General features: G+C 37.5%; 57 protein-coding genes and 2 tRNA genes (2 of these 59 cut by a window edge). 18 read left to right on the forward strand and 41 right to left on the reverse strand.

Annotated features, from left to right (window positions below; translation table 11 throughout):
• Positions 1–1,067 carry the 5' end (the start) of a SusC/RagA family TonB-linked outer membrane protein gene (locus tag ORI89_RS12230; protein WP_268230775.1) on the reverse strand. 2,233 nt of this gene lie to the left of the window's left edge, so 1,067 of the gene's 3,300 nt are visible here — the first part of the coding sequence; it begins with the start codon at positions 1,065–1,067; its stop codon lies beyond the left edge, outside the window.
• A 378-nt stretch (positions 1,068–1,445) separates the two neighbouring features.
• Between ORI89_RS12230 and ORI89_RS12235 the strand changes: the two genes are divergently transcribed.
• Together ORI89_RS12235 and ORI89_RS12240 are read left to right on the forward strand one after the other, a co-directional pair.
• Entirely contained in the window at positions 1,446–1,658 is a 213-nt protein-coding gene (locus ORI89_RS12235) for a hypothetical protein (protein ID WP_268230776.1), read from the forward strand.
• A gap of 31 nt (positions 1,659–1,689) precedes the next feature.
• Positions 1,690–2,484 carry a hypothetical protein gene (locus ORI89_RS12240; RefSeq protein ID WP_268230777.1) on the forward strand — a complete coding sequence of 265 codons (795 nt, stop codon included), beginning with the start codon at positions 1,690–1,692 and terminating at the stop codon, positions 2,482–2,484.
• Between the two features lie 41 nt (positions 2,485–2,525).
• Here ORI89_RS12240 and ORI89_RS12245 read toward each other — a convergent pair whose 3' ends face one another.
• On the reverse strand, positions 2,526–3,662 hold the full coding sequence (locus ORI89_RS12245; protein WP_268230778.1) for an NAD(P)-binding domain-containing protein: 1,137 nt from the start codon (positions 3,660–3,662) through the stop codon (positions 2,526–2,528).
• A gap of 381 nt (positions 3,663–4,043) precedes the next feature.
• On the opposite strand from ORI89_RS12245, the gene ORI89_RS12250 reads away from it, so the two are divergent.
• From ORI89_RS12250 to ORI89_RS12270, 5 genes are all read left to right on the forward strand, one after another.
• Positions 4,044–5,729, forward strand: a complete 1,686-nt coding sequence (locus ORI89_RS12250; protein ID WP_268230779.1) for a BCCT family transporter — start codon at positions 4,044–4,046, stop codon at positions 5,727–5,729.
• Between the two features lie 27 nt (positions 5,730–5,756).
• A complete protein-coding gene (locus tag ORI89_RS12255) occupies positions 5,757–6,614 on the forward strand; it encodes a universal stress protein (RefSeq protein WP_268230780.1) in 858 nt (285 codons plus the stop codon).
• A 108-nt stretch (positions 6,615–6,722) separates the two neighbouring features.
• Positions 6,723–7,016 (forward strand): hypothetical protein, encoded by a 294-nt coding sequence (locus ORI89_RS12260; protein ID WP_268230781.1) that lies wholly within the window; start codon positions 6,723–6,725, stop codon positions 7,014–7,016.
• Complete coding sequence (locus ORI89_RS12265; protein WP_268230782.1) at positions 7,016–7,393, forward strand: hypothetical protein; 378 nt, start codon at positions 7,016–7,018, stop codon at positions 7,391–7,393. The genes ORI89_RS12260 and ORI89_RS12265 overlap by 1 nt, the downstream gene beginning before the upstream one ends.
• Positions 7,393–8,535 carry a glutathionylspermidine synthase family protein gene (locus ORI89_RS12270; protein WP_268230783.1) on the forward strand — a complete coding sequence of 381 codons (1,143 nt, stop codon included), beginning with the start codon at positions 7,393–7,395 and terminating at the stop codon, positions 8,533–8,535. The genes ORI89_RS12265 and ORI89_RS12270 overlap by 1 nt, the downstream gene beginning before the upstream one ends.
• Before the next feature lie 65 nt (positions 8,536–8,600).
• On the opposite strand, the gene ORI89_RS12275 is transcribed toward ORI89_RS12270, so the two are convergent.
• Entirely contained in the window at positions 8,601–9,317 is a 717-nt protein-coding gene (locus ORI89_RS12275) for a DsbA family oxidoreductase (RefSeq protein WP_268230784.1), read from the reverse strand.
• Positions 9,318–9,539: 222 nt separating this feature from the next.
• On the opposite strand from ORI89_RS12275, the gene ORI89_RS12280 reads away from it, so the two are divergent.
• Complete coding sequence (locus tag ORI89_RS12280) at positions 9,540–10,199, forward strand: class I SAM-dependent methyltransferase (protein ID WP_268230785.1); 660 nt, start codon at positions 9,540–9,542, stop codon at positions 10,197–10,199.
• A 14-nt stretch (positions 10,200–10,213) separates the two neighbouring features.
• Here the strand turns inward: ORI89_RS12280 and ORI89_RS12285 are convergent, their stop codons facing one another.
• The 7 genes from ORI89_RS12285 to fbaA all read right to left on the reverse strand — a co-directional run bounded on the left by ORI89_RS12285 (position 10,214) and on the right by fbaA (position 17,793).
• Positions 10,214–11,179 carry an NAD(P)H-quinone oxidoreductase gene (locus ORI89_RS12285; RefSeq protein WP_268230786.1) on the reverse strand — a complete coding sequence of 322 codons (966 nt, stop codon included), beginning with the start codon at positions 11,177–11,179 and terminating at the stop codon, positions 10,214–10,216.
• Between the two features lie 6 nt (positions 11,180–11,185).
• On the reverse strand, positions 11,186–14,053 hold the full coding sequence (locus tag ORI89_RS12290) for an outer membrane beta-barrel protein (RefSeq protein ID WP_268230787.1): 2,868 nt from the start codon (positions 14,051–14,053) through the stop codon (positions 11,186–11,188).
• Positions 14,054–14,085: 32 nt separating this feature from the next.
• Positions 14,086–14,613 (reverse strand): ferritin, encoded by a 528-nt coding sequence (locus tag ORI89_RS12295; protein WP_268230788.1) that lies wholly within the window; start codon positions 14,611–14,613, stop codon positions 14,086–14,088.
• Between the two features lie 173 nt (positions 14,614–14,786).
• Entirely contained in the window at positions 14,787–15,149 is a 363-nt protein-coding gene (locus ORI89_RS12300; protein ID WP_268230789.1) for a DUF6686 family protein, read from the reverse strand.
• 114 nt (positions 15,150–15,263) lie between these two features.
• On the reverse strand, positions 15,264–15,605 hold the full coding sequence (hpf, locus tag ORI89_RS12305; protein ID WP_268230790.1) for a ribosome hibernation-promoting factor, HPF/YfiA family: 342 nt from the start codon (positions 15,603–15,605) through the stop codon (positions 15,264–15,266).
• A 15-nt stretch (positions 15,606–15,620) separates the two neighbouring features.
• Positions 15,621–16,502, reverse strand: a complete 882-nt coding sequence (locus tag ORI89_RS12310) for a tyrosine-type recombinase/integrase (RefSeq protein WP_268230791.1) — start codon at positions 16,500–16,502, stop codon at positions 15,621–15,623.
• 211 nt (positions 16,503–16,713) lie between these two features.
• Complete coding sequence (fbaA, locus tag ORI89_RS12315; RefSeq protein WP_268230792.1) at positions 16,714–17,793, reverse strand: class II fructose-bisphosphate aldolase; 1,080 nt, start codon at positions 17,791–17,793, stop codon at positions 16,714–16,716.
• A 263-nt stretch (positions 17,794–18,056) separates the two neighbouring features.
• Between fbaA and ORI89_RS12320 the strand changes: the two genes are divergently transcribed.
• Genes ORI89_RS12320 through ORI89_RS12335 form a run of 4 tightly spaced genes read left to right on the forward strand, consistent with a single transcriptional unit; the run spans position 18,057 to position 22,586 of the window.
• Positions 18,057–18,404, forward strand: a complete 348-nt coding sequence (locus tag ORI89_RS12320) for an ArsC family reductase (protein WP_268230793.1) — start codon at positions 18,057–18,059, stop codon at positions 18,402–18,404.
• A gap of 4 nt (positions 18,405–18,408) precedes the next feature.
• Positions 18,409–20,358 carry a M1 family metallopeptidase gene (locus tag ORI89_RS12325; protein WP_268230794.1) on the forward strand — a complete coding sequence of 650 codons (1,950 nt, stop codon included), beginning with the start codon at positions 18,409–18,411 and terminating at the stop codon, positions 20,356–20,358.
• Positions 20,359–20,362: 4 nt separating this feature from the next.
• A complete protein-coding gene (locus tag ORI89_RS12330; RefSeq protein ID WP_268230795.1) occupies positions 20,363–21,076 on the forward strand; it encodes a hypothetical protein in 714 nt (237 codons plus the stop codon).
• Positions 21,077–21,101: 25 nt separating this feature from the next.
• Positions 21,102–22,586, forward strand: coding sequence for an amino acid permease (locus ORI89_RS12335; protein ID WP_268230796.1), 1,485 nt, complete (start codon positions 21,102–21,104; stop codon positions 22,584–22,586).
• Positions 22,587–22,672: 86 nt separating this feature from the next.
• Here the strand turns inward: ORI89_RS12335 and ORI89_RS12340 are convergent, their stop codons facing one another.
• From ORI89_RS12340 to ORI89_RS12385, 10 genes are all read right to left on the reverse strand, one after another.
• Positions 22,673–23,143, reverse strand: coding sequence for a DsrE family protein (locus ORI89_RS12340; RefSeq protein WP_268230797.1), 471 nt, complete (start codon positions 23,141–23,143; stop codon positions 22,673–22,675).
• Positions 23,144–23,151: 8 nt separating this feature from the next.
• Positions 23,152–23,715: a TlpA family protein disulfide reductase gene (locus ORI89_RS12345; protein ID WP_268230798.1), complete on the reverse strand. Its 564-nt coding sequence runs from the start codon at positions 23,713–23,715 to the stop codon at positions 23,152–23,154.
• 58 nt (positions 23,716–23,773) lie between these two features.
• Positions 23,774–24,865, reverse strand: a complete 1,092-nt coding sequence (locus ORI89_RS12350) for an efflux RND transporter periplasmic adaptor subunit (RefSeq protein WP_268230799.1) — start codon at positions 24,863–24,865, stop codon at positions 23,774–23,776.
• Positions 24,866–24,872: 7 nt separating this feature from the next.
• Entirely contained in the window at positions 24,873–28,025 is a 3,153-nt protein-coding gene (locus ORI89_RS12355; RefSeq protein ID WP_268230800.1) for an efflux RND transporter permease subunit, read from the reverse strand.
• Between the two features lie 30 nt (positions 28,026–28,055).
• Positions 28,056–29,414 carry a TolC family protein gene (locus ORI89_RS12360; RefSeq protein ID WP_268230801.1) on the reverse strand — a complete coding sequence of 453 codons (1,359 nt, stop codon included), beginning with the start codon at positions 29,412–29,414 and terminating at the stop codon, positions 28,056–28,058.
• A gap of 84 nt (positions 29,415–29,498) precedes the next feature.
• On the reverse strand, positions 29,499–29,894 hold the full coding sequence (locus tag ORI89_RS12365) for a hypothetical protein (protein ID WP_268230802.1): 396 nt from the start codon (positions 29,892–29,894) through the stop codon (positions 29,499–29,501).
• 89 nt (positions 29,895–29,983) lie between these two features.
• Complete coding sequence (locus ORI89_RS12370; RefSeq protein WP_268230803.1) at positions 29,984–30,613, reverse strand: Crp/Fnr family transcriptional regulator; 630 nt, start codon at positions 30,611–30,613, stop codon at positions 29,984–29,986.
• A gap of 80 nt (positions 30,614–30,693) precedes the next feature.
• Complete coding sequence (locus ORI89_RS12375; RefSeq protein WP_268230804.1) at positions 30,694–31,488, reverse strand: sulfite exporter TauE/SafE family protein; 795 nt, start codon at positions 31,486–31,488, stop codon at positions 30,694–30,696.
• A gap of 81 nt (positions 31,489–31,569) precedes the next feature.
• Positions 31,570–31,983, reverse strand: a complete 414-nt coding sequence (locus ORI89_RS12380) for a DUF6691 family protein (RefSeq protein WP_268230805.1) — start codon at positions 31,981–31,983, stop codon at positions 31,570–31,572.
• 4 nt (positions 31,984–31,987) lie between these two features.
• A complete protein-coding gene (locus ORI89_RS12385; RefSeq protein WP_268230806.1) occupies positions 31,988–32,536 on the reverse strand; it encodes a YeeE/YedE family protein in 549 nt (182 codons plus the stop codon).
• A 236-nt stretch (positions 32,537–32,772) separates the two neighbouring features.
• Here ORI89_RS12385 and ORI89_RS12390 point away from each other — a divergent pair, with 236 nt between their 5' ends.
• Together ORI89_RS12390 and ORI89_RS12395 are read left to right on the forward strand one after the other, a co-directional pair.
• On the forward strand, positions 32,773–33,807 hold the full coding sequence (locus tag ORI89_RS12390; RefSeq protein ID WP_268230807.1) for a tyrosine-protein phosphatase: 1,035 nt from the start codon (positions 32,773–32,775) through the stop codon (positions 33,805–33,807).
• An 82-nt stretch (positions 33,808–33,889) separates the two neighbouring features.
• Positions 33,890–34,177 carry a hypothetical protein gene (locus tag ORI89_RS12395; RefSeq protein ID WP_268230808.1) on the forward strand — a complete coding sequence of 96 codons (288 nt, stop codon included), beginning with the start codon at positions 33,890–33,892 and terminating at the stop codon, positions 34,175–34,177.
• 10 nt (positions 34,178–34,187) lie between these two features.
• Here ORI89_RS12395 and ORI89_RS12400 read toward each other — a convergent pair whose 3' ends face one another.
• The 10 genes from ORI89_RS12400 to ORI89_RS12445 form a co-directional block, all read right to left on the reverse strand.
• On the reverse strand, positions 34,188–34,454 hold the full coding sequence (locus ORI89_RS12400) for a hypothetical protein (RefSeq protein WP_268230809.1): 267 nt from the start codon (positions 34,452–34,454) through the stop codon (positions 34,188–34,190).
• Between the two features lie 234 nt (positions 34,455–34,688).
• Complete coding sequence (locus ORI89_RS12405) at positions 34,689–35,285, reverse strand: gluconate 2-dehydrogenase subunit 3 family protein (protein WP_268230810.1); 597 nt, start codon at positions 35,283–35,285, stop codon at positions 34,689–34,691.
• 11 nt (positions 35,286–35,296) lie between these two features.
• Positions 35,297–36,724: a Gfo/Idh/MocA family protein gene (locus tag ORI89_RS12410; protein ID WP_268230811.1), complete on the reverse strand. Its 1,428-nt coding sequence runs from the start codon at positions 36,722–36,724 to the stop codon at positions 35,297–35,299.
• A 26-nt stretch (positions 36,725–36,750) separates the two neighbouring features.
• The gene (locus ORI89_RS12415) at positions 36,751–38,433 is read right to left on the reverse strand and encodes a GMC oxidoreductase (RefSeq protein WP_268230812.1); all 1,683 of its coding nucleotides are present in this window, start codon (positions 38,431–38,433) and stop codon (positions 36,751–36,753) included.
• Between the two features lie 22 nt (positions 38,434–38,455).
• Positions 38,456–39,700: an MFS transporter gene (locus tag ORI89_RS12420; RefSeq protein WP_268230813.1), complete on the reverse strand. Its 1,245-nt coding sequence runs from the start codon at positions 39,698–39,700 to the stop codon at positions 38,456–38,458.
• Positions 39,701–39,767: 67 nt separating this feature from the next.
• A complete protein-coding gene (locus ORI89_RS12425) occupies positions 39,768–40,682 on the reverse strand; it encodes a hydroxypyruvate isomerase family protein (protein WP_268230814.1) in 915 nt (304 codons plus the stop codon).
• Positions 40,683–40,940: 258 nt separating this feature from the next.
• Positions 40,941–41,876, reverse strand: a complete 936-nt coding sequence (locus ORI89_RS12430) for an FAD:protein FMN transferase (protein WP_268230815.1) — start codon at positions 41,874–41,876, stop codon at positions 40,941–40,943.
• Positions 41,877–41,925: 49 nt separating this feature from the next.
• Positions 41,926–43,242: a Gfo/Idh/MocA family protein gene (locus tag ORI89_RS12435; protein WP_326494313.1), complete on the reverse strand. Its 1,317-nt coding sequence runs from the start codon at positions 43,240–43,242 to the stop codon at positions 41,926–41,928.
• Positions 43,243–43,263: 21 nt separating this feature from the next.
• Complete coding sequence (locus ORI89_RS12440) at positions 43,264–44,250, reverse strand: formylglycine-generating enzyme family protein (RefSeq protein ID WP_268230816.1); 987 nt, start codon at positions 44,248–44,250, stop codon at positions 43,264–43,266.
• Between the two features lie 82 nt (positions 44,251–44,332).
• Positions 44,333–45,241, reverse strand: a complete 909-nt coding sequence (locus tag ORI89_RS12445) for an AEC family transporter (protein ID WP_268230817.1) — start codon at positions 45,239–45,241, stop codon at positions 44,333–44,335.
• On the opposite strand from ORI89_RS12445, the gene ORI89_RS12450 reads away from it, so the two are divergent.
• Positions 45,242–46,486 (forward strand): acyloxyacyl hydrolase, encoded by a 1,245-nt coding sequence (locus ORI89_RS12450; RefSeq protein ID WP_268230818.1) that lies wholly within the window; start codon positions 45,242–45,244, stop codon positions 46,484–46,486.
• A 56-nt stretch (positions 46,487–46,542) separates the two neighbouring features.
• Here ORI89_RS12450 and ORI89_RS12455 read toward each other — a convergent pair whose 3' ends face one another.
• From ORI89_RS12455 to ORI89_RS12470, 4 genes are all read right to left on the reverse strand, one after another.
• Positions 46,543–47,145, reverse strand: coding sequence for an LEA type 2 family protein (locus ORI89_RS12455; protein WP_268230819.1), 603 nt, complete (start codon positions 47,143–47,145; stop codon positions 46,543–46,545).
• Positions 47,146–47,220: 75 nt separating this feature from the next.
• Positions 47,221–48,054, reverse strand: coding sequence for an orotidine-5'-phosphate decarboxylase (pyrF, locus tag ORI89_RS12460; protein ID WP_268230820.1), 834 nt, complete (start codon positions 48,052–48,054; stop codon positions 47,221–47,223).
• Between the two features lies 1 nt (position 48,055).
• Complete coding sequence (locus ORI89_RS12465) at positions 48,056–48,649, reverse strand: TlpA family protein disulfide reductase (protein WP_268230821.1); 594 nt, start codon at positions 48,647–48,649, stop codon at positions 48,056–48,058.
• A gap of 14 nt (positions 48,650–48,663) precedes the next feature.
• On the reverse strand, positions 48,664–49,407 hold the full coding sequence (locus ORI89_RS12470; protein WP_268230822.1) for an RluA family pseudouridine synthase: 744 nt from the start codon (positions 49,405–49,407) through the stop codon (positions 48,664–48,666).
• A 244-nt stretch (positions 49,408–49,651) separates the two neighbouring features.
• On the opposite strand from ORI89_RS12470, the gene panB reads away from it, so the two are divergent.
• Together panB and ORI89_RS12480 are read left to right on the forward strand one after the other, a co-directional pair.
• The gene (gene panB / locus ORI89_RS12475) at positions 49,652–50,467 is read left to right on the forward strand and encodes a 3-methyl-2-oxobutanoate hydroxymethyltransferase (RefSeq protein ID WP_268230823.1); all 816 of its coding nucleotides are present in this window, start codon (positions 49,652–49,654) and stop codon (positions 50,465–50,467) included.
• A gap of 8 nt (positions 50,468–50,475) precedes the next feature.
• On the forward strand, positions 50,476–51,084 hold the full coding sequence (locus tag ORI89_RS12480) for a hypothetical protein (RefSeq protein WP_268230824.1): 609 nt from the start codon (positions 50,476–50,478) through the stop codon (positions 51,082–51,084).
• A gap of 61 nt (positions 51,085–51,145) precedes the next feature.
• Here the strand turns inward: ORI89_RS12480 and obgE are convergent, their stop codons facing one another.
• From obgE to ORI89_RS12500, 4 genes are all read right to left on the reverse strand, one after another.
• A complete protein-coding gene (gene obgE / locus ORI89_RS12485) occupies positions 51,146–52,144 on the reverse strand; it encodes a GTPase ObgE (RefSeq protein ID WP_268230825.1) in 999 nt (332 codons plus the stop codon).
• A 20-nt stretch (positions 52,145–52,164) separates the two neighbouring features.
• Positions 52,165–52,737 carry an adenylate kinase gene (locus ORI89_RS12490; protein ID WP_268230826.1) on the reverse strand — a complete coding sequence of 191 codons (573 nt, stop codon included), beginning with the start codon at positions 52,735–52,737 and terminating at the stop codon, positions 52,165–52,167.
• Positions 52,738–52,811: 74 nt separating this feature from the next.
• A tRNA-Arg gene (locus tag ORI89_RS12495) sits at positions 52,812–52,885 on the reverse strand.
• A gap of 190 nt (positions 52,886–53,075) precedes the next feature.
• Positions 53,076–53,149 (reverse strand) — tRNA-Arg (locus ORI89_RS12500).
• A gap of 324 nt (positions 53,150–53,473) precedes the next feature.
• Here ORI89_RS12500 and ORI89_RS12505 point away from each other — a divergent pair.
• On the forward strand, positions 53,474–54,310 hold the full coding sequence (locus ORI89_RS12505) for an alpha/beta fold hydrolase (protein ID WP_268230827.1): 837 nt from the start codon (positions 53,474–53,476) through the stop codon (positions 54,308–54,310).
• 82 nt (positions 54,311–54,392) lie between these two features.
• Here the strand turns inward: ORI89_RS12505 and ORI89_RS12510 are convergent, their stop codons facing one another.
• The 3 genes from ORI89_RS12510 to ORI89_RS12520 all read right to left on the reverse strand — a co-directional run.
• Complete coding sequence (locus ORI89_RS12510; protein ID WP_268230828.1) at positions 54,393–55,178, reverse strand: patatin-like phospholipase family protein; 786 nt, start codon at positions 55,176–55,178, stop codon at positions 54,393–54,395.
• 39 nt (positions 55,179–55,217) lie between these two features.
• Positions 55,218–56,678: an aminoacyl-histidine dipeptidase gene (locus ORI89_RS12515; protein WP_268230829.1), complete on the reverse strand. Its 1,461-nt coding sequence runs from the start codon at positions 56,676–56,678 to the stop codon at positions 55,218–55,220.
• A 321-nt stretch (positions 56,679–56,999) separates the two neighbouring features.
• Positions 57,000–57,671 carry the end of an ABC1 kinase family protein gene (locus ORI89_RS12520; RefSeq protein ID WP_268230830.1) on the reverse strand. The gene runs 984 nt beyond the window's last position, so 672 of the gene's 1,656 nt are visible here — the last part of the coding sequence; its start codon lies off the right edge, out of view; it ends in the stop codon at positions 57,000–57,002.

Here is a 57,671-nt window from a genome sequence, read left to right on the forward strand (position 1 = left end):
TAATCTTTCTCATCCCAAACCATTTCTAAGTTAGGGTTCATGAAAGCATTTCCATTTCCATCGTGCAGTACATATTGCTCATTAATATGCTTAAATGGAGACACATAGGTACTTTCTCCTTTACTATTCTGAACACTTTTTAACAGTCTACCTAATACGTTTTCAGATGCATAATTTCCTGCATCATTTGCATTCAGACCATTTTTATAAAATTGATCGTTGTAAAGTCCTTCCCAAGTATTTAAAAACTGTTCGCTTGGAGTAGCTTTAACAGGATTACCTACTGCATTATCAGATGTACCAAAAGCCGATCTAAAGTTCACTGTTGGTTTGGCAGATTTCCCTCTTTTTGTCGTGATCACTACCACACCGTTTGCTGCTCTAGAACCATATAATGATGAAGCTGCGGCATCTTTTAATACGGTGATTGATTCAATATCACTTTGAGCAATGGAGTTTAATTGTCCGTCATAAGGCATACCATCTACTACGTAAAGCGGATTTGACGAGCCAGACATAGAGCTGATACCACGGATTTGTATACGTGTGTCTCCTCCAGGGTTTCCTTCGTTGTTGGATACATTAACACCTGCGCTCATTCCTTGCAAAGCTTCCGCAAATCCAGTACCTGATATTTTCTCTATTTGATCAGATTTAACCACAGAGGCTGACCCTGTGAAAGTTGATTTCTTGGCAGTGCCATAAGCAACCACCACCACCTCTTCGAGATCCTGAGAAGAAGATATCAGCTGAATGTTTAACGTACTCTGGTTACCGACTCTAACTTCTTGCGTTTCGAAACCTACATAAGAGACCTGAAGCACTGCATTAGCAGGCAGTCCGCTTAATGAAAAACGCCCTGCTTCATCGGATGATGTAGATAGGGTTGTACCTTTTACTAAAATAGAAGCGCCAGAAACAGGTCCATTCCCGTCACTAACGACACCTTCTACTTTTGACTGTTGCCAAATATGGGCAACAGAATGACCAGTTGCATATGAGTTGCTTACGCACCCAAACGCTGATGTCATAATCAAAGCTTTGATTAATGCTTTTCTTTTCACCATTTAAATTACTTAGTGTTATAATACGATTGTAAAAATTTTACCGAATGTATTGTTTTAAATAAGGAAAACAAACGTTACAAATAAAATAAAAACACAATTTGCTCATAAAATAGTGACTCGAAATATCTTAAAAAGAAAAAAAATGCATAAACAACCTGTGTTACAACAACTTTAAGAATTAACAAATAAATAACATCGTATTTAATATATAGTAACAATTACTAGTTTTCAATACGTCTTATGTAACAAAAACAATTAAGTTTTAAAAAAACAACATTCAATTTCTCAACAAATCAAACAATCTTCACGCTGCACGAGATAGATCGAAAAACTATCTTGCAATACAGCAAAATCACCAGCAAGGGTTGCAACATAAAATTGAGGAGTAATGATCAGAAAAGAAAGTATAATGATGGACATGCCGGAAGTAAGAAATCTAATAGAGCAATGGGTAAAACCCAGCCTAACGATACGGGAAACCGTAACAATCCTATAGCCAGCTTAGCTACCTTTCCATCATTAAATATCGTAAAAAGAGATATTATACTTCATAAAGGATTAGCTCTTTTTTATATATCAGGAAAAAACTGATACAATGAATTTTAACTAAACAGCACCACATATGAATAATTCATTTTTATTACTATTAGCTCTAGGTTTTATATTAATCTCTTGTCAGAACACGATCTTTTCTGACGAAATTCTTGATGATACACATAAACAGGAACAAAAAGACTTGATTAGTACATATGAACTGGTTGCAACCGAAAATTTAAGCTCAAAAAGCTCTGCAAAAAAACAGCTCAAGTACAAAGTCATCTTTACAGAAGAACTAAACCAACAGAAAATAAAGCCAACAATAGAAAACATAATTACTCAAATCACAACGCAAGACAATGATGTGGATGAAGTAATACTTTGGTTTTACAGCGACAAAAACATGATTAACGAACCCTTTGACATAGGGTCTGCAGTATGGGCGCCTTACGGCGAGCTAGGCCATGTAGATTCTAAAATTGCGATACACAATATCCGAGATAACTATAAAATAAAATATACAGTCATAGAAAACTTAGATGAATACATGCAAAATAAAGAAGATGTCAAAAAAATATACAACATCGGACTCGAAAAGAGGAAAAAAATTTTCAGAGATATTATAGCAGCAGAAGATAGAGTGTATGGCTTTCAAGATATAGAAAATCAAAAGGTGCTAAACGATGCTTTATCAAAAGCAGAAGGATTAACTGCTGAAAACAGGGAAGCAATGTATAGAAATCAAGAAAAAATCAGTCTTAAAGCAAAGGAACTAATGTCCAAATACAAAAGTTATCTTTATCTCGAATATGGCATCAATAAAGAATTAGAGGAAGAAATAGCTCTGGAGGGCATCAACAACAACTGGTCGGCAAACTAACCTCATTAAAAATATTGAAAAACAGATTTCTAACTTCTAGGCTATCTTTTAAGACTAAGATAATCAATCAATTCCCGAGCCGCTGCTCTTCCAGCTCGATTAGCCCCCACTGTCGAGGCTGAAGGCCCATAGCCTATTAGATGAAGTCGAGGCTCTTGTACGACCTGAGTCGCTAATCTACCTGACATTTTGATGCCCCCATGTTCATTAATAATATTTAACCCTTTCAGATGTTCTAAAGAATGACGGAAGCCTGTATTCCAAAAAATAACATCTACATCTAAAGTAGTTCCATCTTTCCACCCCACCCCTCTTTCAGTAATATGATCAAACATTGGCCGCCAATTTAAAGCTCCCTTTTCAAACATTCTCTCTATTGAAGGCGTAATAGGCAAACCTGTGACTGCTACAACAGATTCAGTCGGTAACCCTGCCCTCACTCTTTGATCTACTAGCTCTACTGCTTCCCGACCTAACTCTTCCGTAAACTCATGATTCCTAAAATCAGGCTCTCTACGAGACACCCAACTTGTTTGAGTTAATTCAGATAGTTCGCCCAATAGCTGCACGGCTGATATACCTGCTCCCACAACAAGCACATGTTTACCGATAAACTCTTCGGCCTGCTGATAATCTACGGTATGTAATTGTTTTCCCCGAAACAGATCACTTCCAGGATACATAGGTATGTTAGGTGTTTTCCATGTACCTGTCGCATTAATTATACCCCGAGCACTAAACTGCACTCCATTTGTTCGGACTAGAAAACGACCATTCCTCTCCGTCACCTCCTGTACTTTAATGGGGCGTATAATAGGCAGTTCATATGCTTTTTCATAAGCTCCATAATACTGTGGAACAGCCACATTTGCTTGCAAAGCTACGTCTCTTTTATTAACAGCATCAGCAAATGCCATACCTGGCAGGTCATTAATACCATTAACGTTACTAAGTGTCAGAGAATCCCAACGATGCTGCCACGCACCTCCCGGCCCCACTTCATCATCCAAGACCACAAAACCTTTACCAGCTTTTAATCCCTCTCGTTTAAGATAATAAGCAGCAGACAAACCTGCTTGACCTGCACCGATCACAACAATATCAACTTTATAAAATGGCTCAACCCTTGGTGTTTCAATTACTAACTCTGGATCCTGTATCGTTTTATTTTTATTCATTATCGCCTGTTTAACTATCTATATACATTACTAATCTGTATTCTCCGTACTATAAGCAAGGTCAAATAGTATAGATCAACTTGTCAATGCTCTAAAATCATACATATATATGATATATTCATTAACATAAGATAAGATCTGTATTTGACCTTCCCATATTTAAACCTTACCTTTGGCACGTAATTAAAAATCTGCCTTGCAAAATATGTTTAAGCCTTTAACAAACTTAAACATTCTGTAGCCCGAGACTTACTGCTGTTTTGTCTATAAATCGACATAGCTATTTATAAAAAGCTTGTGGACAGCATTTTTTTTGAGTTTTCACTCTTCTTATCTAGGTCGGGGCATTATCCTGCTAGGTTTTTCAGAAATAAAAAAAGTATGTCTACAAACAAAAAACCAAGTATCCAAAAAACAGGTTTAGTTGTTCACAAACCTGTGTTCATTCCCACTCTTATTATTATTATCGTCAGTGTTACGCTTGCTTTACTCTTTCACGAACAAAGTGAAGCTACCTTTAACAGGATGCAAAACTTTGTTTCCGAAAAAGGAGGATGGATCTATACACTCTCTGTTAATGCTTTTATTATATTTTGCCTATTTCTTGCTTTTGGTAAATACGGTAATGTCCGCATAGGCGGCCCAGACGCTAAACCCGAATTTAAAGGCCCTGCATGGTTTGCTATGCTATTCAGCGCAGGTATAGGAAATGGTTTAGTACTTTTCAGTATTGCTGACCCTGTTCGCGATTTTATTTCCCCTCCACGATTAGGCCCAGACACAGACACAGCGCTTATTGCACAAGAGGCTATTAACTTTTCTTTTCTACATCACGGTATACACGGATGGGCAATCTACTCGGTTATAGGTCTTGCTCTTGCATACTTTACCTATAACCGTAAAATGCCCCTCACCATACGTTCTGCTTTTTATCCTATACTGGGCGATAAAATTTATAGTTGGATTGGAGATGCTATCGATGTAATTGCAGTAGTAGCAACCCTTTTTGGCTTAGCAACAACTTTGGGTTTTGGGGTCGGCCAAATCAATGCCGGTATGAACCATGTCTTCGGAGTTCCTACTAGCCTACTTTTTCAGTATATTATTATATTGACCATTACAGGTATAGCGACGATTTCTGTTGTATCCGGTGTTAATAAAGGTGTTAAATTCTTAAGTGAACTAAACATAGGCATCGCCGTTATTCTGTTTCTCTTAGTGTTAGTGTTGGGCCCAACCGCATTTATATTAAAAGGTTACGTACAAAATATCGGAAGCTACCTAACAAACTTTATTGATATGGCCACTTGGTCGGGCAATTACGGGAAAAGTGACTGGCATAATAATGTTACACTTATGTACTGGGGATGGTGGGCTTCTTGGTCGCCTTTTGTCGGAACGTTTATAGCACGTGTATCAAGAGGGCGAACTATCAAGCAGTTTGTTCTAGGCGTACTCCTACTGCCTGCACTGGTTACCTTTCTTTGGTTTTCAGCCTTTGGAGGTACCACAATGTTAGGTTTAATAGAAGGCGATTTTGCTCTTGTAGATGCAGTTAAAGAAAACATATCAACTGCATTATTTGTATTTTTTGAAAAATTCCCATTTGCCATAGTACTTAAGATTTTAGGAATGCTACTCATCTGTAGTTTTATAATTACTTCGGCTGACTCAGGCGCACTTGTTGTAGACAGCATTACTTCCGGCGGTCACCGCCGCACTCCTGCTATGCAAAGAATACTGTGGGCCTCACTCTCGGGCATAATAGCCGCTGCTCTCTTAACAGGTGGAGGTTTAGACACATTGCAAGCCGCCGTTACCATATCAGGCATGCCCTTTGCGATCTTACTGGTGGTGATGTGCGTATCACTTATTATCGGTATTCATGAAGACTATAATATTGAACAGCGTCGCTTAAAAATGAAAGAAACCGAATCTTATAAAGCTTCTATTTCTAAAATAATGGAAGAAGAAAAAAGAACGCAAATCAGAGAGCAACCTATAGAATTGCAAGCTTCTGATGAAAAAATCTCCCCCTCTGAAATAAACAAAGAAGGAGATATTTAAAAAAATATAAAATATTAAAGAAAAATAATGAACGAATCAATTGTAGTTGCATTAGATCTAACAGATCAAGATATTACACTTATTGCATACGCTAAACAAATTCAAGTATTTTATCAAATAGATACTGTTCATTTTGTACACAATATTAAAACCTCGGAAATCGATGAAATAATAGCCGATATGATGGAAGATGTACAAATACGTCCGATGATTTTGAGAAGCTTAGAAAAAAAGATAGAAGCTATATTCACAGAGAAAGACAGTTATAAACTAACATTACTTGAAGGAGATAACACCGAGTTTGGGATTAACGAATGGGTTAAGCAGTTAAAAAAAAGTTGTACGGTTGTTCTAGGCTGGAAAACCCCAGAAAATGGCACCGGTGCGATGGCACAAAAGTTTATACGCATGTTTCAGGGAGATATTCTTTTGATTCCTAAAAATGCGATCTTTAAATTAGACGCTATACTTGTGCCGACAGATCTAAGTTCAAACTTTTCTAAAGTCAAAAGAAAAATTGACAATCTAATTACTCCCCTAGTAAATACGCGTGTTCAGGTGATAAAAACATATAATATACCAAGTTTATTTTTTCAATTTATAGATGACAAGGAAACTAAACAAAAAGCTGAACATTTGATTTTATCGCAATATGCCAGTTTACAAAAAAAACTCAATATACCTACACACTGGCAAATAAAGGCCGTATACCAACAAGGTAAAAGTGTAGCTGATATTATCATTAGAGAAAACAACAATTTAGCTACCGATATAATTGTATTATCAGCAAAAGGGGCAAATACTATTGCAGCTATTTTTCTTGGGAGCACAACGAATGAACTTATTAGTAGAGATCCTTTCCAAACCATTTATATTGTAAAATAGTGTTTGGTAGTAGATAGTTTAAACCGATAGAGTATGAGAACTATAATTACATCTCTATGTTTTAAAACACAAGGATTAATAGCATATTTGTATGAATAATTAAAAGTTATGAAAAAAATATTGGGATTTATCTCTGTTGCATTTTTAACAGCATGTAGTAATCCACAAAAAGAACAGCCCTTGGAGCACTTAGATAAAAAATCGGCTCGAGAAGTAACTTTAAAAACTGTTACACAAGGAGACTCAGTACTACATATTACAACACAATACATCTGGTATAACGGTGAACAAATAGCCTCAAAAAAAGATACTATAATAACGGCTATTACGCCCAATACGTGGAATGCAGTTGATTCAATGCAAACGTTAAGCAAGGTTCCTATTTACGTTACTGTTCAATAATGAGAAAAAAAACAACCAAACATATTCAATTAGTATTAATCACTTCGGTTTTGGCAACATGTGCACAAGCACAGCAAGCTCCCGATGCAAAACAACGGGTTTTTATGCGAGCTGATTCCACTGCTGCATACACCGAAGTAACAGATAATTACAAACACGATCAGAACACAAGGTCAGGATCAGGAGGAATGGGGTCTTCCTTACTATGGTTCATGGCCTTTAGGCATATGGGAGGCATGTTGGGCTATGCCAACAACAATTTGCATCCCCAATCTGTCGCGGGCACTAATGCAGCAAAAGCTGCAGCATTTAAAGCGCAGCGAGGCGGCTTTGGTAAAACAGCCAACTCTACAGTAAAATCTTCAGCAGGCTCCTAATGCATATCAAGAAGTTACGCATTGACCCTCAATGGGAATCGAGATTAGAATCAATAGGTTATGGTTATCATTCTATAGGAGGTGTTCCTTACTGGGTAGATGATTACTATTATGAAATTAATAATCAAGAAGCCGATTTAATCTACAATACAACCCAGGAGTTGTGGAACATGTGTTTACAGGCCGTAGAATATATTATTAAGAATAAGCTATACCATCTTTTTAAGATCCCTTCGTTTATGATTCATCATATAGAACATAGTTGGGAAAATGATGAACCTTCGATTTACGGTCGATTTGATTTTGCTTACCATAATAGCGATAAAACATTAAAACTACTAGAGTTTAATGCCGACACACCTACTTCTTTATTTGAGTCGGGCATAGTACAATGGTATTGGAAAAAACATTATTTCCCTGAATTAACGGATCAGTTTAATAGCATACACGAACAATTGATCCACAGTTGGCGCGAAATCAAGCCTTATTTAAAAGCTGACCTATTGCATTTCACTTGCGCAAAAGAAACATTAGAAGATCTTACAAATCTAGAATATTTGAGAGACACTGCACTTCAGGCAGGAATAAACACAAAATTGATTTATATAGATGATATTGGGTGGTCAGGACGTAATTTTGTCGATCTAGAGGGCGAGCCTATTCAAGCTATCTTCAAACTCTACCCTTGGGAATGGATGATACATGAAGAATTTGCTGTACACATTGTGAATGATATAAATAAAGCACAATGGATAGAGCCTTCATGGAAAATGCTGTTATCTAATAAAGCAATCCTTCCCATCCTTTGGGAGTTATTTCCAAATCACCCGAATTTACTGTCAGCTTATTTTGAAAAACCTTACCATCTAAAACATTTTGTAAAAAAACCAATTCTTTCAAGAGAAGGAGCTAATATAGAAATGTATTATGATGACGAATTGATTTTTGAAACGGCGGGCGATTATGGTCAAGATGGCTATATATACCAAGAGCTTGCCAATTTACATAAAGAAGAAACCGGTTTTTCGATTATAGGGAGTTGGATAATTGGTCAGGAACCATGTGGTATCTCTTTTCGAGAGTCTGATATGCCTATAACAACAGACAAAAGTCGCTTTATACCACACATCATAAGACATTAGAACAACAGTTTGATTACACGACGGATATATTCCCTACATAATCAAACTGTTGCCAATACACAGCCTTAGTTACAGCCATCCGGACCACAACTTGGTCCGTCTATAACCTCAAAATTTACTTTATTATTTTCGCTCTTCCATTCATTAAAAGATTTCTCTATCGTTTGTTTGAAAACGTCTACGGGTTGAGCTCCAGAAATAGCATACTTTCTATTAAACACAAAGAAGGGAACTCCCCGAACTCCTATTTCTTTTGCTTCATTGATATCCTGATTAACGGCTTCTTTAAATTCGCCTTTTTCCATACTATCTTGAAAAGCGGAAACATCTAGACCGACCTCTAAAACAATCGACTTTAAAACTTCTAGATCATCAATATTTTTTCCTTCTTCAAAAAAGGCTTTAAACAAAAGCTCTTCAACTTGATTCTGTTTATCAAATTGCTTTGCAAAGTGAGAAAGCTCGTGTGAATGAAATGAGTTGGCAACAACCGCTTTTTCAAAATCGTACTTTAACCCCACTTCTTTAGCCATCTCAGTCACCTGATCACACATAGCTTTGGCTTGTTCGACAGGCATCCCCTTACTACTCGCTAGACTCTCATAATATTTTATCGATGGATCTGTCTTCATCCCCGGATCTAACTGGTAGCTTTTCCACTCCAATTCGATATGCTCGTTATTTGAAAAAGATGACAGAGCAACTTCAAACTTTCGTTTACCAATATAACAGAATGGACACATAACATCACTCCAAACTTCAACTATCATTTTACTTGCCATAACACTTTTTTTATCAAACTTACTAATTTTCATTTTATACACACAAAAATGCATACTTTCATATAGGGAACCCTCATCATGAAGCCTATAAAAAAGCACACGAAAAAACCCACAAACTAATTATTAAACTTTAACTTTAATAAAATAGAATATATGCTTATCTATATTTTCAAACAACTAATTGCCTTATGACACACCCAATTTATTCAAAGCCCCCAATCAATGGATGATAACAATAAATTAAAGAAACTAGCAGCACAATTTGCTAAACCTAACGCTAAAAAAGGTATAGAGCTTGCCGCAATGATGAGCAAAACAAACATCGAGATGACACGACATTCGTTACATAAACTTGCTTTAACCGGTAGCGAGCACATCTTAGAATTAGGTCATGGGAATGCGGCCCATCTTAATGAACTCTTGACGCAGTACCCCTCTCTGCACTACACAGGGTTAGAAACATCAAAGACTATGTATGAAGAAGCAAGTAGGTTAAATGAAATGTGGATCGCTCAGGGGCGAGCAAGCTTTCTGCACTACGATGGCAAGCATCTTCCACTTAAAGCAAGAACATTTGATAAAATATTCTCGGTAAATACAATCTATTTCTGGAAAGATAGATTTACATTTTTAAGTAAATTAAAAAGCTTACTGTCTAATAACGGGCAAATAGCTCTTACATTTGCTAGCAAAAAGTTTATGCAAACTTTACCGTTTACAGTGTATGGTTTCACTTTATACGACGTCGAAGATGCTGAAAGACTACTTGAACAATGTGATTTCAAAAATATAAAATCATCAATAAAAAAGGACCATATACTAAGCCCAACAAATGAACCCATAGAACGAGAATATGCAACTGTTACCGCTTATAACAACTAAATTTCAATTGCATATTAAGGCACGAGTATTAATTTGCCTAAAACCTCCCCTTGTTCCATCATTTTATGCGCAGTAGGTGCATGATCAAACGATAATTCAGCATATATATGTTGTTTATAACGCTTCCCAATAAGTGGCCAAACATAATTAAAGACATCCTGCGCAAGCTGTTTTTTAAAATCAAGTTGGCGAGCTCTTAACGTACTACCTGTTAAAACGATTCGTTTATGCATTATTTTCATCAGGTTAACATCAACTTTAGCACCTTGCATAGCATTGATCTGTATCAATTTACCATCATCAGCCAATAAATCGATATGCTTCTCAAAATATGCCCCGCCGATACTATCCAATACCACATTTACTGTTTCGCCAGATAAACATTCCATAAAATCATCATTTTTATAATTGATAATCACATCCGCCCCCAATTTCTTACAAAAAAGTTCCTTATCTGTTGTACTTACAGTAGTAAACACCTTTGCACCAAATGCTTTAGCCAGCTGTATAGTGGCGGATCCAATCCCTCCTGCCCCACCATGCACCAGTATTCCATCCCCTTTTTTTAAGCCACCGCGACGAAAAACATTATCCCAGACTGTAAAAATAGTTTCGGGCAAGCCAGCAGCCTCTGCATAACTAAAATTTTCTGGAACCGGAAGGCATAAGTTTTCATCTACAGCTACAAACTCGGCATAAGCTCCTCCTGCGACTAAACAACAAACCTTATCACCTGGTTTCCACTGCGTCACAGCTGCCCCCACACGCTCAACCATGCCAGCAGCTTCTAAGCCTGGAATATCTTTAGAAACCCCAGAAGGAGCTGAATAATTTCCTTTTCGCTGGAAGATATCTGGTCGATTTACGCCAGCAGCATGCACTTTAAGCAAAACCTCGTGGTCACCGATACGAGGGATAGGCCGCTCTTTAACTTCTAATACTTCAGGTCTACCAGATTTTGTAATTACTACTGCTTTCATTTTAAATTATTTTTTAGGGTAATGCTGTAATCGCATGTTTAAAGTAATCATAAAATAACGTCCTAATCGATTATTCTTAGCTTCATACAGATCGTTCCCCACATATTCACTATAGGTCCCCATATTTTTATTCTGATCTAGCAGATCAAAACATTGAAAACGGAGCATACCTAATTTATTTGGAAAAAAGGTAAACTCTAAATATGCGTTCATTAAAGTCGGATTATTATTCATAAAACTACTTTCATAACCAGCATTAAAACGTTGCGACATTTCGGCTCCTAAAGTAAAGTCATTGCCCAGATAGCCTTTTGTACCCGCAGTTAAAGAAACTGTTTGGGCCGTTATTTTGGTGCGATGCGGCCACGAATAATCTGCATGGTTTAACAGATAATTTCCATTAAAAACAGATTCAAAATGATCACTCCAATTATACCGAACCTGCAGAGATTGCGAATACAACAACTGATTGGTTTTATTTCTTTGATCCTCGACGTAAGAAAGGTTATTGTAATAATCCACCCGACCCAATACATCAAGCTGGACAGATTCATTAAAAAAAGGCGTATTAAATAAGTAGTGCCATTTCACATCATAATACCCATCAGCATTTTTAAAACTTGTTTCCTGCGCAGTAGATTGTGTAAGAGATCGTTTATCCGAAACAATTTTGTTAATAATAAAACTATAAGCAAGATCAGTCTCAAAATACTGCCCTCTAGATGTGATAAATTTCCGAAAGGTGGTATTTATCCGGTTTGCAAACTCTGCTTTCAGCGCGGGATTACCAATAATAATATTTTGCGAATTACTATTGTCTCGAACAGGAACAATATGTAAAAAATCCGGTTGATTATTTTTCCCTATATAATTAACACTCCATTCAACAGCATCGTCCCATTTCCATTTCATTCCGGCTGTCGGCACCAAATTAACATTCGAATAGTTATACTTATCTTCTTCAGCTAATAAGTACCCATCGAGAACTACTGGTTGAACCGCAAATCCTAAGTTTGCTTTAAACTTTTTACTAGGTTGATATTGATAGTTTAACCCAATTTTACTACTCTGATATTTATAATTATAATTGACAGCTAAAGAATCGACAAAAGATGGCTGACTGCTTTCCAATGACTTCAGTCTATCTTCAACCCTTCGAAGAGCCCTTAAATTAGTGGATTCAAAATCAAAAAAAAGCTCTAATGTATTCGAAGTAGAAAAAGGCTCAATATAAGACAGAGAGCCTCTAATTGCATCACTTCCGTTATCCTGATTGATCATAAGTTGTTGCTCAAATGTAGAGCGTTTCACATTATGCGTAGAAGAATCTAACGAATAATAGTAATCAAAAACTCGCTCATTCTTAACTTGGTCATTCATATTTAACCAAAAACTACCGATCAGCTTCCTTCCTTCTTTCTGAAATGCTTTTGTATAAACTAAGTTTATATCCATTCCAGGACTCTTATTAAATGAACTGTCCTGATAAGTTCCAATGTTCGTAATTTTATTATTATTAATCAGTCGTTCCCGGTTATTACCAATAGCCATTTTACTATAACTAAAAACAGGCTTAATCTCTAATAAATCTTTATTTCTAAATCTATATTTATACTCTGCATGCAAACGGTGAATAAAATCATCTTTTATTGTGCGATACACTTCTTGATTAGAAATTCGATTACCGGTATAAGTCGACCGCAGTAAGGAGGTGCCTTCCGTTAAATTATCTTTCCGAATAAAATTGTAACTCACGTTAAATTGCGAATTTTCAGACATATTATCTGAAAAATTGAAACCTAATGACTTCACATTATTTAAACCATCTATATCATCCAAAAGCTCCCCGCCATCATAAAGACTCTGCTCTCTACTTCCAACCCCACTGGGAGCTCCAAAAGAAAATAAGCTTGTATTCGTATTATTTAGTGACCCCACGATAGAAAACTCTTGACCGTCATTAAAACGATTAATACCAGCACTGCCGATAAATCTATCACGAGTACCAACCCCAGCTGTAATCTGTCCAAATGTGATCTGTTTCTTATCCTCCTTCAGTATGATATTAATAACTTTCTCCGTAGGTTGGGCGTTCAGCCTACTTCCGCCTTGGTAGTCGTTATAATAATCTATCAGCTGTATCTTATTCACAAAGTCTGCAGGAAGATTTCTAGTAGCTGTTAAAACGTCTCCCCCAAAAAACTTCTTACCGTCTACCAACACGGTAGAAACAACTTTCCCTTGCCCATAAACAGTACCATCTCTACCGACGGAAATACCAGGCAATAATTTCAACGCTTCCTCCAAGAGAGCGTTTTTGCGAAAACTAAAAGCCTCCATATTATACTGTATAGTATCTTGACCATATACAACAGGAATAGTCTTAATAACAAATACATTTTCTATAAGCTCAGGCTGAAGCATCAAACTAACATTAGGCATAAGCATATAACTAGATTCTTTGTCAAAAAACACTTGTTTATTAACTGCTTGATATCCTAACATGCTATATGACAACTTAACATGAGTGCCCATAACACCTTTAAAACTATAAAAACCGTCTACTGACGTAACTGCCAACAATGTATCAAGGGCACTTATCAACCTTACAGTAACATCTTTCACGCGCACCCCATCCTCCTCTACTACAAAGCCTTGCAGTTGCCTAATATCAGTTTGAGCATACCCCCTATTTATAATGAAAAAACAGGAGCATACTAGAAATAAAAATATTATTCTTTTATTATATGTTCGCACAAAACTAATTTCTGACCCAATAGAGTTAAATATACTAAAAATGTATGGATTGAAAGCACTATTATTACCTTCAAATATTTTTTCAATATAAAAAGAAAAAGAGGCTGCTTCTTTCAAAAACAACCTCTTTCTCAATCAAGTATTTACTCTTACTCAGCTGAATAAGCAACTTTCACTAAATGCTTATCTATTTCCCATCGACCCGTTCCTTCCTCTCCGATAACATCAAATAGCTCAAGGATACGACGTGCTACATACTCTTCCTCTACTTGCTCTGCCAAAAACCATTGTAAGAAGTTAAATGTAACATAATCCTTCAACTTCATGCATTTGTCTGCTATATTATTGAACTGCTCTGTAACAAACATTTCCTGTTCTAAAGTTTGTTCGAAAACACCACGAAAAGACTCAAAATCAACTGGAATGTTTGTAATTTCAGGAGAGACAGCACGCCCGCCACGATCATTGATGTAATTAAATAACTTTAACATGTGTTCACGCTCCTCATCAGCTTGCTTAGCAAAAAAATTAGAAGCATTATCTAATCCTTGATCGTCACACCAAGAAGACATAGCTAGGTATAACGCCGACGCATGTGCTTCAATTTTAACCTGTGCATTTAATATATTTTCTATCTCTTCTAATAAAGAAGTTTTCAATTTCAATAAATCTTTCATTTTCTATACCTTATTTTAATATATGTATAACTACAACAATGTTTCCCTCACATTGTTTAATACAAAGATAATATATAGAATCTTGAATAAGTTAAATTAACTGCAATACGAATTAAGTCTAAATTAGAAAAATAAGCCCTAACTAATTTAGAATCAGTATCATTAAGAATGGTTTAAATAGCAAGCACGCGCCCTTGACGCATAATTTCTTTTATCTCACTATTTAGATAAATCATAAATTTTGCGCCATCTAAAATTTCACGTAATAGCACGATATCCTGCACGGAAAGAATAAAACATCGCTCAGTACGATGCGGCATTATAATCGCAAAATCAGAAGACCTTGAGGTATCCCCTAACATTTTAGATAAATCTATAGCATCTATCCGTTTCTTAAATAAAAAGAAATCAGATACAGAAAAAGAAGTGGTAGTATTTTTAAATTCTAGCCAATAACGATTTTTCCGACTGCACTGATATACAGCACCTTCTTTCGTTAAAAAAACTTCTTCAACATTTGCTAATGGACAAATCATCGTACAGATCTAAGTTTTGAACAGCAAACATACATATTGTTAAGAATTAATCCAAATAAAAAAGCTGGTTTTTCAACCAGCTTTTCTTTATTAAATTCTATTCAAATCTTCTATTTAAAATTCATCTTCCTTATTCAGAAGTTCCTTATGATTACTAGCATTTGTTCTCGTCTTTGTTTTATGCTTATTTATCTGCCTCCTCACTGATTCTACAGCCATATCAGTTGCTTCTTCAAATGTCTTTGCCTGCGCTTTGGCAAACAACTGACTTCCCGGAATGTTGATCTTCAATTCCACTATTTTATTAGCTTCATCATCCACATTCTCTAAACGTAGGTAGCACACACTTTCAATAATGTTATCAAAAAATTGGTCAAGCTTTCCTGCTTTTTTCTTAATAAAGTCTACCAATTTTTGATCCGCATCAAATTTAATGGATTGCACAGTAATATTCATTTTTCCTCCTTTTGTTTAAGCCTTTGGATGGGCTTGTTTATAAATTGACTTCAATCTTTCAACTGAATTATGGGTATACACTTGTGTCGCAGCTAAACCGGCATGCCCTAACAATTCTTTTATGGCATTAAGATCTGCCCCATTATTTAATAAAGTTGTTGCAAAACTATGCCTTAAAACATGGGGACTTCTTTTCTGCTGCATCGTAATACTAGATAAACTTTTATTAACTATCCTATAAATCAATTTAGGATAAGCACGCTTACCTTCATTAGTAACGATTAAATAAGGTGAATTATTTTGAAAACTTTCTTCATATTTTCTTTTTATATACTTTTTAACCTCATTTACTAATGTATGATGAATTGGAACCAAACGTTCTTTACCTCTTTTCCCAAATATCAATACTGTCTTATTGTATAGATCAATATCTCTTTCCTGAAGTGTTAGCAGTTCTGAAAGACGGATCCCTGTCCCAAACAACAGTTCTAGCACTATAAAGTCCCGCATTTCTTCAAATGTATTACTTTCGGCAGATTTCTGATTCAGCAAGTTTAACATCTTTTCTTGATCTACAACTACAGGTAATTTTTTAGGCATCTTTAAAGCACGAACCATAGTCATTGGGTTAGCAGTAACGACACCTTCTCGAAGTAAAAACTTATAATAAGAACGAAGTGTTGATATTGTCCGATTTATACTGGACGCCTCCTTACCTTTCTCCTTCATAAGAGATAGATAGTGCCTAACAATAGCATAATCAACCTCTGAAAACGCAAGACTTTCGCTGTCTAAAAAATTATAAAAGTTGACTAATTCAGTATCATAAGCATTAATCGTATGCTCCGAATACCGTTTTTCAAACTTCAAATAATTAATAAAACTTTGCTTGCTCATTATCGCTTAATCTTCTTTTCTAAATATAGTGAAAACATGATTAAAAACAAACTCAGTGCAAGCAATAATTAAAAAAATAAAATCAACTGAATTATCACAGTTTACTTCACCACTAGTATTCTAAAAGCTTTCCACAAACACATAAAACGACAGAAGGCTTGCACTTTTCAGGCAGGCCTTCCGATCAACAACAGTATTTCTTAAACTAGAACTATAATTTGCTATTAACGTCTACAGCATTAAGTTCACTGAAAGCTTGTTTTAAACGTTCTACAAAAGCCTCTTCTCCTTTACGTAACCAAACTCTAGGGTCATAATATTTTTTATTTGGAGAATCTGCGCTTTCAGGGTTTCCAATCTGACCTTGTAAATAGTCATGATTTTTAGCTTCATATGCACGCACGCCATCCCAAAATGCCCACTGCATATCTGTATCTATATTCATTTTAATGGCTCCGTAAGAAATAGCTTCTGAAATTTCTTCCGGTGATGAACCTGAACCGCCATGGAAAACAAAATTAACAGGCTTATCAGCCGCTAATGAAAATTTATCACGGATATATTCTTGAGAATTATTCAAAATAATAGGCTGTAACTTAATATTTCCAGGCTTATAAACACCATGTACATTACCAAAAGCAGCAGCTACTGTAAATTTATCAGATACTTTTGACAACTCTTCATAAGCATAAGCTACTTCTTCTGGCTGTGTATATAGTTTTGAACTATCAACATCTGAATTATCCACACCATCTTCCTCGCCACCTGTAATACCAAGTTCTATCTCAATAGACATACCAAGAGGTTTCATACGCTCTAAATACTTCTTAGAAATTGCTATATTTTCCTCCAAAGGCTCTTCAGATAAATCAAGCATATGTGAAGAAAATAACGGCTTGCCGTGTTGTGCAAAGTACTTTTCGTTTGCGTCCATCAATCCGTCAATCCAAGGCAACAGTTTCTTCGCAGCATGGTCAGTATGTAAAATCACTGCTACACCATAGTGCTCTGCTAATAAATGCACGTGCTGTGCCGCAGAAATAGCTCCCAGAACACAAGCCTTTAAGTTATCATTATTTAAAGTCTTACCTGCATAAAATTGAGCTCCACCATTAGACAATTGTATAATTACAGGAGAATTAACAGCTTTAGCTGTTTCCATTACTGAATTTATTGAATTTGTTCCAATAATATTAACAGCAGGTAAAGCAAATTTGTGTTTTTTAGCAACCTCAAATAACTCTTGTACCTGATCTCCTGTTAAAACACCTTTAAAATCTTTTAGGCTCATTATGTTATATTTTAAATTTAATTTCAATTGTTAATTTTCACAGATATAAAGGTACAATATTTTTTCAGTAAATAACAACACTTAGTGTAAAAAATACACTAGATAATTTATCCTTATAGTCCATACTCCTTAAATTATAAAACAACGATAGATTATTTAAGAGTAAACTAAAACTTATTTCAGTCTATTAATTCATCATTTTTAAATATATTGATATCTTTATCAACTGATTGAATTATTTTAGATACACTTTAATAAATTATATGTTACGAGTTTACGGAATAAAAAATTGCAGCACGGTAAAGAAAGCATTGAACTGGCTAGACGACAACCAATTAGAATATACATTCCATGACTTCAAAAAAGAACCGGCCACCCAAGAAAAACTGGAGTCATGGGAGAAAGAAGTAAGCTGGGAGTTGCTTCTGAACAAAAGAGGAACAACATGGCGAAAACTAACTGATGAACAACAGTCTTCGGTAAAAGACGCCTCCTCAGCCAATATTTTATTACTCGAGAATAACAGCATGATTAAGAGACCTATAATCGAATCAAAAAAAGGCATACTGGTTGGCTTTGATGAGACAGAGTATAAAGCTAAATTAAAATAAGCAAATGTTTAAAAAAATCATATATCTAGCATTATCGACCATTCTTGCATTCGGACACCACGCGGGTGCGCAGACAAAAAGTATCTATAGTTATACAGAAGCTTTTGCTCCTACTTTTTACACAAGTAATGGCTCAGTTTATCGTTCGGCTAGCGGCAAACCGGGACACGAGTATTGGCAAAACAATGCCAACTACAGTATAAAGGTAGAATTAAACGAAGAAGAAAGTCGCATTACAGGAAAAACAACCATAACTTACACGAACAACAGTCCAGACGAGCTTGGATTTATATGGTTGCAATTAGATCAAAACCTCTTCAATGAAAATTCAAGAGGACAAGCAACTATACCGCTTGAAGACAGTCGCTATGGTTCATCAGATTCTGAATTTAAAGGTGGGTTTTCCCTATCGCAGGTATCGTTCTCTGACGGTGCTGCCGCTAAATACCACATCAGCGATACACGTATGCGCATCGAACTACCGCAACCTTTAAAACCAAAAGGAGATTCTATTTCATTTAATATCTCTTTTTCTTTCACCATTCCTGAATACGGCGCAGATAGAACCGGTATTTTACATGGTAAACAGGGAGATATTTATGCTATTGCTCAATGGTATCCTCGCGTATGTGTATACGATGACATATTAGGATGGAATACCGAGCCCTATACCGGACCTGGAGAGTTTTACTTAGAATTCGGAAACTATAATGTAGAGATAACCGCTCCTGCAAGTCATATAGTAGTAGCTGGCGGAGAGTTATTAAACCCAGAGGAAGTATGGACAAGCACACAACTGGATCGTTATAAAAAAGCATTCAACAGCGACCGTACTGTAATGATTCGCTCTGCTTCTGAAGTTGCCGACCCTAATTCAAGACCAAATAAAAAAAGTTTAACATGGAAATACAAACTAGACCGTGCTCATGATTTTGCATGGGCTTCATCCAAAGCTTTTATTATCGATGGTGCTAAAATCAACAATCCAAGTGGCAAAACAGCTTTAGCATTGTCAGCCTATCCTACTGAAAGTAACGGCAACAATGCTTGGGAAAGATCTACAGAATACACCAAAGCTTCTATAGAACACTACAGTAAAAAGTGGTTTGAGTACCCATATCCTGTTGCGGTTAATGTGGCTTCTAATGTTGGCGGAATGGAGTATCCGGCCCTATCTTTTTGTGGGTATGATGCTAAAGCCGGCAACTTATGGGGAGTTACCGATCATGAGTTTGGCCACAACTGGTTTCCTATGATTGTAGGAAGTAACGAAAGACTACACGCTTGGATGGATGAAGGTTTCAATATGTTCATAAACGCTATTTCGACCGAAGAGTTTAATATGGGCGAGTATCACAAACGATTTGGAAATGCTAATAGTATGACCCGGGCCTTCGCACAAACTAACTTAGAACCCATCATGTCTTCTCCGCAAAGCATGAAAGAACGCAATATGGGAATATTAGCTTATTACAAGCCTGCTTTTGGTTTACGTTTATTGCGCGATGAAATTATTGGTCACGAACGCTTTGACAAAGCATTCCGTAAATACATTGAATACTGGGCATATAAACATCCTACTCCAGACGATTTTTTCCGAACGATAGAAAATGAAACAGGTGAAAATCTTTCTTGGTTTTGGAGAGGTTGGTTTAAAAATAACTGGGCCATGGATCAGTCATTAAACTCTGTTTCATATGTAGATATGGATGCTTCAAAAGGTGCACTTATTACAATAGATAATTTACAAAAACTTCCAATGCCCGTAGTTGTCGAAGCTACTACTGAAACAGGTAAAACAATTCGAAAAAAATTACCGGTAGAAATTTGGCAACGCAATAGTTCATGGACTTTCAAGTTAAATTCAACAGAAAAACTTATAAAAGTTGTCATAGACCCCGACAATGTATACCCTGATATAAATCCAGAAAACAACATTTGGCCTAGAAAATAATTGTATGAAAGTCAAAATAAAAAACAAAAAAATAATATTACCCATTCTTATGACAGCCTTTTTCTTAAGCAATGCTTACATAAGCGTTGCACAAGAAATTAAAGGTATTGTTCATGAGCTTGAAAGTAGCCAACGTATACAATCTGTTGTCGTAAAAAATTTAAGAACAGCGGCAGAAACTAAAACAGATGCACAAGGGAATTTTCAAATAGCTGGAGATATCAATGACTTACTTACGTTCACACAGATTGGGTACGAAATTGATACAGCTTTCATTTATGAAGGAGGAATTCAACGTATTTATTTAGTCCGTGACAACAAAAGTATAGTCCTTGACGAAATAGTTGTGAGTCGCCTTACGGATAGTAGAATTGCCGCTGAAATTGAAAAGGCACAACAAGAAGGGCAGGTTGCAGAAGCATCTCAACATCAAGGAGGGCTAAGATTATCCCCTTCTCGACTTTTTGGTAGGAAAGGAAAACAGGCAAGAAATAGTCTTAACTTACTGCGCAAAGAGCAAAACAACAGAAAAGTTGATCGACTATTTAATAATCAAACTATTTTAGCTGTCGTTCCGCTTACCGACGAAGAGTTACCATTGTTCAGAGAGCAATTTAGGCCTGAGCTAAAGTTTATTGAAACCGCATCTCCAGAGGACTTAAGAATCTATATAATGGATTCTTACAGCAAATTTAAATCAACAAAACCGATGAAATAGGAAGTAAAAACTAACCAAATAAATTATGCTTTATAAAAAATCAATTCCTCAGATTATACAGGAGGCAAAAGAAAGTGGAGATAAGACGCTTAAACGTTCCTTATCCAGCTATGGTCTTGTTGCACTAGGAATCGGAGCTATTATTGGTGCCGGACTATTTTCTCTCACCGGTATTGTAGCAGCAGAAAATGCAGGTCCAGCAGTAATTTTATCTTTTATACTAGCTGCTGTAGCTTGCTCTTTTGCAGGTCTATGTTATTCAGAGTTTGCCTCCATGATTCCTGTTGCAGGTAGCGCCTACACCTATTCTTATGCTACGATGGGCGAATTTATGGCCTGGATTATCGGCTGGGATTTAGTACTCGAATATGCACTAGCCAGTGCGACGGTAGCTGTAAGCTGGTCTCAGTACTTCAACCAGCTATTAATGACTTTTGGTTTGCAAATTCCTGAGTCTTTATTAAGGGGGCCTTGGGAGGGGGGCATAGTCAACCTGCCCGCTATAATAATAGTATGTCTATTATCTTTATTACTTATTAGAGGAACAAAAGAATCATCTACAGTAAATAATATACTCGTCATCCTAAAAGTATCGGTAGTTCTTATATTCATAGCATTAGGCTGGAGTTTCATAGAGTCCTCTAATCATACACCTTTCATTCCTGCTAATGAAGGCGAAGAATTATTAAAGAATGGGGGCATTGGCTTCTGGTCATTTTTAAAGAGCGACTATTTTGGTGAATTTGGAATCAGTGGTATTTTACGTGGGGCCGGTGTTCTTTTCTTTGCCTTTGTCGGTTTTGATGCTGTTAGTACGGCAGCACAAGAAGCAAAAAACCCAAAGCGAGATATGCCCATAGGCATTATAGGCTCACTAATTATTTGCACTATACTTTATGTACTTTTCGCTTATGTAATGACAGGTTTAGAACACTACCTTGTCTTCGAAGATGATGCAAGACCCGTTGCTACTGCATTTGCCAAAACAGGCTATACATTTCTAAATACAGCGCTCATTATAACTATTATTGCAGGATACACCTCTGTTATACTCGTTATGTTACTTGGGCAAAGCCGTGTTTTTTATGCGATGAGTAAAGATGGCTTATTGCCTAAATTCTTTTCTGATCTTTCTAAAAATCATACCCCTTGGAAAACGAATGCCATTTTCATGGTCTTTGTTTCATTATTTGCCGGCTTTGTACCCATATCTGATCTTGGTCATATGGTTAGTATAGGCACTTTATTTGCATTTACCCTTGTATGTATAGGCGTCTTAGTACTACGCAAGACAAACCCCGAGATTGAAAGACCGTTCAAAACACCATTAGTTCCTATTATCCCGATTCTGGGAATAGTTGTATGTATATTATTAATGTTATCATTACCTATAGAAAGTTGGGAAAGACTAGGTATATGGCTTTTAATTGGTTTAATAATATACTTAGTTTACGGTAAAAAACATAGTAAAATAAGACAACAACATAAAAAGGAAAACAATTTAGATTAGCGAGTAGTCTATTTGTTTAACTCACTTTATACAATAAACTATTCCAGTACGAAACACTGGAATAGTTTATTAAACATTAATTTTCATTAAGGCTTCACAATGGTCCAGCCTTCTGCAGCCCTAATCACCAGTTCGCCATTGCCACTCGGTGTATAACCAACAAAGTCAAACAAATCTTCTTTCTTTAAGTTTCGTTCTTTTAATGAGTTTAAACACTGGGTTACTTGTACATTTTTCTCAATTAAATCAACAACTTGATCTCTATAAGCACTGTTTTTCAATAGGGCTTCAGTTCCTCCTGAAAATGTCACCAAGTGTACCTCCAAACGCTCTTTCAAACGCGGATCTGTTAATAAATTTCGAATATTACGAAACGCTTTCTCAATAATTTCTGGATTTTTTGAATCCAATTGATAAATCACCTTATAGTGTTCCTTTGTCGCTTCTGCTCCTTGATAATTTTTATTTTCCTGTAACCTACCTTCTTGACTCTGTCCAAAGGCAAGCTGCGTGCAAAAAAATGCAAGGAAAAAAAATAGCCATACATTACGTCCCATATTTTAGTCTATTCGTTTGATAGTTCTACTAAATTTTCCTTTATTTTTCCGGCACCAAAATCCAGCATACCGGTATGCTTAGCAACTATCTCTCCTTTTTTATCCAATATAACTGTCATCGGTATGGAGCTACTTTCCAATTCTTGGGGTAAATCACCATCCAAGGTATATAATGGTAATGCATATTTATTCTTCGCCATAAAATCTACAGCTTTTTTCAAATTACGATCTACCTCTACGGCCATAAAAGTAATATTATCGTTATCTTTTAAATCAAGAGCCAGCTTATCAAGAGAAGGCATTTCGATAATACAAGGCGGGCACCAAGTTGCCCAAAAATTCATAACGACGACTTTCCCTTTAAAGTCTCCCAGCTTCACTGTTTCTCCTTTAGCTGTTTTAAATGATGCGTTCAGATACGTTGGCTCTGCGGCTTTAACATCCGCAGCAGCACTCGCTTCCACCTTCCCTTCTTCACTTACATTAGATTTATCTCCATTCGGAGAGCCACAGGCACTCACAAAAAACAACAGTGAAACGCCTAACGAAATAATTAATTGTTTTTTTCTCATTTTTATATAATTTATTTAGCAACAACTTCAAGCACAACCTAACGATAAATAATCATCACTATGAAGCGCTCATCACCTTAACCTTTTTACCTTCTACTATTTCCTCAGAGCCTTTTAAAACTATTCGATCGCTATTTTCTAACCCACCAAAAACCTCCACCAGATCTTCGTTCTTGACTCCAACCTTAACAGCCACTCGTTCAATTTCATTATTAAGATTGACACGCAATACAAAAGTACCTGATTGACTAACAACTACGCTCTTAAAAGGTACAAAAAGAGTAGCTTTCTTCCGCTGAAGATGTAAAACTGCATCGGCGTAATCTCCGCCATTTAAAGATTTATCATTATTCTGAACATCAAACTCAAGATTTAATGCTCGCGATACAGGGTCTATAACACGTGCATTCCTTTTTAGTCGAGCTTTAAAAGTCGAATCCGGAATACTTAATACAGTAAAATGTGCTAATGTCGTATCCGAAATAGACTGGGCATGCAGCTCTGGTACAGCAAGTTTCAACTGCAACACATCATCGGCCACTAATCTAAAAAATGGCATTCCCATATCTCCTACTAGGGCCCCGATCGAATAATTACGCTGAGTAATGACCCCACTAAATGGTGCTTTAATAACCAAATAATCACGCAGTTGATTCGTTTTCTTATAGGAGAAATTACCCTCTTCAACTGCCGCACTATCCCTTAACATATCGCCGTAAGCACGTTCTAACTCTAACCCAGAAACTGCTCCATTTTTTGCCGTACTTGCACCTTTTAAACGATCATAACGTAATTTACTTACCTTATAATTAGCCAATAACTGCTGATACTTGGCTAAATCCGCAGTACCTTGGGTATCCATCTCTGGCGCTTCCATCACCGCTAGCAACTGCCCTTTACTAACCCTATCCCCTATGTCTACATGTATACTTTTAACAAAGCCTTTTACTTTAGCAAAAACATCCACAGACTCATTTGGCTCTAACTGTCCCGGCAACTTAATCGTATAAACTGGTTGTATTTCTTGTGGAGAACTAACCTCTACTGTCAATACCGAATCAATTCCTTGTTGTTTTCCTTGTGTCGATTCTTCAGATTGACAGGCTGCAAAAACTATTATTAAAAGTGCTAAAAAGCTATATTTTCTCATTATATTATTACTGTTTATAAAACTTACTATTTACATCATCCGGATCTAATGAAGGTTCTATCAAAGTAGACTTACGCATCATACCTGAAAACATCATGGGTACAACAAATAAAATAACTACAGTTGAGGTCAATAAACCGCCTATTACTGCAAGTCCCAATGGTGCTACCTGTTCTCCTCCTTCACCTAAGCCCAGTGCTAACGGAATCATCCCCGCTAACATAGCGGCTGCGGTCATCAATATGGGGCGTACACGAGATTTTGCGGCGACTACTGCAGCTAACGATGAATTAATGGAGAACATCTTCCTATTCGACTCTGCTTGATTAATTAAAAGAATAGCATTCGATACGGACACTCCTATTGACATAATCATCCCCATGTAAGATTGTAAATTCAGTGTATTTCCTGTTAACCAAATCATCAAAGCGCTTCCTGTTAAAACAGCAGGTATTACTGATAAAATAACCATACTAACTCGCAAAGATTGATAATAGGCACTCATCATTAAGAAAATAACTACAATTGCGATAGATAACCCCGTCAACAAACCAGATAAAGTATCTTCCAAAAGAGGCAGGTTTCCCTCCTTCCATATTCTCATACCACGAGGAGCTTCACCTGCATCAGCTATCGCTTTGTCCACTACCTTATTTGCAGTCCCTAAATCTGTTTTATACAAATCAGCTAAAATAGTAACATAGCGGTTAGGTCCTCTCCGATTGACTTGTGCGGGGACATCCGTATAAGTAATGGATGCTACATCTTCCAAGAGAGGTGAGGTTTGTCCTTTTTTAACAGGAATAGCACGCAGTTCCTCAGCCGTTTGCACCAAATGTTCAGGCACCTGTACCTGCACCTGAAATACTAATCCAGAGCGTGGATCAACCCATAGGTTTTTATCAGTAAACCTAGTAGAAGATGTCGCTGTCGATATATTCCGCGATACCTCCTGAACAGTAAGTCCGTATTGTGCCAAGCGTTTACGATCTATTTTTATTTCAACAACCGGATAGTGAAGCGGTTCTGCAATCTGTACATCTTTAAAAATATCATGCACAGCGAGGTTCGCTTTTATTTTGTTTGCAAAGGCCTCTGCATCTTTTAATTGATTTGAACTCACTTTTACTTCTACAGGGGTCATTGAACCTTGTCCTATAATCTTCTCCATTAGCTCCATAGGTTCAAAGTTTATGGCAACTTGGGGATACCGTTCTCCTATTTCTGTTCGAATCAACTGTTTTAAATCATCATTTTTCAATCCAATATTAGACTTATCTATCGATACCTGAAGTACAGCCTCACTCGTTGTAGCATTAAACAAGAAAATAGGGTTAATAGGGTTAGCAGAGGGGTGCATGCCAACAAATGCAGAAGATATACGCACACTATTATCAGGCAGTATCTGACGAATAGCTTGCTCTATACCACGAACAGTTTCCTCTGTACGCTCCAAACGCGCCCCTTCAGGCATACGGATGCGTAATTGCAAATCCCCACCTTCCGACCTAGGTAAAATATCAGTTCCCAGAACACTAAAAACAGCAACAATCAATGAAAAGCTAACAACCAGATAAACACCTATACCAACTTTTGAAAAGCGCAACATGCGACGAACAAAATAAGCATACTTTACAGTAAACTTATCCATCGCCGAGCGTATGGTTTTCTTGACTTCATGCGTCTTCATTTTCATCATCCAATTGGCCATAATAGGAACAAAAGTTTGAGAAGCAATAAAAGAAGCAATCATCGCAAATGCTACTGCCATAGATAAAGGCATAAACATATCACGGGGTATGCCCGTCATCATTATCGCTGGCGTCAAAACAGCAAGAATACTCAAAAGAATCAACAATTTAGGTGCCGATATTTCAAGCAAAGCATCTAATATAGCACGTGGTTTGCTCTTGCCTAGCTCCATATGCTGATGTATATTCTCGATCGTAACAGTGGCTTCATCCACCAGGATACCTATCGAAAGCGCCAAACCACTTAAGGTCATAATATTTAAGCTTTCACCAAAAAAATGAAGTGTAATAACTGCTGTAATAATAGCTATTGGTATGGTCATCACCACAATCATTGCTCCACGCACATCGCCTAAAAATAGAAAAACCATCAATCCTGTCAACAACGCCCCCAGCGCTCCTTCCATAATGAGGTTTGTTAAAGAGCGAGATATATAAACAGATTGATCAAAAGCATAACTCATCTTCACCCCTTCCGGTAAAAGATTTTCCAACATAGGCAACGATTTTTTCAAATTGTCTACCGCAGTTAAAGTGGATGCATCTGGTTTTTTAATAATAGGTAGGTAGACGGATCTCTTTCCGTTAATAAGCGCATATCCAACCGTTTGATCAGCGGCATCAATTACAGAAGCAACATCACCCACCAAAATAGTACGCCCACCTTGAGTTTTAATAGGGGTTTCCAAAAACTCCTCTGGCCCAGACGCTATCGAGTTAATAGGTGCCATTAAATTCTGATCGCCTAAACGGATATTTCCGGCAGGAGATGGAATAGAGTTCTTGGTTATTGCCAATGTCACCTCTTCCGGACTTAAACCAGTGGCTTTTAACTTTTGTGGGTCAACATTCACGACCAAGCTACGCATATTCCCTCCGAATGGAGCGGGTGCTGTAATGCCCGGTATGTTAACAAACATCGGTCGAACTCGGGTTACCGCCATAGTCTGCAGTTCAGTAACACTATGCTTATCACTATCAAACACCAATTGCCCTACCGGGAGCGAACTACCATCAAAACGAACGACCATTGGAGGCACCGCTCCAGGCGGTAAAAACCCCATAGCTCTTGACACCTGCATACTTAACTCAGCAGATGCCTGTGACATATCCGTACCTGGATAAAAAGTCAATTTCATTAAAGTAAGACCTTGAACACTTTTAAAGTCTAGCTCTTTAACGCCATTAACAAACAATAAAACTTTTTGAAACTCATTTGCCATAAACCCGTCCATATACGCTGGCGATAAACCACCGTAAGGCATGGCTATATACATAGCAGGCGATTCGATTTCAGGAAAAATATCCACTTTAATCTTATTAATCACCGGCCACGAAAAATATGCAATAGCTGCTATTAACATGATTACAGCTATTGGTTTTCGTAATGCTAATCTAATAATATTCATATATGTATTATCTGTTTTTAGTAGCCAATTTTAAAAAGAACTTGTAAGCAAGTTAAAATCGGCTTGTTGATACGACTGTTCAATTAAAACAGTCCAATACCGTAAATAAGCATCCAAATGTTGCCTCTCTGTTTGTAACAGAATATCCTGCACTTGTAACAATTCAGCCAAATTAATTAAACCACTCTCATAGCGTATTTTATACATTTCGTACGCCTCTAATGCGAAAGCTTTACTACGATCAGATTCCCCAATAGCTTTCAGGGCTTGCTTTAATTGCACATCCAAATTTCGAATTTGCTGATCAATTTCTCCTTCCATAACGGAATACTCATCTCTCGCCTGTTCCTGCTTACTTTCAAATTGCTTTTGCTTCGTTTTGGCATTAAATAATTGGTGTAAATTCCAAGTAGCTCCCACCCCCACAAAATAATTTTGTGCACTGCGACTATACATATCATCGTAAGCCCCTGATACATGGCCCGATCCATCTACTCCGGAGCTACGACTGGATAATCCGCCAAGTGCCATAATTTTAGGTAAACGTTCTTTATTTTGTTTTTCAGCTTGTAAACCATATTTTTTAGTTTCAAGCTCTTTCATTGCCAACATCGGATGTAAGCGCAATTTTACTGTATCCGTATAAACAACCTGAAAGAAGTGATTCAGCTCTGTTGAAGAAGGCTTCGCTACGGCAATACCCGTGAGTTCCTCAATCAGATACTGCATTCCCTGCAACTGACCGTCCACCTGATAAAGACCGCTTTCCACTTTTTTATAAGCCGAAGAGGCTAATAAAGTATCTGCGAGAGGCACAATACCATTTACCGCTAATCCTTTTGTTACATCAAGAATGTCTTTATAGCGTGCAAGATGCTCCTGATGCCAATCGCTTGTAATTTGATAATAAAGAAAAGATACATAACGCTCAGAAAGCTTTTTCTGAACAATGTTACTAAAGTTAAGGGCATCTATTTTCTGAAAATCTATATCTGATTTTCCAATCTGCTGATCCAGATTACGTCGCCCAAAACGAATAATATCCCAATTGATAGTACTCGAAGCATATTGATTAAACGTCCCTGATGCACCGGTTAGGTTTGCAGATCCTGAAACGTTAAATATTCCTGGAAATGGGTAAAAAGCCCCTGACACACCATTGACGGAGCTATAGGCTTGTTGATATTGTAAAAGGACTTGTGGCTTATATATATTAAGACGGTCCGAACTGTCAAGTCTTGCCAAGTGGATTTGCTTATCTTTCACCGCAAACCCCTTATAATTTTTTTGTGTATTACTCCAATATTCTTGTAACGTCTGAGACTGTCCGCGTAATATAGAGAACAGACTTACAAACATCAGTAAATAACGGATTGATTTATTGATCATCTTGTTAAATTTATATCATATAGAAAACTTAAGTGTCTTTGAACCAACTTAACTATTGGTCATAAAGCATTAAAATTCTATATTCTATAAATTCAATCGACTGATAAGGAGTAGAATACCTTTGGAGAAAGGTATTTTCTTAATCGTTAGATGCTTCGCTGCATAAATCTCCAAGAGGAAAGGAAAAAACAGCATAACGAATCCTAGCAACATAACGAAAGGTTGCATCTGTAGATCAGCTTGTACAGGATTAAGCAGCAGAATATTTTCTGACGATGCAATTAAACATTCCGCATCCTCAAACATCATTCCTCCACTTTGTTTTGTGGAACTCTGCTGTTCAATGGGCACATCGGTAACAAAATTCTGTTTAATTGATGCTTTTATTGGACAAGAAGTCAACAGAAACAACAGCACGATTCCAATCACCTTTATTAAAGGTGATGATAAATCTTCATGTATGCTGTGCAGTTTATTCATTGTAAGGCAAAGATATAATTTTAATTAAAAACTAGCAGGATGTAACGCCCATTTTACTTATGAATGACCTTCAATGCTCCATAAAGTTATCAAATAAGCACCCTAATTTCGTTGCGCAAAAGCAATATTTTCTCTTCATTTTCCAAGCTTTTCAATATTCTTGAAACGACCACTCTTGACGTGTTTAACTCTGAAGCTATCTGTTGATGAGTCAATGTCAATATTCTATTATCTAAAAGCTTTACTTTATCTTGTAAATGGTTTAAAATACGCTCTTCCATATTCATAAAAGCTAGGTTGTCGATGGCACCCAACATTTCATCCATACGCGAGGAATAACTTGCCAATATAAAATTTCGCCAGGATGGGTACTTAGCCAACCAATCATCGAGATACCGATTAGGCACCAAAGCTACTGTCGTTTTCATCTCTGCTTGCGCACGTATTTCACTCTTTTTATCTCCTACACAACAGGCAATAGACATGGTGCAGGTTTCACCTTTCTCCACATAATATAAGAGCAGCTCACCTTCATCTTCATCTTGCCGGATTATTTTTATTGCTCCCTCTAGTAACAATGGCATGACCTTAATGTACTGTCCAAAATCAATAATTATATCCCCTTCATTAAAAAACCTGACCGTCGCCACATCTTCAATTTCTTCAATTAAAGCAGGTTCTAATATTCCGAAAAAAGCTTGCTGAATTAAGTCCATCATCTAAAATAATCTTTAGGCTTTAATTTTCCAATCCCAATCACGCACCTACTAGATAAATACCATAAAATAACCAATATGTACTACAAATTAATAATTTCGTGTATTAAAACTGATAAAGCTACGATAAGAATCATATAACCAAACATTTTCTTTAAATGAGTACCGGACACCTTATTCGACAAGAAAAAACCTAGGAACAAACCTACTATTGTAAAAATAGTATACCCTAAAATTAAGTTCCAATTAAATTCTTCAAGCTTTTCAGCATCACCCAAAATTCCAAAAAAAGAATTTATTGTTATAATCACCAAAGAAGTGGAAACAGCTCTCCGTATGGGCATCCTATAAAAGTTAACCAACGCTGGGATAATAAGAAAACCTCCACCGGCCCCTACAACACCTGTTACTAGTCCCACAACAATCCCTTGAGCAACGACCAGTTGCAACGGTATTTTTCGTGTTGTTTCATTACTCTCAATAGGTTTGTCATCCCCCTGAATCATCGCGAAAGCCGACGAAAGCATAACCAAAGCAAACAAAAACATCAAAACGACTGATTGATGTAAATCCCAAACTCCTATCCTAATAATCGGGGGTACTAAAGGAAGAAAAAAAGTTCGGGTAATAAAAACCATCAACAAAGAAGGCAAACCAAAAGTGAGCACTTTATGCATATCAACTTCTGATCTAAAAAAACCACGCACAGCCCCAATGGAAGAAGTAACGCCAATCGCAAATAAAGAATAAGTAGTGGACAATATAGGATCGACCCCCATAATATAAACAAGGATAGGAACAGTTAAAATTGTTCCACCACTCCCAACCATTCCCAAAGTTACTCCTACAAATATAGCTAGCGCAAAGCCTAAAAGCATCTTCTAGTTTTTAAATAAATAATACATGCATCTCTTAAAATGAGCATTAAGAAGCCATTTATTACATTGCCTCGGCCATCATTAATGAGGAAGCTTATCGCGTATTATACCGTACAAATATGTTCCTAACAGTGCAAAAACAGCAACCAAAACCATCGGCAAGACTCCTGCCCCTATGAGTGCAAATATTGGTCCAGGACAGGCTCCTATTAAAGCCCAACCCATTCCAAAAAACACTCCTCCATAAAGATAACGTTTGATTGAATTACTCTTGGGCTGAATTACAATTTTTTTACCATCAATATCTTTCGCATCACTTTTTTTAATCCATTGCGTACCGATCACACCTATCAATAAAGCTGTGGCCATAAATCCATACATATGAAATGATTGAAAATTAAACATTTCATAAATACGAAACCACGAGGCTGCCTCTGCTTTATACATAGCCATTCCAAAAACAACGCCCAATAAAATATATATTAATCTCTTCATTTTTTTAAAATATTAAAGGAAATAAAACATGAACCATCACTAAACCACCGATAAAAAATCCAATAACAGCAATTAATGATGGTAATTGCAGGTCACTAAGTCCTGATATAGCATGTCCCGACGTACAGCCTCCTGCATAACGAGTACCAAAACCTACTAAGATTCCGCCAATCGCTAGGATAGCAATGTTTTTAAGAGACCATATTTCAAATATCTCGGTCGGATAGTAGCTCGTACCAGCACTAGCAAACCCCAGATTATGCAATTTTTCGACTGTTGCTGTAGCTATATCGGGCGCTTCTCCATTCGACAAAAACTGTACAGAAAGAAAACCTCCAATAATAGTCCCCAGTAAAAACATAAGGTTCCATTGTTGAGATTTCCAATCAAATCGAAAAAACTCACATGACTTTCCTCCTCCAAGTGCTGAGCACATCGTCCTAAAATTAGAAGAAAAACCAAAAGTCTTGCCCAGTAATATGAGTAACAACATAACTACCGCTACGATAGCACCTCCTACATACCAAGGCCAAGGATTCATTAACCATTCCATATCTTTTTTTTTTATTCTTTACACAAAGATCTATTTTTTGATTATTATCTTTTGCTACTAAAGTTACACAATCACTTCAGCAACATTATTCTTAACATAAAAACACATCAATCTCTTCCTTAGTTTTATGTATCTTGCATCTTTATTTCTTGGATCATTACATTAATAGTTCATATTGTCTGAACATAAATAAAGAAATAATGAACATAAAACATATCATTATAACTCTCATCAGTATGCTAGTTAATTTATCTGATTTATCGGCTCAAATGCCGAAAAAAGAAAGAACACTAAAAGAAACATATCAGGCGCTGCGCATAATAAATGGTAATTACCAACTGCTACTTCCCGAGAAAAAACAAGAAGTATTTATTGGCAAGCACCCAAAAGAAATAAATTTCCAATCACCCCTATATACGCTAGGAGATACAATTATAGAAGCTTCTCCCCAAGAACGTCTTTTCTTTGCTATTGTAAGTGAAAAAGACACAACAATTATTTCCGAACGAAAGCTACCGCTATCGGGCACGGCTAATTTCAGAGATATAGGGGGTATAAAAACCAGTGCGGGGAGACATATTATTTGGGGCAAATTTTTCCGAGCCGACGAATTATCGGGACTAAAAGAGGAAGATTTCCCCTATCTATTAAATTCAGGCATCAAAGATGTATATGACCTACGAACAAACGAAGAAATTGGACAAAAAAAAGACAACTTACCAGCAGCTTTAAACTGGATACATTATCCAATCTTTGAAGAAGGAGACAACTTATACATGCGTGCTGTCATGCAACAGTTCAATGAAGAGAATTTTAGCGAGGAAAATGCAAGAGAAATGTTGATCATAGCAAACCGTGAATTTGTTAAAAATAGTACAGAAAAGTTCAGCACGTTAGTAAAACAAATGATGGACAAGCCAACCGCCTCATTATTTCATTGTACAGCAGGGAAAGATCGCACAGGTTTTACTGCAGCCCTAATTCTAGCTATATTAGGTGCAGACCGGCAAACTATTATCAATGAATATTTAATGACAAACTATTATACCTATGATAAACTAAACAATGATATGGATAAAATAATTCCTATGCTGGGCGGAAAAATAAAACCAGAGGTTATCATTCCACTCATGACGGTTGACCGTAGCTATATTGAAGCAGGTTTGCAGGAAATTGACGATATTTATGGCGATATGGACAGCTATATCCGTCATGGTCTACAGATTTCAGACGAATTACGCCAGTATTATATACAAACATACACATACTAACGAAACATCGATATCTATAAAAAAGTTGAATATAAATTGAGCTCAATAGCTCTTAAAATAGTTAACGAATAATTATACACGTATGCAAATTAAAAACATTCTTTTCAGTATCATTGCGGCTCTCGTCATTATCATCCTCTTTAACAATAAGGAAGAGGCTACATTTTGGTTATTCGGAGATATACGCACCTCCAAGCTATTTATTCTGGGTGTGTTCTTTCTATTAGGAGTAATAACTGGAGGTATACTATTTCGTCGAAAAAGAACACACCCAAAAGAATATTCAATTAATAATTCGCAAATGGATCCCTCTGAAAATACGGCAAGCAATCTTTCACCTGAAGATCAAAAATTTTTAGAGCGAGATTAATCTAATACACTTAATAATCTATTTCTATAATAGATTTTAAAGGAATCAAAACACCACTCTTTATCTGCACATACTTCTCTGTCAATGACCAAACAGTGGTTTCTATGCGCTTAGGTCCATCCTCTGTTTGAAAAACAATTGTTGTTTTTCCTTTAAATTCATTTCCCAACCTTTGAGCTGCCACCAGCTTATCATGCAATGATTCTGTATTATCAATAGCCGCCGGCGTAATTTTGTAATTAATAACTTCCTCTTTTTCAATAATCTGTCCTATCATAATTAAAATCCAAATTTAAAATCCTAAAATCAATACATTATTGATACTAAAAATAACGAATTCGTCGGTCATAAAGTACATAAATCATATATTATATCGCTATAAAACCATTTTGTGACACTACTAGGAAATAATCGTTTATAAATAAAACAGCCGTTCTTTCTAATAAAAGAACGGCTATTTTAATCTACCATCAAGAAAGCTTTTACGCAATACCCTGATAGCGTGTGTTACTTAAGCAAAAGCTCTATCTCCTTTTTTATAAGGATAGTTTCCATCAAAACGTCCTGGTACTTTCTCATAACGTAAAGCTTGTGTCATACCAACCTCTGAAGTAAAGAACCCGGTCAATGTCAATTGTTTTAACATATGAAAAAAGTGATTTGGTAAAGGCTCTGAGCCTTCTGCTGCTGCACTTTGCTTTTCGTTTCTCTCTTTTTGGTACTCTTTTGATTCTTTATCAAAATTATTAACAAATTCTAATTGCTCTTCTTTTGAAAGCTCTTGAAACTTCTTACCGAACTCCTTTTTCGCCCGTTCATCCACTTTCGACAAGCCCTCAACAAAAGCTTTTTGATCTACTGGATCGTAGCAGTCACGTATCATGACAGGAATAAAATCCCCTACTCCAGCTTCTTTTGCTCCTGGCGTTGAAGTTTTCGGCAAAATAGCTTCCGCTAGATCACCTAATAGATTTGTTGATTCTTTTTCAAAAAGTATAGCGACATCCTTAGAGGCAGGTTTAGTACATCCTTCTAAAAATAAGTTTGCACCAATTACCGAACCCCCAATAATCATGGCTACCCGTTGAATGGCCTCTCTTCTATTCATTTTTTTATATTTTAGATACTATATTTAATATCCCATCCCTGACGATATTCTCTCTTAACAAATTGATTAACCAAGTCGTAGTTGGTCACTTTCATTTGATCATTATCCCACAACAATTTAAGGTTTCTGCCTGGATACTTTCCATCTACCCGCATATCAGCTCCTCTGATAGCTAAATTTGCCATTAATAGCGCTTCCGTAAGTGGTCCTGAAATTTCAAAAGGAGCACTTACCTCCATCTTACCATAGCCGGCAATACAAGCCTCTACCCATTGCCCATAATGTCCGCTAGCCTGACCTTCAACACGTGCATATTTTTGTGCTACTGTTTCTTTACGAGTCGTTGGAAGCAGACGTGCATTATCTCCATAAGTATCAGCTAATATCTTACCCTTCGTACCCACTAACAAAATACCGTTACCACCGTCACCAAATACCTCATTTGGCCCTAACTCATCCGGACGTGCTGGTTGAATACCACCATCCATCCAATGTAAAGTAATTGGTCCTTTTGTTTTAGCAGTTTTTGGAAATGTCATCGTTACGTGACTTGATGGCGGACAACTCTCTGGATTATAAGCTCGTTTAAACTCATCAACATATACCGATCCAACTGTTGCTTGGACATCACTTACATATTGTAAGCCCAATGTACTAAATGGCACTTCCATTAAGTGACATCCCATGTCGCCTAATGCTCCAGTACCATAATCCCACCAGCCTCTCCAGTTAAATGGAACTAACTTCTCTACATAGTCTTTGAACGGAGCTGTACCCAACCATAAATCCCAATCTAACTCTTTTGGAACAGGTGCTGTCTGCGTAGGCCATGCGATACCTGAAGGCCAAACCGGGCGGTCAGTCCAACAATAAACCGTATGAACATCTCCAATCAATCCTGCCTCATACCATTCTCTAACATCACGTGCTCCATCATTAGAAGCTCCTTGGTTACCCATTTGTGTTACAACTTTATAACGCTTAGCAGCGTCGGTCAAAACACGAGCTTCCCACACATCATGTGTTAAAGGTTTCTGTACATATACGTGTTTGCCCAACTGCATAGCAGCCAAAGCATGAATAGCATGGTTATGATCTGGCCCGGATACTGACACAGCATCGATATGCTTGTGTTCCTTATCCAACATTTCCCTATAATCTCTATAATATTTAGCTTTAGGGAAAGACTTTACAGATCCCGCTGCACGACGATCGTCCACATCACATAAAAAAGCTATTTCAGCTTTTCCACTTTTATAAAAAGAAGCAATATCACTTTGTCCTTTTCCACCTACCCCTATTCCTGCAATGTTTAATTTATCACTTGGCGCTATAAAACCATTCCCTCCAAGGACATGGCGTGGCACAATCATAAAACCGGCAGCTGCTAGAGCTGTGCTTTTGATAAAGCCTCGGCGTGAAGTATTTAAGTTTTTCATCTATATTTAGTTTATTTTTGATTGACTTATAAATTACCTTTTTTCAACTCACTTACAGCGTAATCAACAGCGCGAGCTGTCAAAGCCATATAAGTTAAAGAAGGGTTTATACAGGCTGCTGATGTCATCGAAGCACCATCGGTCACGAATACATTCATCGCATCCCATACCTGATTATGTTTATTCAACACGGAGTTTGATGGATCTGTTCCCATGCGTGCTGTCCCCATTTCATGAATCCCCATCCCGAAGTGATACTCATTATCGTAAGTATAAACATCTTTCACACCTATACTTTCTAACATATCCTTCATCTCGTTCATCATGTCTACACGCATTTTCTTCTCATTATCCTTAATCTCCATATCCATCGCCAACACAGGTAGCCCCCATTTATCTTTCTTATCCTTATCTAAGAAAATTCTATTCTCATGATAAGGTAATATCTCTCCAAATGCCGTAAATCCTACTCCCCAATTACCTGGCTCTAACATAGCATCTTTCCAATCACCTCCCACGCTCATTTCCGCAACTTCTCCTTGCCATCTTCCACGACTTGCAGCTCCCTGGTAACCAAATCCACGAACATAATCTCTTTGTTTTGTATCTCCAGCAACGTTCACAAAACGAGGCACGTATAAGCCAGTAGGACGTCTACCAAAAACGTATTTATCCTCATAACCTTCAATACGACCGCCCGCTCCGCAACGGAAATGGTGATCCATCGCATTATGTCCCAACTGCCCAGAGCTACTTCCCAATCCACCTTCCCATACATCTGTTGCCGAGTTCATTAACACCCAAGTAGAATTAAAAGCTGATGCACATACAAAAATCACCTTCGCAAAATATTCATACGTTTGGTTTGTTTCTGCATCTACAATCTCTACCCCTTTAGCCTTTTTAGTATCTTTATCATAAAGAATCCTAGTTACAATAGAAAAAGGACGAAGTGTCAAATTACCGGTAGCCATAGCCGGAGGCAATGTTGATGACTGCGTACTAAAATATGCTCCAAAGTTACAACCTAACCAACATTGATTTTGATACTGACAATTAATACGTCCGTGATGAGGCTTCGTAATATTAGCAGTACGTCCCATAATAATATGTCTCTTTCCGCCATATTCTTTCTGCAAACGTGTTGCTAAATCTTTTTCAACAAACGTAAAGTCCATTGGAGGCATGAAATCACCATCAGGCAAAACATCTAAACCGTCTTTATTTCCTGAAATTCCTGCCCAACGTTCAGCATAGCTGTACCATGGATCTATATCAGCATAACGGATAGGCCAGTCAGTACCGTGTCCATCTTTCGCATTTGCTTCAAAGTCCAAATCAGAAAAGCGGTAGCTCTGTCTTCCCCAGGTCAAAGAACGCCCACCTACATGATAACCACGAAACCAGTCAAAACGCTTCACCTCTGTATACGGACTTTCTTTCTCATTTACCCAAAAGTCCAGGTTCTTTTCATTTAAAGGATAATCACGTTTCAGTACTGGATAATCTGCTTCCATCTCTTTCGTACGTCCTCCACGATGTGGGTACTCCCAAGTGTTTTTATCTGCATGATAATCCTTCACGTGTTCCACATTGCGTCCACGCTCTAACATGATTGTTTTCAATCCTTTTTCGGTCAGTTCTTTCGCTGCCCAACCGCCACTAATTCCTGACCCTATGACAATTGCGTCATAAACATTATCTGCCATATCTCTAGTAATTAATTTTTTATTATACTGCTTTAGTCTCTACTTTTTCGTCTTTAAATAACACAACAAAAATAACCATTACAACGAAAGCTATTCCCGCTGGAACAATCCAAGTCTGTTGCCAGAATGCCGCAACATCGACATCCTTTATCGCTTGATATTTCTCTCCTACAAAACCCGCTACCCAAAATCCGATCAATTGTCCAACGCCATAAGTCGCAAGTGTAATCAAACCTTGTGCTGCACTTTTATATTTCACTCCTGCTTTTGTATCCGTATAGATTTGTCCCGAAACAAAAAAGAAATCATAACATATACCGTGGAGTGCAATTCCTAATATTAACATATAAGACAGGTCTCCTGCATTACCATATGCAAACAATAAGTAACGCACTACCCAAGCCAACATACCTACTAAAATAGTTTTCTTAAACCCAAATCTTGTAAAAAACAAAGGAAGTAAAAGTAAGAAAACTGCTTCTGACATTTGTCCGATTGCCATTTTTCCGGTCGGATTAGCTAAACCGATCTCCGTTAAAAATGGATTTGCGTTCGAATAATAAAAGGCCAGTGGAATACAGATTAATATGGACGAAATGAAGAATATTAAAAAGTTTTTGTCTTTTAATAATTTCACTGCATCCAAACCAATAATTGACGAGAAAGAAGGTTTCTCCTCTTTATCGATTTTCACAGGAGGTGTCTTAGGTAAAATAAAAGAAAACAATCCCAATACCAATGATGCTCCACCTGCCATTAAAAAAGTATTCTTTAATGCGCCATCTGCAGCACCTTCAGGAGAGTCCCATTTAAATAAATAACTAATGGAAAGCCCTGCTACGATCCATCCTATAGTACCCCACACACGTATTGCTGAGAATTGCTTTTCCGGGTTGGTTAATTGCCTAAATGACACGGAGTTTACCAATGATAAAGTTGGCATATACAACACCATATAACTCAGCACATAAGGGTAAAAATTAGTAATATCCGTAGAATTATACATCTGGAACATAAGTACAGCTCCTATTAAATGTAAAATTCCTAATATACGTTCCGCATTAAAGTAACGGTCAGCAATCATTCCAATAATAAAAGGTGCAATAATTGCCCCCAATGACTGCGTAGAGAAAACATTTGCAATTTCAAATTGCGATGCTTTCAAATTAAAAATCAGGAAAGTACCCAGTGTTACAAACCATGCTCCCCAAATAAAAAATTCGAGAAACATCATAAAAGATAGTTTAAATTTTATTGATGTAGACATTTTAACGTTTTTAGATTATTAAATATAATATCAATTGTTCAAATAAAAAACAAAGATCACCGTTTACTTAAAAATTATCCACTTCCCTATAGGCAGCAACAAGAGCTTTTTCACCTTCAACTCCTGATTTTGACATGCCATGTTCCATTCCAATCACACCTGTGTATCCTTTATTTTTCAACCATTTAAACACATTTTTATAATTAATTTCTCCCGTAGTCGGTTCTCTACGTCCCGGATTATCTCCCACTTGAATATATGCAATTTCGCTCCAACACAAATTCATCAAATCAATTAAATTACCTTCATTTTTCTGCTGATGATAAGCATCGTATAAGATTTTGCATGAAGGGCTATTAACCGCTTTACAAACTTCATATGCTTGATCTGTATAACGTAAAAATAGATCAGGGGTATCACTCAAAGGTTCTAAGACCATTGTAATACCATGAGGTTCTAATAACTCTGCCCCTCGTCTAAGTCCTTCCACAACATTCGCTGTTTGCACGCCAATAGGCAAGTTACGTTGGTAATCACCAGGAACTACTGTTATCCATTTAGCATCTACTCGCTTTGCTATTTCTATACTTTCTCTAATACCTTTTAAAAAAATATCAACATGTTCAGTTTTACCTGCTGCTAAAGTATTAGCTCCATTTCCTCCCTTAGGTACAACAAAAACGCCCATGCGCATACCCAGTTTTGCTAATGTTTCTCCCACTTTAGTTTGCTCTTCGACACTACGGCCAGGCAACCCATTATCCTCTATACTGCGGAAGCCCAAATCATGCATATATTTGATTTCATCAATGAAATTCTTCCCTGCGGTAGCTGAAAACATCCCTTGATGTGGTGCATAATCAAGCTGAAAAGTTTTTCCGCTATTGATCTCGCTGCTTTCTTTTGCATTTGCTTCATTTCCCAACAAAACTGAGCCTCCCAATAAGGCAGCTCCACTTTTAATAAAGTCTGATCTTTTCATATATGTATAATCTATTTTTTAATAGCCATTTGGAATACTCATGTATAGATGTTTATTAATGCTTGCATGCTGTATTTGTATCAATAAACTTATTATATTCGTTTAAGAAAACATGAGAATTTCATCTGTTTATAATTTTCTTTTAAATTTCTTTGGAGAAGTACTACATCCATTAGTTTTAAACACAGATAAGCATCTCTTCTTTAAAATTTATAATTGAATCCAATCATTGAAGTTACGGTTTTTTCAGTAAAACCATTACTTTAAGTATTTTTTAAAACCTCTTGAAAAAAGTTCTTTAAAACCATCCTCTTCCTTATAGATCACGTATAACTCTATCCCCTCTAGGGAATCAGCTAACGCTACACCTTCTTCCGGAGATAAGGCCATAAATACATTGTCATATGCATCTGCGTCCATCGCATTTTCTGCAACGACAGTCACACTAGCAACATTATTCTGCAGTGGATAGCCGCTAAAAGGATCGATATGGTGATGTATTTTTTTACCTTCAAAATCAAATGTCTTGCGGTAATTACCCGAAGTTGTTACTGCACAATTTTTCAAATTCAGAATAAAGCCTTCGTCACTATCTGCGTAAGGTCTTTCAATACCAACCTGAAAAGCTTGATTATCTTCCTTTCCACCCTTTGTTCTAATTTCACCACCTATTTCCACCAGATAATTATCAACTCCACATTCATCCATCAGATTTGCTAATACATCTACAGAATATCCTTGGGCAATACCATCCAAATCAATACTAACCTTAGCTTGCTTCTTTTTTAAGATATTTCCTTCTATTTCCAACTTATCCATGCCGATAAAAGCCAAAACACTATCTACAGTTTTCTGGCTTGGAAACTGACGTATATTCTCGGCACTAAACCCCCAAAGCGTTACTAAAGGTTTCACCGTAATATCAAACTTCTTATCTGACAGTTGATAAAAGTAAAAAGCCCGGTTAATAACATTTGCAAGATGCTCATCCATTTCTATAGTGGAGGTAGCAGGCTGATTAAACACTGATATCAACGAGTTTGGAATATACAAGGACATCGATGTATCAATCACAGCAAGAACACTATCAATTTTCTTCTTCGGTACGCGTGTTTCGTTACCGAAATAAATCACCCGATAGGTTGTCCCTTGCGTATACCCCTCAATAATAGTTCTAGGTTGTTGGGCTTTCACCCAACAACCTAGAAAAAATAATGTCAATATAAGATATACCCTAACCAAACTATATAAATAAGTCGGTATTCTTACCAGGTATAGCTACAGGATATTCACCTTCCGCATTCGGTAAGATCTTAGGCAAACTATTCCAACTATAAGTTTCTGGCATAATATCAATATTAGACTTCATTGCTTCATCCCACTTAATCACCTTACCTGTATAGCAGGCAATTCTTCCGATAATAGCTGTCAACGTACTATACGCTCCGTACTCTGCATTTTCGAACTTATACTCTCCTTTAGCAATTGCTTCAAAAAGTTCTTTATGTTCTTGCTGATACGGATTTGGGTTGCCTTTCGGATCGTGTCTGTAAATTTCTTTACCATTGGCATCCCATAATACGGCCTGATTTCCGGCTGATAAATAAACTCTTCCTTTCGTTGCTTGAAAAGTTTCATCTACACGATTCGCTATACCTTCAAAATGTCTACATTGACTATATACGACCGTTCCATCATCATATGTAAGTTCAAGTGCAAAGTTATCGTATATCTCACCGTATTCTTTTCCTGTACGATGCGCTCTACTACCTGTCCCTTGAATAGAAACAGGGTACTTGCCTTTGATCCAATTTGCTATATCAATATTATGAACGTGCTGCTCAACGATGTGATCTCCACATAACCAGTTAAAATAATACCAGTTACGCATTTGATACTCCATCTCCGTTTGGCCAGGTTTACGCGGACGCACCCATACCCCACCACTATTCCAATACACCTGTCCTGATACCACATCCCCTATTGCACCATCTTGAATCCTTTTAATGGCTTCACGATAGTTTGTCTGGTACCTTCTCTGCAAACCAACTACAACATTCAGCTTTTTCTTTTTAGCTTCTTCAGCAGCTACCAGAACGCGTCTAATTCCCGGAATATCCGTAGCCATAGGCTTCTCCATAAACACATGCTTACCTGCTCTAACAGCTTCTTCAAAATGTGCAGGTCTAAATCCTGGAGGCGCAGCTAACAATACTACGTCTGCCTCTTTTATAGCAGCTTTATAAGCATCAAATCCTACATACTTACGGCTCTCTGGGACATCTATTAAATCTCCAAATTTTTCTTTTAGTGTCTTATAGGTACCTTCCAAATTATCTTGAAAAGCATCTGCCATAGCGACCAACTTGATATTCTGTCCTGATGCAAACGCATCAAAAGTAGCGCCTGTACCTCTTCCGCCACAACCAATCAATGCAATTTTAATCACATCGCTTCCTGCAGCAAATAAATCACTATTTGGCATGCCACTTAACATTGCGGTTCCTGCAATAGCAGTACCTGTTTTTATAAAATCTCTACGTTTAAATTTATCCATCATCAGATAGGTTTAAGTTACAGTTTAAAAATCTTTAATAGGTGCTTTATCATAATAAGCTAAAGCTTCTTCATGTGTGGGAGCATTAGCTGGTCTAACTAAACGCATACCTACAAAAGGTGCTTCCGGGAACCACCAATTTGATTTAGGTATTTGTGGATCCAACTGTTTCCAATAAGGGTCAGAAGCCATGCGCGCAGCAGATCTCAAATCTTCTTGACTACTTTCAAAAGATCCTCCTCGTACACTATGCGGATAGAGCTTTGTTGGTTCTGCCACAGGGTTAACCGCCATTTCATTAGCAAACTGCTCATAATAATCCTCAATATATTGGTCATATGTCCATTCTGCAACATTCCCAATCATATCGTACAACCCCCAAGCATTAGCCTTCTTTTTCCCGACTGTAGATGTTTGACCATTACTATTAGCCGAAAACCATGCGTGCTCCTCTAGCTGACTTGCGTCATCTCCAAAATAATATTCACTTGTTGATCCTGCTCGGCACGCATATTCCCATTCCGCTTCTGTCGGCAAACGATAGAACACGCCTGTTCTAATGTACAGCCATTTACAAAACTGAATAGCATTATAGTGTGTCATTGCTAAAGCAGGATGTCCATCTTTCCCCATGCCGAAAGTCATATCTAGGTAAGGCTTAGTAGGTCTAGTTACCGCATCCACCTCTGCAGGAACTTCTTTCCCTTTCGACTGGCTTATTTCATAATCTTTATACAAAAACGGCTCAAATAAATTCCATGTAACCTCGTATGTCCCCATCCAAAAAGGATCTATCTGAACTTCATGTACCGGTTTTTCATCCGCTTTGTCTGATTTATCACTTCCCATTTTAAACTTCCCACCCGGGATAGCCTCCATAGAGAATTCAACTTCCATACCTTCAAGCTTCTGAACATATCGTTCAAATTTATCTTGCCCAAAAGTAGTACATACACCTGTGCTTAACAGTGCACATACTAGAACACTTCTTTTTATAAAATTAACACGCATTAACTTAGATTTTTATAAATCAAATCTAAAAGTATAAAATATATTGTAATAAATACACTAAGCTTATAATATATCAATCAAGTTACAAAAGATAATTAATTAAATTATATGCTAAATAAGTAGTAATCAGCCCTAAAATTATACTCACACCAATAATTCCATTTCCTAACTTTGTATTTAGCCCAAATTCATTCAATACAATACCCGTTGCCACTAAGCTGGGCATAGCCATTTCAAACGCCGCTATCTGTGCCACCTCTCCTTTATAGGAAAAAAAATAGCAAAACAAGATAAAAGCCAATGGACCTAAAAATAATTTATACAAAATAGACAGAGACATTATTTTTATCTCACTTTTATAAAAACTAAAGGAAAGTTGCATACCTATTGAAAACAATGCCAATGGTGTTACAGTGCCTGCCAAAGTCTTAAAAAAAGGTTTAAAATCACTAAAATTATACCAAGGAGAGATCAAGAGAACGGTCAGACAAGCCAATAATGGCGGAAAGGTAAAAACACGCTTCAGTGTTTGAGTCAGGTTAATCTTTCCCTCACTCCCTGTCCCCTTTATAGCAATTATAACACCTAAAGACGAGAGCAGAAAAAAAGTCGTCTGATCACTTATAATGGCCCATTTAAGCATTTCTTTGCCGAAATAATAAGAAACTAAAGGAAAGCCCACAAATGATGTATTACTTAAGCCCGACACCAAAATCAAGGTTGCTACTGTTCGTTTTGAAAGTCGAAAAGGTTTCGCTAAAAGCTTTACAAACAACCAAGAGCCGCCAAAAATAACAACAGGCCCCAGAAGAGCCAAAATTAAATCGCGACTCCATACTAAATCAGGAAGGTATACAAAAGAAGTTGCTGGTAAACCTACATAAATTATCCAAGCGTTGATCGATCGGTATCCATCAGGTTTTACAATTGAAGTTTGCCGAAGCAAGTAGCCAACTAATAAACAAAAAATTATAATCAAAAAATTAGACATATGATCTTCGGCAGCTATAAAAAAGATGAAACAGAGTTGACCGGTTATGCTTTTTGGTCAAAAACCAATACATTTGTAACAAAATTTACGCATAATACGATTTCCATTTTGAAAAAAATTAAGTTATTGCCTTTTTTTTTCCTTTTAAGTGCACAAAGCCTTTTCGCTCAGTCCATTTTAAAAAAGAAAGACAGGACAGATAAAAACCCTTTAATCATCGAGCTAGAAGTTGAAAATGGTGGAATTTTGGCAACAAAAGATTTAAAAAAAACAACTTTTGAAAGCGCTTATTACAATGGAATGAACTTAAAGATAGGTTGGAAGATTCAAAAATCTACCGATCAATATTTTGCTCTCTATAACAACCCTATATATGGGATAGGGTTTTATTCAAGCACTTTCGAAACAGATGTTATAGGTAGCCCCTATGCGGTATATGGTTTTGTGCAAACTCCCTTCGGAAACTTATCAAACAAAAAATGGGCCTTTGATTACCGTATTGGCTTAGGTATATCGGGCAACTTCAACCCTTATGATGAAGATGACAATCCGTTAAATATTGTCATCGGTGCTAAAAACAACGTATATATAGACTTTGGGATACGAGCACAGTACAAAATCAATCCCAACTGGCGTACAGGCTTAGGTTTGGCTTTTCACCACTTCTCTAACGGAGCTCTGCACCTACCTAATAAAGGGGTCAACCTTGTCCCTGTTACAGCCTCTATCACTTACCAACCCAATGGCAACAGCGAATTGCCGGACAAAAAGAAAATCCAACCTGTTAGTGACAAAATTCATTATAGTATTAATTACGGAATCGGATGGAAACAAATTGAAAGAGATAGAGATCAACGCTTCTTTAAATCGACTTTAAGTGCCTATGCAAGTAAGCACGTTTCTCATAAATGGCGTATGGGTGGTGGTATCGATCTTTTTTATTCCGCATCAGGAAATAACGACGAAATAGCTGGCGATAAAAGTGGAAAGTTAGGCTCTAAATACTCTGGAGGCCCTTCATTCTATCTGGTACACGTCTTAAATCGGAACTTGGTATTAAACGGAAACGTAGGCTACTACATCCACAATCAAGAATTTAACGGCGAAGTGAAACGCGTTTTTCTACGTGCTGGCGCACGTTATTACGTGTATAAAGATTTCAATGCCGGCGTATCCATAAAAGCCCATCAGGGTAAAGCCGACTTTATCGAATGGACTGTTGGCTATACTTTTAATAGGAAATAAAAAAGTCTGCTGTCTTTTTCTTACGACAGCAGACTTTTAACATTGTAAATTATTATTTACTTCAATAATTTACCTATACTTTTCGCCAAATTACGATCAACGGTAATATACCCTGGATAATAAATATTACTATTTCCAAGCTTCATCGAAGGCTTAATCTTTAACACCAAAAAGCCTTCTCCTTCTCTCGTAAAAGCATCATTCAACATTTTCTCCAATCCATGCTCCTTCGCATTATCAAACAAATTCACCTTAAAGCTTAACGGCACCACCATACTCTCGCCTGTGTTTAAATGAATATTCTCATTAACCGTGCCTTCGAATAAAGGTTTACCCTGAATCTCAATTAAATATTTAAATGAATTAATAGCTGTTTTAGTAGCGTTAGGGTTCTTCACTCTCATATTCACTTTTGCTTCAAGCGGTAGATCTTTCCTCAACATCGCCACGGCAAGCCCGGGCACCGCAGCCATATTCACTTCGTTATTACGAATATAACTCTCGATACCTTTACCTGCAAATTGCACATCCTGCATAGACTCTACCGAATAGTCGCATTTTGCTAATGCCTCAATCTGTTTTTTATTTATTGAACAACCTGTAAAAAACAAGGGGATTAAAATCAACCAAGCAATCGCATTAATTTTACTTTTTTTCATTTTCTATCAATTACATCAACTATACTTCACTCTCCTCACCATATACGATGAGTAACAAGTTCCATTTACTTTTATTTATAAAACCCCTGCTTTTAGCAGTTCATTTTCCATTTCTTTTTGCAACTTCAGCGCTTCCTCTCTTGCACGTTCTGCAAAGTCTCTTCCTGATGAAGCGTAAATCACACCACGTGTGCTATTTACCAAAAGTCCACAATCTTTATTCATACCATACCGGCACACATCTGCTAATGAACCTCCTTGCGCCCCTACTCCCGGAACTAATAGAAAATGATCAGGTACATGAGCACGAACTTTTAAAAACGCTTCTCCTCTTGTTGCTCCAACAACAAACATGGTATTTTCAACCGTCCCCCACGAACTCACTTTATCCAATACAGACGTGTATAGCTCCTCACCGTTTGCATTCGTAAAATTTTGAAAATCCAAACTACCTTCATTCGATGTTAATCCTAATACAATAGCCCATTTACCTTCTATATCTAAAAAAGGCGTCACAGAATCTTTACCCATATAAGGCGCTATCGTAATCGAATCAAACCCCATTCCTGATGTCTCTACATCAAAGAAAGCCTTTGCATAGCGTGTAGATGTATTTCCTATATCCCCTCTTTTTGCATCTGCTATACTTAAGCAATTTTTTGGTAACGCTTCCCAGGTCTTCCGCAAAGACTCCCAACCTTTCGCTCCATAACATTCATAAAAAGCCGTATTAGGCTTATAGGCAACACATAAATCTTCCGTTGCATCAATAATAGCTTTATTAAAACTATAAATAGGATCTTCTTCGCCTAAAAGATGCTCCGGTATCTTCTCTAAATCGGTATCCAGGCCTACACATAAAAAACTTCTTTTAGCTTTTATCTCCTGTATTAATTCCCCTCTTGTCATTCTATTTATTGATTAGCTCCGTTATAAAATCAAAAACTTCCTTTTTAGAATAATCAGCCATACCCGCATGATGAGCTACTGTATTTCCTTCTTTATCCAAAATAACAGTAGTAGGGATCGATCCTCCTAACCATTCCCGGGGGATGCTGCTATCCGGATAATAGATCGGCAGATCCATTTTTCCTTTTTTCATAAACGTATTGGCCTTTTCCTTTTCTCCATCGATCTCCACCAACATAAACTCCACGTTTTTATTATCTTTAAACTTATCTTTCAAAACCTGGATAGAGGGCATTTCGGCCTTACACGGCGGGCACCATGTAGCCCAAAAATTAATAAAAACCACCTTCCCTTTCAGGTCAGCTAAAGGTACACGTTGTTCATTATCGTTTAAAAAAACGACATCTTCTCCAATTTTCAATTCCCCTTCTCCTTCCTTCCCCTCTACAACAGGCGCTTCCAAACTTGGCTTAAACAAACCCAACTTCATCAGCCCTTGTTGCATCCAGGTTCTAGTCGTAGGAATAAGCAACATAATAACCAACCCAAAAAATATCGTATTACCAATCCAGCGTCCCCATTTCTTATCTTCCATATCTTTAAAATTACTTAACTATCAAATTTATTTAACAACTTTAATAAGGTTGCAAAGTCTTTTGGATACTCTGCTTCAAACTCATACTCTTTGCCATCTATAGAAAATGCTAGAGCCTTAGCATGCAATGCAAAGCGCTTCATTATCGGTTGTTCTTCCTCTCCTTTCCCTAAAGAAAATCCACGTTTTTTTATTTGAGATAAAAAAACAGGTTTCCCTCTGTACATACTGTCTCCCACGATGGCTGCATGCTGTGTTGCCAAGTGTATACGTATCTGGTGCATTCGTCCTGTTACTGGCCTACATTCTACTAAAGTATAATGTTGAAAATACTGCAAAGAGTTAAATATTGTTTCCGCAGCTTTACCATTAGCCCTATCTATAGACACATTCTTATTTCCTTGGTTTAATATGGGAAGATCAACTGTTAGATTATCAAACGTGTGTGTTCCTCCAATGATGGCATGGTAAATTTTAGTTACACGCCGGCGTTCAAACTCGATAGAAACCAGCCTATAAGTTTCCGGATTTTTTGCAATCAGTAAAATACCTGACGTTTCCTTATCCAGCCGATGACAAACCTGTGCATCCGCATGATACTTTTTAGCCAAACGTAAAATATTAACCTCTCCTCCACTTCGATCATCTAAAGATGCTACAAATGGAGGTTTGTTAACCACAATTAAATTATCATCTTCAAAAATGATTAAATCTTTAAACTTCGGAAACTTAAAAAGGCGATTTTCGTTATCTTGCATACTGCAAAAATATAAAATAAACACCGATTAAGTAACAGGAATGATAACGTTTTACGGTTTTAGACCTTTTAAATACGGCAAATACTGCTTTTCATAAAACAGAACAGCCACGCATCCCCAGGTAAGGCCCCGACCTGTCGACAACAGGCCTATCTAAAACCAAATTCTACCTAACTCCTATTAATTACAATGTTTTTTGTTTTAATTAGTTAGTTTTGCTAATCATAAAACAATCAAAAATAACATGTCAGTCAATAAAATTATAAAACGCATAACAACCAACACCATACTTTCGATGAAAGCACAAGGCGAAAAAATCAGTATGCTCACGGCTTACGATTTTTCCATGGCTCAGGCTCTTGACGAGGCCGGCATCGATGTACTGTTGGTTGGCGACTCTGCTGCTAATGTTTTTGCAGGCTACGAAACCACACTTCCTATCACCCTCGATAATATGATATACCACACCAGTGCTGTTGCAAGAGGCGCAAAACGTGCACTGGTTCTTGCAGACTTACCGTTTGGCTACTATCAAGGAACAACCGAAGACGCATTTAAAGCAGCGGTTCGTATGATGAAAGAATCCGGGGCACACGCTTTAAAACTAGAAGGTGGGGTAGAGATTATCGAGAACATAAAAAAAATCATAGACGCCGGCATTCCCGTTTGTGGACACCTCGGGCTAACACCGCAATCCATAAATAAATTCGGAACGTTTGGAGTTCGCGCTCAGGGTGAAGAAGAAGCAGAGAAGCTAAAATCAGATGCTTTGGCCTTACAAGAAGCAGGTTGTTTTGCCATCGTCATGGAGAAAATACCCGCTCAACTGGCCAAAGAAGTAACAGATTCATTAATCATACCTACCATAGGCATAGGCGCAGGAAATGGTTGCGACGGTCAAGTACTTGTTGTTAATGATATGCTTGGTTTCACAAAAGATTTTAAACCAAAATTTCTCCGCCGTTACATGGACATGTATCAAGGTGTAACCAATGCTGCTACAGCCTTTGCTGCCGATGTAAAATCAGGCAATTACCCTAATGAGTCCGAACAATATTAATTCGAAGAATGAAGTTTCTATTAATATTTGCACTTGTTGCTTTCTTATTGTACCTCTTTGTGAGACGGTTTTTCGTTAAAAAAGAGGTACAATCTGTTACCCGTCACCACGGAAACCGAAACTTTATCCTGATAGACACCACATCAACGATCCTTTCAAATGCCACTCGAAACACCCTCTGGACTGTAGGCATAGGCTTCATCCTCTTCCTAGCCCTACTGATTTTAGGTTTAAAAATCAAAGTGCTGTGGATTGCCTTACCCCTCAGCTTCTACCTCATCGGGCAACTTTTTGTATACACCAATCATGTACGTTTTACAAAAGATCAGCGCATCTACTTTGACCCTACAAACAATCAAGTTTTTGTAGATCTAATCAAAGCTGACAGTATAGCTTTTAACCTCGCTACAGATATCATACAAGTAAAAGAAGTCAAAGCGATCCAAAAAAACAGAGGTATTCTTTTTGGTTACTATAAAATCAAACTCAGACAAGGACAATTAATAGTCCCCTATCTTGTTGAACAAAACTCTGCCGCCACCAACCGTCAATTCTTTAGCTACCTGAATAAAAATTTTAAAATAACCGTAGAAAGCCGGTTATTCCCTATTATTTAACATGAAAAAAGGGATAAAACCACTTGCTTCATCCCTTTTCTTATATTTTCATTAATCTTATTTAAGCATTTACCACTGCCCAAATTTTATCTTTTAATTGCTGAATATTCTTTCCTGAAACCGAAGATATAAAAATTGAAGGCACACCTGTGGGTACTGTTTTCGCCATCTCTGCTTCCAATTCATCATCTAACATATCCGACTTTGTTATCGCCAACAAGCGGGGCTTGTCAATCAGTTCCGGATTATATGCAGTCAGCTCGCTCAATAAAATATTATACTCTTCCTCAATCGTCCGATCTGTATCTGCCGGTATCATAAAGAGCAAGATTGAATTCCGCTCTATATGCCTCAAGAATCTATAGCCTAATCCTTTTCCCTGCGATGCTCCCTCTATAATCCCGGGTATATCGGCCATTACAAAAGACTTATTATCCCGATACGATACGATACCTAAATTAGGCACTAGCGTTGTGAATGGGTAATCTGCAATTTCCGGTTTAGCTGCCGATACTACGGAAAGCAATGTTGATTTACCTGCATTAGGAAAACCCACCAATCCTACATCTGCCAGCACTTTCAACTCCAGCACGACCCATTGTTCTTTCCCCGGGATTCCCGGCTGCGCATAACGTGGTGTTTGCTGCGTTGCCGATTTAAAATGCCAGTTTCCCAAGCCACCTTTTCCTCCTTCAGTGAGTATTTTTGTTTCGCCATCTTCCGTGATATCGAACAATACTTCACCTGTCTCTGCATCCTTAACAATAGTGCCTAAGGGAACTTCTAGAATTTCATCTTTCCCTGTAGCTCCCGTCATTAAGGTACTTCCTCCGGGCTGCCCATTTTCTGCAATTACATGTTTTCTGTACTTTAAATGCAACAAAGTCCAGTGCTGACTTGAGCCTTTCAAAATAACATGCCCCCCTCTTCCGCCATCTCCACCTGCCGGACCACCTTTAGCCGTGAACTTATCACGGTGTAGATAAGTCGACCCGGCTCCTCCGCTACCCGAGCGGCAACACACCTTCACATAATCTACAAAATTTGAGCCTTGGGCCATATATAAATTACCTCGTTTACTTATTTATACTGATCGATAATAGTAGTCAACGATTTAAAAATCGTTTCAATCTCACCGATACCATTTACTTTATCCAGTTTACCCTGCTTCTCATAGTAAGGTAAAACATGAATTGTTTTACTAAAATACTCTTCAATTCTCTTCTGCAACTTATCCGCAGCATCATCTGCCCGACCTGAAATTTGCTGTCTCTTCGCAATACGTTCTGTCAGTTCTTCTTCTGTTACATCTAAAGCTACCACTCCAGAAATTTCCTGCCCAATAGAGGCTAAGAAATTATCTAATGCTTCTGCCTGCGCCACTGTTCTTGGGAAACCATCAAAAATAAATCCTTTTGCCGATTCATTTTTCTTAATTTCTTCTTCCAACATAGCTATCGTTACCGAATCCGGCACCAAATTACCTTCCGCAATAATTTGACTTACCTGTTGTCCAAGTTCTGTTTGGTTTTTAATATGAGCACGAAAAATATCACCCGTAGAAATATGTACCAATTGGTACTTCTCAATTAATTTTTCAGATTGAGTACCTTTACCAGCACCTGGAGGGCCAAATAAGACAAGGTTTAGCATAAGTTTTTTAGTTTTAATCTGTGTTCGAAAAAAAAGCCTAATCCGTCTTGAGAATTAGGCTTCGTACAACTAGGTGCGCTCAAAGGGAGTCGAACCCCTAACCTCCTGATCCGTAGTCAGGTGCTCTATCCAGTTAAGCTATGAGCGCGGTAACCATTAACAAACCTTGACTTGTCGCCTTTTGCTATGGTGATGCAAATATAGAAAAAACGAATTAATACACAAAGCTTTTTCTCTTAAATTCTCATCAACCTTTCATTCTTAAAAAATTCAGAACAAACATTATCTCTTTGTCTCTAAATTTAGTAATTTGCTTCCTTGGCAAGGTTAAAAAAAAGTGCGCTCAAAGGGAGTCGAACCCCTAACCTCCTGATCCGTAGTCAGGTGCTCTATCCAATTGAGCCATGAGCGCAGTCTTTTTATTTCAACAACGTATCCGTTGTTTTGGTGATGCAAATATCGTTACTTTTTATATCTTTCCAAATTATTTTCACAAATAAATCAGCATCAAAAAGCCACATGCGCATATATTGCTGATTAAAACACAATTACAAGAACATATTTTTTTCAAAAACTCCTATAATTTTTATGCTACACAGTAAAAAAACACACATCATCACTTTGCGTAACAGATAAAAACTAAACAGAACGCAATAAACTCCCAAAATATTTGTAAATTCTGTTGAGAAATAAATAACCTGCAAACAACTATATGCACACGAATAACTACATATATATGAAAAAACACAGCATTAAAACACATAAAATACGAATCGGAGATATCAGTATAGCTTATCACCTTAAAGAATCAGTTGTCAGCAACAGTCCTGTCATCCTGTTTTTGCACGGGTTTCCATTCAATAAAAACATGTGGCGCCCCCAGCTGGAAGCTCTAGACGATAACATAACCGGTATAGCCGTAGATATCCGCGGTCATGGTTTAAGCACTGCCGGTCACGGCTTCTTTTCCATCGATTGCTTTGCGAAAGATTTGCTTGCATTCATTAAAAAACTAAACATAGAAAAAGCTATACTTTGTGGCATATCCATGGGGGGCTATATTGCACTTCGCGCCCAAGAATTATTCCCCGAATATATAAGTGGACTAATACTATGCGACACCCATAGTAAAGCCGATAATAACCTCATGAAAGTAAAGCGTTTTGACAGCATACAAGCCCTACTGCTTCATGGTAGACGCCCATTTGCCATGGGTTTTGTACAAAATGTATTTGGCCAGAAAACGCTACGTGAGTCATCCTCTGCTATCGACCTTATTAAAAGCAGCATCCGTCGAAATAACCTCAACAATATTTGCTCAACACTTCTAGCGCTTGCCTCCCGAACAGACACCACAGACACGCTTCAACATATCGACGTCCCTACATTACTGATACGGGGTGCTGAAGATAAAATAACAGCTAAAGCAGATATGCAGGAAATGGAAAAGAAAATTAAAAACGCTGTCTATATAGAAATAAATGAAGCGGGACATTTACCCAACCTAGAAGCTACCGACGAGTTCAATAAACTCGTACAGAATTTTATACAAGAAAATATCACAACAGATTAAACATCCGTAAAACAATGGGTAAAAGCAGCTTCGATCATTTTCGAGTGCAAGGAGAAACTTGCACTCGAAAACAACTGCTGTACTAGCTAAGATCCAACTTTTCTTTAGCCAGCTCGTATCCTTTTTCTATAAGCTCTGCCGCCTTATGAAACTCCCATATCCCCGAACAATCAATAGGGACATCAATTACATAATCTGGCTTATAAAGTTCAAATGACAATTCAGCAAGCTTCCGCCGCATAGCATAATAAGACTCCTGCAACAAAGACATCGCACTGAGCCTGTTAAACGTAGTTACTGCTTTTTCCGGCAAACCATCCAAGTTAACAGCAATAACTATATTATCCTTCTTGCTTACATGACTAATCGGGACGGGGTTCAGAACAGCCCCATCAACCAAAAACATATTTTCCTTCTCCACTCCCGTAAACACCCCTGGTATAGCAATAGAGGCCCGAATAGCGTTATAAACACTTCCTTTTTCAAAAACAACCTCTTTCTCTGCTCTCAAATCTGTTGCAACAGCTCGGTATCGTATAGGAAGATCCTCTATATTTACATCTTCAAACACTTGCTGCAAAGTTTCTAAAACACGCACTCCTTTTAAAAAACCACTTTTTGAATTTGTAAAATCCATCAAGCGAAATACCTGCCCTCTCGTCAATTTACTCATCCACTCGCCCAACTCCTGTACCTTCCCTCCCGCAAAAGCTGCGCCTACCAGCGCACCTATAGAACAACCGATAACCTCATCAATTTCATAACCTCTATCCAGCACATAATGAATAACACCAATTTGAGTCAGTCCTCTTGCTCCTCCACTCCCCAACACCAATGACACTTTCTGTTTTCGACCTGTATCTGTCATATACATCAAAATTTCATATCCACATGCTACAAATAAACCTTATTTATGGGGTATGTTGGCTAAGATCGCACATAAGAACTTCCAAAACTTCTGCACCGAAGAGATCGAAACACGTTCTTGTGGCGAGTGTGCTCCCAATATCGTAGGTCCAAAAGAAATCATCTCCATATCGGGGTAATAACGACCTAACAAGCCACACTCTAGGCCCGCATGGCAAGAAACGACCTCTGCTTTACCGGCAAACAAATCACTGTATAAAGTGTTCAATAGGTCTAATATTTCGGAGTTTGGATTAGGCGTCCAGCCCGGATAATCGCCCGAAAAAGAAACCTCTGCTTCCATAAGCTCAAAACCAGCTTTTAAAGTATCTGCCAAATCCATTTTTGACGACTCAACCGACGATCTCGTCAAACATTTCACCACAATTTCACCATCCTTCACCAATACGCGAGCTATATTATTCGACGTCTCTACCAGATCTGCAAAACCGGCACTCATCCTATATACGCCGTTGGGCGCCACATATAAAGCCCGCAACAATTTACTTTGTACATCAACAGGCACTAAGCCACCTTCAAAGTTCACAACTTCTTCCATCTCCACCCGAAGTGCAGGCTCCATTATAGCATACTCTTGTTTTATAAAACTCGCCACCTCTTCTACCCTTTCTTTCAACAGCTCTACTTTTCCTTCCTCACAAGCAAAAACAGCCACCCCTTCTCTTGGAATTGCGTTTCTCAAGCCTCCACCATCAATTTTCGATATGCGCAGCCCATATTCCTCTAGCGAAAACAGCAATCGTGCGATCAGTTTATTTGCGTTCCCCAGCCCTTTATGAATATCCATCCCCGAGTGTCCGCCCTGAAGGCCGTCAACGGTTAGTTTAAAAAACCTCAAACCGCCGTCAGCTTTTTCAACGGTATAAGCTCTTCGTGCAGTAACATCTATCCCGCCTGCACAGCCAATATCTATTTCGGTATCCTCTTCTGTATCTAGGTTTAGTAAAATATCTCCTTTTAAAAAATCTGGCTGCAAGCCCTTTGCACCTGTCATTCCTGTCTCTTCGTCTATAGTAAACAAAGCTTCAAGAGCCGGGTGCGCTATATCTGTTGAAGCCAGCAAAGCCATAATAGCTGCCACCCCTATACCGTTATCAGCCCCTAATGTGGTTCCTCTTGCTTTCACCCAGTCGCCATCCACATACATATCTATACCCTGACTATCAAAATCAAAATCCGAATCGGCATTCTTTTGATGCACCATATCCAAATGCGACTGCAAAACAACGGTCTTTCTACCCTCCATGCCTGCTGTCGCAGCTTTGCGTATAAGCACATTGCCCACTGCATCCTTCTCTGCCTCCAACCCTATCCGCTTTGCAAAATCAAGCATAAAAGCAATAACTCTCTCTTCTTTTTTAGATGCCCGGGGTATACTATTCAATTCATTAAAATTTCCCCATACACTTTTAGGTTCCAACGTTGTGATCGCTATCTTCATGTCAATTAAATTCAATTATTTACATCAAAAATAAGCAATCCCTAACACATAAACATTGGCAGACGTTCATTTCAATAAAACAATATTCATTTACCCCGTGTATTTACCGTCTTTTCCACGATATGCTGTCCTAAGATAAAAAAGTAGTACAAAAAAAGCGTCCGAGTAAATACTCGGACGCCTACCAAACCAATTATTAACCTAATTATGAAATTTTTGAAATTTCAACCATACCTACAATACATAACGCCCAACTTAGCAATAAAGTATACCTATTCCTTATTATTTTCACAGAGTTTGTCTGGCAATGCGCTTGAGCAGCTATTTACTTCGTATTAAGTAAACCAACAAAATACCCGACAAGAAAAAACTAGCTATAAAACCCAGCCATGATAAAATCGGCATTCCCCATAATATATACCCCACTCTACCATGCGCTAAAATACTTGCACCTATACCAAAAGTCATGGCCAATATGGATAACAGAAACTTATTGCCTATCCGGTGTAAAATCAATTGTAATTCATCAAAGCCCTGCAACTTATGATTTAGGGTTAGCTTATCGTTTTTAGTTTTCTCCAAAACCATCAGCATATCTTCGGGCACACTGCCCAACACCTGCGTGAAAAACTTTATTTTTTCACTTATCAGCTCTTTAATATACTTAGGTGAAGCTTTTTCTTTGGCTATCTTTTTAGCAAAGGGCGATATACTTTCCGGAATATTTAAATGAGCATTCAACTGCCTGCCTGTGCCCTCCAAAATTGCGACCCCTCTTAACAGGATATAAACAAAATCTGGCAATAAGATACTGTTGCTCTCCAAAATTTTATTCAGCTTTTTCAGCATCACCCCTATATCGATATCTTCTAGAGAATTATCTTCTATCAATTGAAAAATTTCGAAAGCATCGCGTTCCAACTGCCGTTCATCTTCAATGTAATGTACAATTGACAACTTTTTTATGTTACGTATGAGTCCTTTCGCATCCTT

This window comes from Sphingobacterium sp. UT-1RO-CII-1 (genome assembly GCF_026711005.1).
GTDB lineage: Bacteria > Bacteroidota > Bacteroidia > Sphingobacteriales > Sphingobacteriaceae > Sphingobacterium.

Excerpts from the sequence above, each read along its gene's own strand:
- obgE (WP_268230825.1), bottom strand. The coding sequence starts at position 52,144 with ATGGCCCAAGGCTCAAATTTTGTAGATTATGTGAAGGTGTGTTGCCGC.
- ORI89_RS12440 (WP_268230816.1), bottom strand. The coding sequence starts at position 44,250 with ATGCGTGTTAATTTTATAAAAAGAAGTGTTCTAGTATGTGCACTGTTA.
- ORI89_RS12240 (WP_268230777.1), top strand. The coding sequence starts at position 1,690 with ATGAATAATTCATTTTTATTACTATTAGCTCTAGGTTTTATATTAATC.
- ORI89_RS12380 (WP_268230805.1), bottom strand. The coding sequence starts at position 31,983 with ATGAAGAGATTAATATATATTTTATTGGGCGTTGTTTTTGGAATGGCT.
- ORI89_RS12415 (WP_268230812.1), bottom strand. The coding sequence starts at position 38,433 with ATGGCAGATAATGTTTATGACGCAATTGTCATAGGGTCAGGAATTAGT.
- ORI89_RS12300 (WP_268230789.1), bottom strand. The coding sequence starts at position 15,149 with ATGATTTGTCCATTAGCAAATGTTGAAGAAGTTTTTTTAACGAAAGAA.
- ORI89_RS12455 (WP_268230819.1), bottom strand. The coding sequence starts at position 47,145 with ATGAAAAAAAGTAAAATTAATGCGATTGCTTGGTTGATTTTAATCCCC.
- ORI89_RS12390 (WP_268230807.1), top strand. The coding sequence starts at position 32,773 with ATGCTAGTTAATTTATCTGATTTATCGGCTCAAATGCCGAAAAAAGAA.
- ORI89_RS12255 (WP_268230780.1), top strand. The coding sequence starts at position 5,757 with ATGAACGAATCAATTGTAGTTGCATTAGATCTAACAGATCAAGATATT.
- ORI89_RS12310 (WP_268230791.1), bottom strand. The coding sequence starts at position 16,502 with ATGAGCAAGCAAAGTTTTATTAATTATTTGAAGTTTGAAAAACGGTAT.
- ORI89_RS12245 (WP_268230778.1), bottom strand. The coding sequence starts at position 3,662 with ATGAATAAAAATAAAACGATACAGGATCCAGAGTTAGTAATTGAAACA.
- ORI89_RS12395 (WP_268230808.1), top strand. The coding sequence starts at position 33,890 with ATGCAAATTAAAAACATTCTTTTCAGTATCATTGCGGCTCTCGTCATT.
- ORI89_RS12490 (WP_268230826.1), bottom strand. The coding sequence starts at position 52,737 with ATGCTAAACCTTGTCTTATTTGGCCCTCCAGGTGCTGGTAAAGGTACT.
- ORI89_RS12465 (WP_268230821.1), bottom strand. The coding sequence starts at position 48,649 with ATGGAAGATAAGAAATGGGGACGCTGGATTGGTAATACGATATTTTTT.
- ORI89_RS12320 (WP_268230793.1), top strand. The coding sequence starts at position 18,057 with ATGTTACGAGTTTACGGAATAAAAAATTGCAGCACGGTAAAGAAAGCA.
- ORI89_RS12510 (WP_268230828.1), bottom strand. The coding sequence starts at position 55,178 with ATGACAGATACAGGTCGAAAACAGAAAGTGTCATTGGTGTTGGGGAGT.
- ORI89_RS12250 (WP_268230779.1), top strand. The coding sequence starts at position 4,044 with ATGTCTACAAACAAAAAACCAAGTATCCAAAAAACAGGTTTAGTTGTT.
- ORI89_RS12365 (WP_268230802.1), bottom strand. The coding sequence starts at position 29,894 with ATGAATAAACTGCACAGCATACATGAAGATTTATCATCACCTTTAATA.
- ORI89_RS12350 (WP_268230799.1), bottom strand. The coding sequence starts at position 24,865 with ATGAGAAAATATAGCTTTTTAGCACTTTTAATAATAGTTTTTGCAGCC.
- ORI89_RS12340 (WP_268230797.1), bottom strand. The coding sequence starts at position 23,143 with ATGGGACGTAATGTATGGCTATTTTTTTTCCTTGCATTTTTTTGCACG.
- ORI89_RS12400 (WP_268230809.1), bottom strand. The coding sequence starts at position 34,454 with ATGATAGGACAGATTATTGAAAAAGAGGAAGTTATTAATTACAAAATT.
- ORI89_RS12335 (WP_268230796.1), top strand. The coding sequence starts at position 21,102 with ATGCTTTATAAAAAATCAATTCCTCAGATTATACAGGAGGCAAAAGAA.
- ORI89_RS12285 (WP_268230786.1), bottom strand. The coding sequence starts at position 11,179 with ATGAAAGCAGTAGTAATTACAAAATCTGGTAGACCTGAAGTATTAGAA.
- ORI89_RS12265 (WP_268230782.1), top strand. The coding sequence starts at position 7,016 with ATGAGAAAAAAAACAACCAAACATATTCAATTAGTATTAATCACTTCG.
- ORI89_RS12375 (WP_268230804.1), bottom strand. The coding sequence starts at position 31,488 with ATGCTTTTAGGCTTTGCGCTAGCTATATTTGTAGGAGTAACTTTGGGA.
- ORI89_RS12420 (WP_268230813.1), bottom strand. The coding sequence starts at position 39,700 with ATGTCTACATCAATAAAATTTAAACTATCTTTTATGATGTTTCTCGAA.
- ORI89_RS12470 (WP_268230822.1), bottom strand. The coding sequence starts at position 49,407 with ATGCAAGATAACGAAAATCGCCTTTTTAAGTTTCCGAAGTTTAAAGAT.
- ORI89_RS12480 (WP_268230824.1), top strand. The coding sequence starts at position 50,476 with ATGAAGTTTCTATTAATATTTGCACTTGTTGCTTTCTTATTGTACCTC.
- ORI89_RS12425 (WP_268230814.1), bottom strand. The coding sequence starts at position 40,682 with ATGAAAAGATCAGACTTTATTAAAAGTGGAGCTGCCTTATTGGGAGGC.
- ORI89_RS12405 (WP_268230810.1), bottom strand. The coding sequence starts at position 35,285 with ATGAATAGAAGAGAGGCCATTCAACGGGTAGCCATGATTATTGGGGGT.
- ORI89_RS12450 (WP_268230818.1), top strand. The coding sequence starts at position 45,242 with ATGATCTTCGGCAGCTATAAAAAAGATGAAACAGAGTTGACCGGTTAT.
- ORI89_RS12435 (WP_326494313.1), bottom strand. The coding sequence starts at position 43,242 with ATGATGGATAAATTTAAACGTAGAGATTTTATAAAAACAGGTACTGCT.
- fbaA (WP_268230792.1), bottom strand. The coding sequence starts at position 17,793 with ATGAGCCTAAAAGATTTTAAAGGTGTTTTAACAGGAGATCAGGTACAA.
- ORI89_RS12360 (WP_268230801.1), bottom strand. The coding sequence starts at position 29,414 with ATGATCAATAAATCAATCCGTTATTTACTGATGTTTGTAAGTCTGTTC.
- ORI89_RS12445 (WP_268230817.1), bottom strand. The coding sequence starts at position 45,241 with ATGTCTAATTTTTTGATTATAATTTTTTGTTTATTAGTTGGCTACTTG.
- ORI89_RS12505 (WP_268230827.1), top strand. The coding sequence starts at position 53,474 with ATGAAAAAACACAGCATTAAAACACATAAAATACGAATCGGAGATATC.
- ORI89_RS12345 (WP_268230798.1), bottom strand. The coding sequence starts at position 23,715 with ATGAGAAAAAAACAATTAATTATTTCGTTAGGCGTTTCACTGTTGTTT.
- hpf (WP_268230790.1), bottom strand. The coding sequence starts at position 15,605 with ATGAATATTACTGTGCAATCCATTAAATTTGATGCGGATCAAAAATTG.
- ORI89_RS12515 (WP_268230829.1), bottom strand. The coding sequence starts at position 56,678 with ATGAAGATAGCGATCACAACGTTGGAACCTAAAAGTGTATGGGGAAAT.
- ORI89_RS12325 (WP_268230794.1), top strand. The coding sequence starts at position 18,409 with ATGTTTAAAAAAATCATATATCTAGCATTATCGACCATTCTTGCATTC.
- panB (WP_268230823.1), top strand. The coding sequence starts at position 49,652 with ATGTCAGTCAATAAAATTATAAAACGCATAACAACCAACACCATACTT.
- ORI89_RS12355 (WP_268230800.1), bottom strand. The coding sequence starts at position 28,025 with ATGAATATTATTAGATTAGCATTACGAAAACCAATAGCTGTAATCATG.
- ORI89_RS12370 (WP_268230803.1), bottom strand. The coding sequence starts at position 30,613 with ATGATGGACTTAATTCAGCAAGCTTTTTTCGGAATATTAGAACCTGCT.
- ORI89_RS12410 (WP_268230811.1), bottom strand. The coding sequence starts at position 36,724 with ATGAAAAACTTAAATACTTCACGCCGAGGCTTTATCAAAAGCACAGCT.
- ORI89_RS12270 (WP_268230783.1), top strand. The coding sequence starts at position 7,393 with ATGCATATCAAGAAGTTACGCATTGACCCTCAATGGGAATCGAGATTA.
- ORI89_RS12280 (WP_268230785.1), top strand. The coding sequence starts at position 9,540 with ATGGATGATAACAATAAATTAAAGAAACTAGCAGCACAATTTGCTAAA.
- ORI89_RS12260 (WP_268230781.1), top strand. The coding sequence starts at position 6,723 with ATGAAAAAAATATTGGGATTTATCTCTGTTGCATTTTTAACAGCATGT.
- ORI89_RS12330 (WP_268230795.1), top strand. The coding sequence starts at position 20,363 with ATGAAAGTCAAAATAAAAAACAAAAAAATAATATTACCCATTCTTATG.
- pyrF (WP_268230820.1), bottom strand. The coding sequence starts at position 48,054 with ATGACAAGAGGGGAATTAATACAGGAGATAAAAGCTAAAAGAAGTTTT.
- ORI89_RS12385 (WP_268230806.1), bottom strand. The coding sequence starts at position 32,536 with ATGGAATGGTTAATGAATCCTTGGCCTTGGTATGTAGGAGGTGCTATC.
- ORI89_RS12295 (WP_268230788.1), bottom strand. The coding sequence starts at position 14,613 with ATGAAAGATTTATTGAAATTGAAAACTTCTTTATTAGAAGAGATAGAA.
- ORI89_RS12275 (WP_268230784.1), bottom strand. The coding sequence starts at position 9,317 with ATGGCAAGTAAAATGATAGTTGAAGTTTGGAGTGATGTTATGTGTCCA.